This window comes from Micromonospora musae, from assembly GCF_003626545.1.
GTDB classification, from domain to species: Bacteria; Actinomycetota; Actinomycetes; order Mycobacteriales; family Micromonosporaceae; genus Micromonospora; species Micromonospora musae.
Genome location: NZ_RAZS01000010.1, coordinates 172,721 through 230,391, shown reverse-complemented (window position 1 = coordinate 230,391; position 57,671 = coordinate 172,721). Strand labels below are relative to the sequence as shown.

The 57,671-nt window shown below is 71.8% G+C and carries 43 protein-coding genes (1 of these 43 cut by a window edge); 22 read left to right on the top strand and 21 right to left on the bottom strand.

All coding sequences use genetic code 11. The features are described 5' to 3' along the window. Nucleotides 1–302 precede the first annotated feature (302 nt). Genes D7147_RS25385 through D7147_RS25365 form a run of 5 tightly spaced genes read left to right on the top strand, consistent with a single transcriptional unit; the run spans nucleotide 303 to nucleotide 4,801 of the window. Nucleotides 303–1,136 carry a carbohydrate ABC transporter permease gene (locus D7147_RS25385; protein ID WP_120681958.1) on the top strand — a complete coding sequence of 278 codons (834 nt, stop codon included), beginning with the start codon at nucleotides 303–305 and terminating at the stop codon, nucleotides 1,134–1,136. Further along, complete coding sequence (locus D7147_RS25380) at nucleotides 1,133–2,425, top strand: ABC transporter substrate-binding protein (protein ID WP_120681956.1); 1,293 nt, start codon at nucleotides 1,133–1,135, stop codon at nucleotides 2,423–2,425. The genes D7147_RS25385 and D7147_RS25380 overlap by 4 nt, the downstream gene beginning before the upstream one ends. Continuing rightward, nucleotides 2,412–3,428, top strand: coding sequence for an ABC transporter ATP-binding protein (locus D7147_RS25375; RefSeq protein ID WP_233563419.1), 1,017 nt, complete (start codon nucleotides 2,412–2,414; stop codon nucleotides 3,426–3,428). Before D7147_RS25380 ends, D7147_RS25375 begins: the two co-directional genes overlap by 14 nt. A 23-nt stretch (nucleotides 3,429–3,451) precedes the next feature. Then, a complete protein-coding gene (locus tag D7147_RS25370) occupies nucleotides 3,452–4,306 on the top strand; it encodes a carbohydrate ABC transporter permease (RefSeq protein WP_120681955.1) in 855 nt (284 codons plus the stop codon). An 18-nt stretch (nucleotides 4,307–4,324) separates the two neighbouring features. Then, on the top strand, nucleotides 4,325–4,801 hold the full coding sequence (locus tag D7147_RS25365; RefSeq protein WP_120681953.1) for a hypothetical protein: 477 nt from the start codon (nucleotides 4,325–4,327) through the stop codon (nucleotides 4,799–4,801). Nucleotides 4,802–4,834: 33 nt separating this feature from the next. On the opposite strand, the gene D7147_RS25360 is transcribed toward D7147_RS25365, so the two are convergent. After that, a complete protein-coding gene (locus tag D7147_RS25360; RefSeq protein WP_233563417.1) occupies nucleotides 4,835–5,806 on the bottom strand; it encodes a hypothetical protein in 972 nt (323 codons plus the stop codon). After that, entirely contained in the window at nucleotides 5,800–6,132 is a 333-nt protein-coding gene (locus D7147_RS25355; RefSeq protein ID WP_120681951.1) for a PadR family transcriptional regulator, read from the bottom strand. Before D7147_RS25355 ends, D7147_RS25360 begins: the two co-directional genes overlap by 7 nt. Nucleotides 6,133–6,294: 162 nt before the next feature. Between D7147_RS25355 and D7147_RS25350 the strand changes: the two genes are divergently transcribed. Next, on the top strand, nucleotides 6,295–7,098 hold the full coding sequence (locus D7147_RS25350) for a maleylpyruvate isomerase family mycothiol-dependent enzyme (protein ID WP_120681949.1): 804 nt from the start codon (nucleotides 6,295–6,297) through the stop codon (nucleotides 7,096–7,098). A 14-nt stretch (nucleotides 7,099–7,112) separates the two neighbouring features. Here the strand turns inward: D7147_RS25350 and D7147_RS25345 are convergent, their stop codons facing one another. Continuing rightward, entirely contained in the window at nucleotides 7,113–8,123 is a 1,011-nt protein-coding gene (locus D7147_RS25345; protein WP_120681947.1) for a hypothetical protein, read from the bottom strand. 13 nt (nucleotides 8,124–8,136) lie between these two features. After that, nucleotides 8,137–8,700: a PadR family transcriptional regulator gene (locus D7147_RS25340; protein ID WP_120681945.1), complete on the bottom strand. Its 564-nt coding sequence runs from the start codon at nucleotides 8,698–8,700 to the stop codon at nucleotides 8,137–8,139. A gap of 182 nt (nucleotides 8,701–8,882) precedes the next feature. On the opposite strand from D7147_RS25340, the gene D7147_RS25335 reads away from it, so the two are divergent. Then, on the top strand, nucleotides 8,883–11,273 hold the full coding sequence (locus D7147_RS25335) for a WD40/YVTN/BNR-like repeat-containing protein (protein ID WP_233563415.1): 2,391 nt from the start codon (nucleotides 8,883–8,885) through the stop codon (nucleotides 11,271–11,273). Nucleotides 11,274–11,358: 85 nt separating this feature from the next. Here D7147_RS25335 and D7147_RS25330 read toward each other — a convergent pair whose 3' ends face one another. The 5 genes from D7147_RS25330 to D7147_RS25310 all read right to left on the bottom strand — a co-directional run bounded on the left by D7147_RS25330 (nucleotide 11,359) and on the right by D7147_RS25310 (nucleotide 22,259). Beyond that, on the bottom strand, nucleotides 11,359–14,751 hold the full coding sequence (locus tag D7147_RS25330; RefSeq protein ID WP_120681941.1) for a S8 family serine peptidase: 3,393 nt from the start codon (nucleotides 14,749–14,751) through the stop codon (nucleotides 11,359–11,361). A 257-nt stretch (nucleotides 14,752–15,008) separates the two neighbouring features. After that, entirely contained in the window at nucleotides 15,009–17,441 is a 2,433-nt protein-coding gene (locus tag D7147_RS33440) for a M14 family metallopeptidase (protein WP_120681939.1), read from the bottom strand. A 311-nt stretch (nucleotides 17,442–17,752) separates the two neighbouring features. Next, nucleotides 17,753–18,655, bottom strand: a complete 903-nt coding sequence (locus tag D7147_RS25320; RefSeq protein WP_120681937.1) for a DUF4231 domain-containing protein — start codon at nucleotides 18,653–18,655, stop codon at nucleotides 17,753–17,755. 63 nt (nucleotides 18,656–18,718) lie between these two features. Next, nucleotides 18,719–20,719, bottom strand: coding sequence for an elongation factor G (locus D7147_RS25315; protein WP_120681935.1), 2,001 nt, complete (start codon nucleotides 20,717–20,719; stop codon nucleotides 18,719–18,721). 202 nt (nucleotides 20,720–20,921) lie between these two features. Beyond that, entirely contained in the window at nucleotides 20,922–22,259 is a 1,338-nt protein-coding gene (locus tag D7147_RS25310; RefSeq protein WP_199734264.1) for a glycoside hydrolase family protein, read from the bottom strand. Nucleotides 22,260–22,725: 466 nt separating this feature from the next. On the opposite strand from D7147_RS25310, the gene D7147_RS25305 reads away from it, so the two are divergent. From D7147_RS25305 to D7147_RS25275, 7 genes are all read left to right on the top strand, one after another. Next, a complete protein-coding gene (locus D7147_RS25305) occupies nucleotides 22,726–23,772 on the top strand; it encodes a LacI family DNA-binding transcriptional regulator (RefSeq protein ID WP_120681933.1) in 1,047 nt (348 codons plus the stop codon). Between the two features lie 38 nt (nucleotides 23,773–23,810). Beyond that, complete coding sequence (locus D7147_RS25300) at nucleotides 23,811–25,406, top strand: FAD-dependent oxidoreductase (protein WP_120681931.1); 1,596 nt, start codon at nucleotides 23,811–23,813, stop codon at nucleotides 25,404–25,406. A gap of 23 nt (nucleotides 25,407–25,429) precedes the next feature. Then, a complete protein-coding gene (locus tag D7147_RS25295) occupies nucleotides 25,430–26,710 on the top strand; it encodes an ABC transporter substrate-binding protein (protein WP_233563413.1) in 1,281 nt (426 codons plus the stop codon). A gap of 12 nt (nucleotides 26,711–26,722) precedes the next feature. Next, nucleotides 26,723–27,673, top strand: coding sequence for a carbohydrate ABC transporter permease (locus D7147_RS25290; RefSeq protein WP_120681927.1), 951 nt, complete (start codon nucleotides 26,723–26,725; stop codon nucleotides 27,671–27,673). After that, a complete protein-coding gene (locus D7147_RS25285; RefSeq protein WP_120681925.1) occupies nucleotides 27,663–28,505 on the top strand; it encodes a carbohydrate ABC transporter permease in 843 nt (280 codons plus the stop codon). The genes D7147_RS25290 and D7147_RS25285 overlap by 11 nt, the downstream gene beginning before the upstream one ends. After that, entirely contained in the window at nucleotides 28,502–29,404 is a 903-nt protein-coding gene (locus D7147_RS25280; RefSeq protein ID WP_120681923.1) for an ROK family protein, read from the top strand. Before D7147_RS25285 ends, D7147_RS25280 begins: the two co-directional genes overlap by 4 nt. A 73-nt stretch (nucleotides 29,405–29,477) precedes the next feature. Further along, on the top strand, nucleotides 29,478–30,173 hold the full coding sequence (locus D7147_RS25275) for an N-acetylmannosamine-6-phosphate 2-epimerase (protein ID WP_120681921.1): 696 nt from the start codon (nucleotides 29,478–29,480) through the stop codon (nucleotides 30,171–30,173). A gap of 82 nt (nucleotides 30,174–30,255) precedes the next feature. On the opposite strand, the gene D7147_RS25270 is transcribed toward D7147_RS25275, so the two are convergent. Beyond that, complete coding sequence (locus D7147_RS25270) at nucleotides 30,256–30,714, bottom strand: SRPBCC family protein (RefSeq protein ID WP_120681919.1); 459 nt, start codon at nucleotides 30,712–30,714, stop codon at nucleotides 30,256–30,258. Continuing rightward, nucleotides 30,711–31,070, bottom strand: a complete 360-nt coding sequence (locus D7147_RS25265) for an ArsR/SmtB family transcription factor (RefSeq protein WP_120681917.1) — start codon at nucleotides 31,068–31,070, stop codon at nucleotides 30,711–30,713. Before D7147_RS25265 ends, D7147_RS25270 begins: the two co-directional genes overlap by 4 nt. Nucleotides 31,071–31,252: 182 nt before the next feature. Here D7147_RS25265 and D7147_RS32495 point away from each other — a divergent pair, with 182 nt between their 5' ends. Continuing rightward, on the top strand, nucleotides 31,253–31,681 hold the full coding sequence (locus tag D7147_RS32495; RefSeq protein ID WP_158609393.1) for a hypothetical protein: 429 nt from the start codon (nucleotides 31,253–31,255) through the stop codon (nucleotides 31,679–31,681). Nucleotides 31,682–31,742: 61 nt separating this feature from the next. Here D7147_RS32495 and D7147_RS25255 read toward each other — a convergent pair whose 3' ends face one another. The 4 genes from D7147_RS25255 to D7147_RS25240 form a co-directional block, all read right to left on the bottom strand. Further along, nucleotides 31,743–35,723, bottom strand: coding sequence for a ThuA domain-containing protein (locus D7147_RS25255; protein ID WP_120681913.1), 3,981 nt, complete (start codon nucleotides 35,721–35,723; stop codon nucleotides 31,743–31,745). Between the two features lie 101 nt (nucleotides 35,724–35,824). After that, nucleotides 35,825–37,030, bottom strand: a complete 1,206-nt coding sequence (locus D7147_RS25250; protein WP_199716741.1) for a multicopper oxidase domain-containing protein — start codon at nucleotides 37,028–37,030, stop codon at nucleotides 35,825–35,827. After that, nucleotides 37,027–37,983 (bottom strand): sugar phosphate isomerase/epimerase family protein, encoded by a 957-nt coding sequence (locus D7147_RS25245; RefSeq protein ID WP_120681911.1) that lies wholly within the window; start codon nucleotides 37,981–37,983, stop codon nucleotides 37,027–37,029. The genes D7147_RS25250 and D7147_RS25245 overlap by 4 nt, the downstream gene beginning before the upstream one ends. Nucleotides 37,984–37,999: 16 nt before the next feature. Further along, nucleotides 38,000–41,119, bottom strand: a complete 3,120-nt coding sequence (locus D7147_RS25240; protein ID WP_199734263.1) for an OmpL47-type beta-barrel domain-containing protein — start codon at nucleotides 41,117–41,119, stop codon at nucleotides 38,000–38,002. An 839-nt stretch (nucleotides 41,120–41,958) separates the two neighbouring features. Here D7147_RS25240 and D7147_RS25235 point away from each other — a divergent pair. Next, the gene (locus D7147_RS25235; protein ID WP_120681909.1) at nucleotides 41,959–43,077 is read left to right on the top strand and encodes a DUF4185 domain-containing protein; all 1,119 of its coding nucleotides are present in this window, start codon (nucleotides 41,959–41,961) and stop codon (nucleotides 43,075–43,077) included. Nucleotides 43,078–43,308: 231 nt separating this feature from the next. On the opposite strand, the gene htpG is transcribed toward D7147_RS25235, so the two are convergent. Next, nucleotides 43,309–45,222, bottom strand: coding sequence for a molecular chaperone HtpG (gene htpG / locus D7147_RS25230; RefSeq protein WP_267900772.1), 1,914 nt, complete (start codon nucleotides 45,220–45,222; stop codon nucleotides 43,309–43,311). A gap of 219 nt (nucleotides 45,223–45,441) precedes the next feature. Between htpG and D7147_RS25225 the strand changes: the two genes are divergently transcribed. Together D7147_RS25225 and D7147_RS25220 are read left to right on the top strand one after the other, a co-directional pair. After that, nucleotides 45,442–45,927, top strand: a complete 486-nt coding sequence (locus tag D7147_RS25225) for a winged helix-turn-helix transcriptional regulator (protein ID WP_120682018.1) — start codon at nucleotides 45,442–45,444, stop codon at nucleotides 45,925–45,927. A gap of 60 nt (nucleotides 45,928–45,987) precedes the next feature. Then, nucleotides 45,988–46,686 carry an SDR family oxidoreductase gene (locus tag D7147_RS25220; protein ID WP_120681905.1) on the top strand — a complete coding sequence of 233 codons (699 nt, stop codon included), beginning with the start codon at nucleotides 45,988–45,990 and terminating at the stop codon, nucleotides 46,684–46,686. A 156-nt stretch (nucleotides 46,687–46,842) separates the two neighbouring features. Here the strand turns inward: D7147_RS25220 and D7147_RS25215 are convergent, their stop codons facing one another. Beyond that, complete coding sequence (locus D7147_RS25215) at nucleotides 46,843–48,372, bottom strand: M28 family peptidase (RefSeq protein ID WP_199734262.1); 1,530 nt, start codon at nucleotides 48,370–48,372, stop codon at nucleotides 46,843–46,845. 979 nt (nucleotides 48,373–49,351) lie between these two features. Here D7147_RS25215 and D7147_RS25210 point away from each other — a divergent pair. The 3 genes from D7147_RS25210 (at nucleotide 49,352) to D7147_RS25200 (ending at nucleotide 51,887) form a co-directional block, all read left to right on the top strand. After that, a complete protein-coding gene (locus D7147_RS25210; RefSeq protein ID WP_120681901.1) occupies nucleotides 49,352–50,008 on the top strand; it encodes a C39 family peptidase in 657 nt (218 codons plus the stop codon). 282 nt (nucleotides 50,009–50,290) lie between these two features. Then, nucleotides 50,291–51,214, top strand: coding sequence for a DUF1996 domain-containing protein (locus D7147_RS25205; protein WP_120681899.1), 924 nt, complete (start codon nucleotides 50,291–50,293; stop codon nucleotides 51,212–51,214). Nucleotides 51,215–51,287: 73 nt separating this feature from the next. Beyond that, nucleotides 51,288–51,887 carry a DUF305 domain-containing protein gene (locus tag D7147_RS25200; protein WP_120681897.1) on the top strand — a complete coding sequence of 200 codons (600 nt, stop codon included), beginning with the start codon at nucleotides 51,288–51,290 and terminating at the stop codon, nucleotides 51,885–51,887. Between the two features lie 169 nt (nucleotides 51,888–52,056). Here the strand turns inward: D7147_RS25200 and D7147_RS25195 are convergent, their stop codons facing one another. Next, complete coding sequence (locus D7147_RS25195; RefSeq protein WP_120681895.1) at nucleotides 52,057–52,581, bottom strand: winged helix-turn-helix transcriptional regulator; 525 nt, start codon at nucleotides 52,579–52,581, stop codon at nucleotides 52,057–52,059. Between the two features lie 85 nt (nucleotides 52,582–52,666). Between D7147_RS25195 and D7147_RS25190 the strand changes: the two genes are divergently transcribed. Beyond that, nucleotides 52,667–54,100 carry an MFS transporter gene (locus D7147_RS25190; RefSeq protein WP_120681893.1) on the top strand — a complete coding sequence of 478 codons (1,434 nt, stop codon included), beginning with the start codon at nucleotides 52,667–52,669 and terminating at the stop codon, nucleotides 54,098–54,100. A gap of 102 nt (nucleotides 54,101–54,202) precedes the next feature. On the opposite strand, the gene D7147_RS25185 is transcribed toward D7147_RS25190, so the two are convergent. The 3 genes in view from D7147_RS25185 to D7147_RS33230 are tightly spaced (each overlapping or abutting the next) and all read right to left on the bottom strand, a layout consistent with a single transcriptional unit that may run on beyond the window. Further along, nucleotides 54,203–55,024, bottom strand: a complete 822-nt coding sequence (locus D7147_RS25185) for an HpcH/HpaI aldolase/citrate lyase family protein (protein ID WP_120681891.1) — start codon at nucleotides 55,022–55,024, stop codon at nucleotides 54,203–54,205. Beyond that, entirely contained in the window at nucleotides 55,024–56,211 is a 1,188-nt protein-coding gene (locus D7147_RS25180) for a CaiB/BaiF CoA transferase family protein (protein WP_199716740.1), read from the bottom strand. The genes D7147_RS25185 and D7147_RS25180 overlap by 1 nt, the downstream gene beginning before the upstream one ends. Next, a protein-coding gene (locus D7147_RS33230; protein ID WP_120681887.1) for an SUMF1/EgtB/PvdO family nonheme iron enzyme crosses the window boundary here: on the bottom strand, nucleotides 56,208–57,671 show its 3' portion. It continues 504 nt past the right edge of the window; only the last 1,464 of its 1,968 coding nucleotides appear in the window; its start codon lies off the right edge, out of view; its stop codon occupies nucleotides 56,208–56,210. Before D7147_RS33230 ends, D7147_RS25180 begins: the two co-directional genes overlap by 4 nt.

Below are 57,671 nucleotides of genomic sequence, written 5' to 3'. Positions count from 1 at the left end.
CATCGGACAGGTGCGGGAGTTGATCGTTCCCGGCTCCTACGTCTGTCGCATACCTTCGCTACCGGCCGTGACCGGCAGCCGCGCAGGCCACCGGCGCGCTGCCGGACCTGCCGGAGTGCGACAGGCGTAGCAGCGCCGGGGGGTGATTCCGTCAGGTGCCCGATGACGCACACGCCCGGCCGCCATAGGTTCGGCCGCACCAGCACGCCGAACGGTCAACCCGGCGGGCCCTGTCGCCGGTGTCGACCCGGGCGGGGCACGCCGACCGGTGAGAAGGGCAGGATGTGCGGTCCGAAGGCGCCGTGGCACTGCGGTTCGTCGGGCGGTTCGTGGTGCCGGCACTCTTCGCGGCGCTCTTCACCGCCCCGCTGTGGTTCATGGTGGTCGGCTCGCTGCGGCCCGTCGGAGAACCACCGCCGCGCACCCTGGAGCTGCTGCCGCCGGACCCGACCGTGGCCGCGTACACCCGGCTGCCGGAGCTCATCCCCCTCTTCCGCTACCTGGCGAACTCGGCGCTGGTCGTCGCGATCGCTGTGCCGGTGACCGTGCTCGTCGCGTCGCTGACCGGCTTCGGGCTGCGCCTGCTCAGCCCGGCGGCCCGTCGTCGCGCCGTGCTCGGCCTGCTGGCGGTGCTGCTCGTACCGGTCACCGCCGTCTGGGCCACCCGCTTCGAGCTGTTCCGGCTCGCCGGCGTCGTCGACACGTACGTGCCGCTGCTCGCCCCGGCGCTGCTCGCCGGCAGCCCGCTGCTCGTGCTGCTCTACGCGTGGGCGTTCGGCGGCGTACCGGAGAGCCAACTCGGGGCGGCCCGGCTCGAAGGCGCCGGCTGGTTGACGATCTGGCGGCGGGTGGCGCTGCCCCAGGTGCGCCCGGCGACCCTCGCGGTCGCCGTGCTCGCCTTCACCCTGCACTGGTCGAACCTGATCGACCCGCTGCTGTACCTGCACAGCGGCGACCGCTACACGTACCCGCTGGGCCTGCAGTTCCTGCGGCTGCTGAACCCGACCGACTGGCCGCTGCTGATGGCCGGCTGTGTCGTGGCGACCGCGCCGTGCGTCGTGGTGTTCCTGCTGGCCCAGCGCATCCTGCTGAACGACGATCCGCTGGCCGCACTGAGATCTGGAGGTCGTAGGTGAACCGATTCCGCCGGTACGCCGCCCTGGTCACCGCCGCGCTGCTGCTCGGTGTCACCGCCTGCGACAGCGGCGGCGAAGCGGAGGACGACGCGGGGATCACCATCGTGCTCTTCGGCGACGCGGATGAGATCGCCGGCTACCGCAGCATGATCGACGCGTTCGGCGACGCCCAGCCGGACGTCCCGGTGACGCTCTCCCCGGTCGCCACCCAGGACGAACTGATGGCCCGGCTGACCACCTCGTTCGCCGGCGGGCAGCCACCCGACGTCTTCCTGCTGAACTACCGCCGGTACGGGCAGTTCGCCGCCCAGCAGGCGATCGAACCGGTGCAGTCGTACCTCGACCGCAGCAGCGTGCTGAAGGAGAGCGACTTCAGTCCCCGGGCGCTGGACGCGTTCCGGTTCGACGGCGAGAAGCTCACCTGCCTGCCGCAGAACATGTCCTCCCTCGTCGTCTACTACAACGCCGACCTCTTCGCGAAGGCCGGCGTGCCCCTGCCGAAGGCGGGCTGGACCTGGGACGACTTCCTCGCCGCCGCCCGCGCACTGACCGGCGACGGGAAGTACGGCCTCGGCGTCGAACCCTCGGTTCCGAGGCTCGCGCCGTTCGTCTGGTCGAACGGCGGCGAACTCGTCGACGATCCGAACCGACCGACCGCGCTGACCCTCACCCGCAACCCGCCCACCCGCCGGGCCGTCGACTGGTTCCTCGACCTGCAACTGAAACACCACGTCGTACCACCCGACGCCGAGGAGCAGAGCGAGTCGAGCGAGGACCGGTTCCTGCGCGGCACGCTCGGCATGTACCTCAACAGCCGCGTCGCCGTACCCACGCTGCGCACCATCGAGGGCTTCACCTGGGACGCCGCACCGCTGCCGGTCGCCCCCGGCGGGGTACCCGCGTCGATCCTGCACAGCGACGCCTACTGCATGAGCGCCGGCGCACCCAACCACGACCGGGCGTGGCGGTTCATCGAGTTCGCGATGGGTGAGCAGGGACAGCAGATCCTCGCCGGGTCCGGCCGCACCGTGCCGTCCCGCCTCGACGTGGCGAACTCCCCCGTCTTCCTCGACCCGCAGGAGCCGCCACGGTCGTCCCAGGTCTACCTCGACGCCGAACCGCACCTGCGCGCCACCCCCCGCACCGGCACCTGGTCCCGTGTGGAACGGGAGGCGGACGCCCTGCTCGAGGAGGTCTTCTACGGCCGGGTCGGCCGCGAGGAGGGGCTGCGGAACCTGGAGGAGAAGATCCGCCCGCTCTTCACCCTGCCGGTGGGTGCAGGTGGGTGAGCGCGGCGCGATTCGGATCGAGTCGCTGACCAGGTCGTACGGGCGGGTGGTCGCCCTCGACGCCGTCGACCTGGAGGTGCGGGCCGGGGAGCTGATGACCCTCGTCGGCCCGTCGGGCTCGGGCAAGTCCACGATGCTGCGACTGATCGCCGGGCTCGACCGCCCGGAGCGCGGCCGGATCCTCGTCGACGGGCAGGACGTCTCCCGAGTCCCTCCGCACCGGCGGTCCGTCGCGATGGTCTTCCAGGACTACGCGCTCTACCCGCACCTCACCGTCCTCGGCAACCTCCTCTTCGGCCTGCGGGTGCGCCGGGTCCGCCGGGACGAGGCCGAACGGCGGGCGCGCTCCGCCGCCGAGCGGTTGGGCCTCGCCGATCTGCTCGACCGCTACCCCGACCAGGTCTCCGGCGGGCAGCGTCAGCGGGTCGCGCTGGCCCGCGCGCTGCTGCGCGAGCCCGCCGTGTACCTGCTCGACGAGCCGCTGGCCAGCCTCGACGCGCCGCTGCGCTTCGCCACCCGCGCCGACCTGCTCGCGCTGCACCGGGACCTCGGCAGCACCACCGTTCACGTCACGCACGACCAGGCGGAGGCGATGACCCTCGGCGACCGGGTCGCCGTCCTCGACCGCGGCCGGATCCGCCAGCTCGGGCCACCCCAGCAGGTGTACGACGAACCCGCCGACACGTTCGTCGCCGGATTCCTGGGCAGCCCCCCGATGAACCTGGTGCCCGGCGGTGGTCTGCTCGGCGGCTCCCCCGGCCTGATCCTCGGCGTACGTCCGGAGGACCTGATCCTCGACTCCGACGGGCCGATCGAGGTCAGCGTCGACGCGGTGGAGGCGCTCGGCAGCGAGAGCATCCTGCTGACCCGGGCCACCGACGGCACCCGGCTCACCGTACGGGCGGCGGCCCGCTGCGGGGTACGGCCCGGTGACACGGCCCGACTGCGGCCGGACCCGGCTCGCCTGCACCACTTTGACGCCGAGACGGGACGGCGGAGGTGACCTCGGATCGCGGCCGTAAACCAATGACCGCGTGGGCGTTCCTCACCCCGTACGCGATCGCGGTCGGGCTCCTGATCGCGCTACCGGCGCTGCTCAACGTCGGCTACGCCTTCACCGACCACACCGGACTGACGCGTGATCCGCAGTTCGTCGGCCTCTCCAACGTCCGCCGGATGTTCAACGACGGTTTCCTGCTCGACAGCGTGCGGGCCTCGGCGATCCACCTGGCGCTGGCCGTACCGCTGCGGCTGCTCGCCGCCGTCGGCCTCGGCCTGCTGCTGGCCGCGCCGCGACCGGGCGGACGCTGGTTCCGGGCCGCCGTGTACCTGCCGACGGTCGTACCGGACGTGGCCCTCGCGGTGCTCTTCCTCTGGGTGCTCAACCCGCTCTACGGCCCGCTCAACCAGCTGCTCGGTCTCTTCGGGCACTCCGGCTTCACCTGGCTCTCCGACCCCGACACGGCCCGGCTCGGGGTGGCGCTGATGCTGATGTTCCCCATCGGTGAGGGCTTCCTCGTCGTCCTCGCCGCCCGCCGGATGCTCGACGGCCGGCTCTACGAGGCGGCGGCGCTGGAGGGCTGCGGGCCGTTCGGCCAGCTGCGCCGGATCACCCTGCCGTTGCTCGCCCCGGTCCTGCTGCTGCTCGCCGTGCGGGACACGATCCTGACCCTGCAGGTCAACTTCGTGCCCGCCTACATCCTCACCGACGGTCGACCCGCGAACGCCACGCTCTACCTGCCGGTCTACATCTTCGACCAGGCCTTCGAGTTCTCCGGCTTCGCGTACGGCGCGCTGATCACGACCGTCCTCATGGTGGTCACCGCGATCGTCATCACCGCGCTGCTGCTCGTCGTACGACGGTGGCGGGTGCTGCGCTGAGCGTGCCATGCTGCGACGGTGAGACTCCGGATACTCGCCGTCGTCGTCACCATCCCGCTGCTGCTCGTCGCCTGCGGCACGGACTCCGGTCCCGGGCAGCGGCCCGCCGGACGGGGGCCGGAGATGCTGGCGAACCTGCCCAGTTGCGACCGGGTGCCGCTGGACACCGGCGCCGAGGTGCAGGCGCGGGTCTCCGGCCTGCTCCTGCCCGAGGACGCCCGGGTGACGTCCGTCGTGGAGCAGGGCGCGCTCACCACGGTCGAGGCGACCGTCCGAATGACACCGCTGGACGTGCGCGCCCATTACGAGCAGCGCGGCGACCTCGACCTGCTCCGCATCGAGGACGAGATCTTCGAGACCGAGGTGCTGATGCGGGCGCAGCAGCGACGAACGTACCTTCGTGCCACCGCCCTCTGCGCCGACGGAACGACGCTGACCGCGGTGGTGGGCCCGGACTCGGAGGACGCGGGCCTGCCCGAGTTCCAGAGCCGATAGCGTCGCCGTGCGCTGCCACGCCGATGGCCGCCGTCAGGCGATCGACGCCTGTGGCGGGAGAGCGGCCTCCGGTTCGCCCCGGGAGGCGCGTCCGGCATTGATCACGTACGCGAGCGCGTACGGAGTGATCGCCAGGTAGAGGACGGCCTCGGTCACCACCACGTCCGTGATCAGGAAGATCTCCCACGGTGTCGGCCTCGGCAGGCCGAACGACCAGTCGGTCCAGGTGGTGAAGAGCCAGAGCGGCGCGGACACCCGATCGACGGTGTCGTACTGCGCCATACCGTCGATGATCGTGCCCGGTCCGGCGGGGATCTGGTTCACCACGGTGAGGACGACGGCCAGGTCGGCGGCGACGAGCGCACCGATGACGCCGAAGCACCATGCGGCGCGGACCCGGCCCCGTCCGGCGAGCGCGGCCGCGCCCCAGAGCACCAGCGTCAGGAAGGTCAGCCAGCTCAGCAGGCCGGGGGCGGCGCGGACCAGACCCTCGACGCTCATCGCGTACTCGATGCCGACGATGACGACACCGACCGGAAGCATGATGCCGAGCGCCGTACGCAGCGGCCCGGTCAGCGCGGAGCGGCGACCCCAGCGCGCCGCGAACCGGGCCAGGAGCACCGCCAGCCCGGCCGTCATCGCCGTCCAGAGCGGCATCTGCGCCCGCGTCCACCAGGCGAAGGCGGTGAGCAGAAGCTGGCTCACCACGACGTTCATCACGATCCCGCTGATCACCACGATGGCCACGCCGCCGAACGGGGCGAGCAGCAGCGCGGCCGCGGTCCGGCCGACCGGTCCGCGTACCGGCTGCCGGCCGGCGAGCGGGCCGTCGGTCCTGCTCAGCGCGAGGCTCGCCGCGAAGCGCAACATCCGCAGTCGCCGCCGCCGCGTGGCGAGGACGTGCAGCTCGGCGCTCCACTCCCGCCGCAGGTCGTCGCGGAGCGCGGCCGGCCAACGCCGCGCGGCCGCGTCCAGCAGGGCGTCGGCGAGCCGGCGGGTCACCACGCGGCCGCGCCCCTCGGCTCGGCGTTCCCCCGGGCCGGCCGCGCGTCCCGGTTGAGGGCGTGCAGCTCGGCGAGGGCCTGGCGGGCGGCGGTGGCTCCTTCTGCGGTGAGCCGGTAGTAGCGGCGCGCGGGCCGGCCCTCGGTGGCGGGGTCGATCGTCTCCCAGTCGGCCTCGACCCAGTGGGCGCGCTGAAGCCGGTGCAGCACGGGGTAGACGGTGCCGCTGGGCAGGCCGGTCAGCTTCATGAGATCCAGCCCGTACCGCTCTGCGTCGGGCTCGGCCAGCAGGGCCGAGAGCACTTTCACCACCGGAAGCGTCAACCGCACCCGGGCAACTATATCGGTTGTCTACATAGGGTGTTCCCCCCCATCCGAACCGCCGGCCGGCCGGCATGTGTGATGGGCGTCACAGCACGGCGCGATAGGCCGATGGACGTCGGCTCCGACCAGTTGATGAGCGGACGGTGCCGCCCGAGGAGAGGAACGACAATGACGAAGGTTCCGAGCATGGGGTTCGACGGCTGGTGCGACGAGATCCTCACCCAGACGCGGTTGCTGGCCGCGCACCTGCCCGGCACCGACCTCCGCACGCCGGTGCCGTCCTGCCCCGGCTGGACGGTCGGCCAACTGGTGCGGCACGTCGGCGCGGGACACCGCTGGGCGGAGGAGACCGTACGCACCAAGGCCGCGTCACCGCTGCCCGACACCGAGCTGCGCGAGCTCTCCGGGCACGTGGACGGCGACCCGGCGACTCTCGGACCGTGGCTCGCCGAGGGCGCCGCCCGGCTCACCGAGGCGCTGCGCACGACCGGGCCGCAGACCGAGGTCTGGACGCCGATTCCGGGCCGGACGGACGCGGCCTTCTACGCCCGCCGGTTCGCGCACGAGACCCTGGTGCACCGCGCCGACGCCGCACTGGCGTTGGGCGTGCCATTCACCGCCGATCAGGAGGTCGCGGCGGATGCGCTCGACGAGTGGATGGAGCTGGACACGCTGCCGGTCATGCTGGAGATCAAGCCCGAGCGGCGGGAGCTGCTCGGGCCGGGGCGCACCCTGCACCTGCACGCCGTGGACACCGCGCCAGATCTAGCGGCGGAGTGGCTGGTCGACCTCACCGGCGAGGTCGTCACCTGGCGGCGCGCGCACGAGAAGGCCGCAGTCGCCGTGTGCGGCCCGCTCATCGAGCTGCTGCTCACGGTCTATGGACGCCGGCCGCTCGGGGACGGCACGGTGCAGGTCATCGGCGACCGCGAGCTGCTGGAATCCTGGCTGGCCAAGGTCAGCTTCGGCTGAGTGCCGCCAGATCCTCAGGCGTGCCTGGCGGCGGACCGCCGACCGGCGGCTCGGATGACGTCGCGGTAGACGGCGAGGGCGGGCTTGGCCCGGTAGGTGTCCGTGACGATCCCCAACGTTCCGGTGGGCTGGGTGGAACCGCTGTCGGCATCGCGCAGGCTGAACAACTCGTACTGGGCGATGTTCAGCGACTCGGCAGCGGCGAGGATGGCGTCGAGCATGTCCGACAGCGAGTCGCACTGCGCCTGCTCGGTGCGCGGCGCCCCGCTCGGGCTGCCGTTCTCCGCGATGTGGATCGGGACGCTGGGCGGGATGTGAGCGCGAGGCAGCGAACGGCTGCGCAGGTGGTGGAGAGCGTGCGTGGTGAGCGACGCGGTGTCCCCGGGGGTGCCGCGTGGAGCGACGGGTGAGAAGGCGTCCGGGTAGAGCCCCAGGCCGACGTAGTCGACGTGGGCCGCGAAGTCCTGGTAAGGCAGGGCCGACAGGCGCCGCCAGAACTCGTCGTCGCCGCCCAACCACTCCGCCGGTTCGGCGACGGAGAAGCCGACCCGTACGTCGTGCAGGCCCCGCCGGTCCAGCGCGCCGCGCGCGTACGGGAGACCGAGGGTCAGGGCCTCGACGACGCCCGGGGCGCTTCCGTCGATGAGTGGGATGGGGAAGTTCGGCTCAAGCGTCACCTGGAGAAACCGCGTCAGATGACCGTAGCGCTCGATCACCGTGTCGAGGAAGGCCAGCCAGCCGGGCACGTCGGCGACCGCCGGAAGGTAGCTGACCACGAGATCCAACTCGCGGCGGTCCTGGACGTACCACTCGTCGGGCATCGTCAGCTGGGCGAGCTCCTTGTCGGCTCCGAGTGAGGTCACGACATCCGGCGCGGTCGCGTCGCCGAAGAAGTGCACGTACTCGCGGATGACGAAGGGTCTGCCGTCCGCCAGCATCTCCACCAGATCGCTGGTCGCGACCGGGTCGGGCGGCCGCGAGCAGAGTGTCCCCACCCGACCACCGGGATAGATCCCGAATTTCACGCGTCGGTCCCCTTCACCTCGTCGGGCTGCCGCCCGGCCAGTCGATGTCGTGTGATCGGATCCGCCGCACCAGCGTCCTGGCCCAGGCGACTTCGGCGGCGACGACGGCGCGCCAGTAGGCCACTTCGAGCATGTGCACCTCGAGCACGCCGTGCGGCTCTGCCCGCAGGGCCGCCAGCTCGTGGTCGAGCCGGTCGGCGCGCTCCTCCAGCACGGACGCGGCCAGGTCGGCCGGGAGGATCGCGACGTACGCGACGGCCATGACGAAGTCCAGGGAGGCCACCGCGGTGTCACGCAGCCCCGCCTCGACCCGCTGACGGAACTCCGCCACACCCGCCTCGGTCAGCTCGTACGTCGTACGTGGCGGCCGGTTTCCCGACCGCTCGGCAGGGCGCGCAGAGAGCAGACCGGCCCGGTCGAGCGCTTTCAGCAGGGAGGTCACCGTGCTGCGGGTGACTGACACCTGCGCATAGCGCTCGTGGAGGCGCCTCGTGAGGTCGTAGGCGTGTGCCGGCTGCTCGACGAGGAGGCCGAGCATCGGCAGCACCAGGCTGTTCCGTGTGGCGTCCAGAGGCACCGATCCAACCTATAGACGTATACGTCTAATCGCAAGAGCGGAGATCGGCATCGACAGCTGTCCTAAGCAGAGGGTGCCAATCGGCGACAGATGCCCGGTGACGTAGGTCACTCGACTGTCTAGCTTGAATCGATGGAGACCGCTTTCCCGGTCGTCACCACGCGTGGACAGGGAGACACCGCATGAAGCTCACGCTCGTCCGAAGATATCGCGGCCTCACGATGACAGTGGCGGTCGCGCTGCTGGCCACGGTCGCTCTCACCGCCTCCTCGGCACCACGGCCCGTCGCGGAGGTGTCGCTCTCCACCAACACCCCCACCGGGCCGATGGAGCTGCCCGACGAGTGGATGACCGCCCAACGGATGAGCGACGGCAGCACCGAGCTCTCCACCGCCAAGTACGCCAGCGCCCGCGGCGAGGCCGTGAAGGTCGCCGGCCACACCCGCAAGGCGTACCGCCACCTGGCCGAACGGAAATGGCACTTCTTCGGGCCCAGCAACATCGGCGGCCGGGTGGTCGACATCGCCCTCGACCCGCACGTGCCCGACCAGGTCTTCATCGCCGCCGCCTCCGGCGGCATCTGGCGCTCCAGCGACGCCGGCGCCACGTTCGAGACAGCGTGGCCGGACGGCTGGACGCAGAGCATGGGCGCGGTCGCGATGACCAGCAAGGGCGTCCTGCTCGCCGGCACCGGCGAGGCGCAACCCGGCGGCGGCTCGATCACCTTCGGCGGCGACGGCATCTACCGCTCCACCGACCGCGGCAAGAGCTGGCGCTACGTCGGCCTGCGAGGCAGTCACGCCATCGCCCGCTTCGCGATCGACCCCGGCAACGAGAACCGGATCTTCGCCGCCGCCGCGGGCAACCTCTTCGTGCCCGGCGGCGAGCGGGGCGTCTACCTCTCCGAGAACGCCGGAAAGAGCTGGCGACGGGTACTCGCGCCACCGAACGCCACCACCGGCGCGACCGAGGTCGTCATCGACCCGAGCAACCCCCGCCGGGTGTACGCCGCGATGTGGGACCACCTGCGCGAGCCGCACCAACGCACGTACGGCGGCCCCGGCTCCAGCCTCTGGCGCTCCGACAACGGCGGCCGCACCTGGCAGCGGATGACGACCGGCCTGCCCACCGACGCCGACCAGGGCCGGTGGGGCCTCGCCCTCGCGCCCAACGACCCGCAGCGGCTCTACGCCTACGTCGGCACCGCACTGGGCCCGTTCCGCGCGTTCTACCGCTCCGACGACGGCGGCGACAGCTGGACCCAGACTCCGGTCACCGCCGGCCAGGCGTCCCAGTCCACCTTCAGCTGGTGGTTCGGCAAGCTCTTCGTCGACCCCGGCAACGCCGACCACGTCTTCCTCACCGGCGTGAACCTGATGCGCTCCACCGACGGCGCGCAGAGCTTCAGCTCGGTGGGCGGAGTGCACGCCGACCAGCACACGATGCGCTGGGATCCGAAGGTGCCCGACCGGGTCTACCTCGGCAACGACGGTGGCTTCTACCGGTCGCAGGCCAACGGCGCGAGCGGCTGGGTGAAGTCCACCTACGAGCCGTACACGCAGTTCTACACCGTCGACGTCGCCGAGACCGACCCGGTGCTGAAGGTGGGCGGCGCGCAGGACAACGGCTGCAATCGCGGCTACACCGGCGTCGGCGGCCCGTGGACCGCCATCGGCTGCGGCGACGGACTCCAGGTGATCATCCATCCGGAGCAGTCGAACATCGTCTTCGGGTGCAGCCAGTACGGCTCCTGCTACCGCTCGGAGAACTCCGGCGCCGCCCCGCGCCAGACCATCGGCGCCGGGCAGACCACCTCCGACCGACGCAACTGGCTCACGCCGCTGCAGTTCGACCCCACCGACCCGAACGTCATGTACTACGCCGGCAACATCGTCAACCGGTCCACCGACAACGGCCGCACCTGGACGCCGATCAGCCCCGACCTCACCGGCGGCGGCCCCAACGACCCGTCCGGCTACCCGTGGGGCACCATCACCACGATCGCCGCGGCGCCCACCGACGGGAACAAGCTCTACGTCGGCACGGACGACGGACGGCTCTGGTGGACCGACGACCTCGGCGGCACCTGGCACCAGGTGAACCCGGGGCAGCTGCCCGGCACCTGGGTGACCCGGGTGGCGGTGCACCCGACCGACGAGAACATCGCCTACGCCACCTTCTCCGGCTTCCGCTCCGGCAGCGATCGCGCCCACGTGATGATCACCCGCGACGGCGGGTCCACCTGGCGCGACATCGGACGGGGCCTGCCGGACGCGCCGGTCAACTTCGTCGAGCCGACCACCGACGGTCTGCTGCTCGTCGGCACCGACGTCGGGGTGTTCATGTCGGCGTGGAACGGCGGCGAGTGGGCGGCACTCGGCGCCAACCTGCCCCAGGCCGCCGTGATGTACCTGCGCTACCACGAGACCAGCCGGCAACTGACCGCGGCCACGTTCGGCCGAGGCGTCCACGACCTCACCGTCCCGAAGTGCCCCGCGGCGTCGACCCGGCTGCCGCTGAAGCCCACCGGGGTCGGCGTGGTCGGTGCGCTCGCCTCCTGTCGCAAGGGCTGACCGCACGCCGGACGGATCGACCGGCCGTAACGACAGTGCGGCCCCGGCACATCGTGCCGGGGCCGCACCGCGTACGCGAGGACGGTCAGTCGGCCTTGTATGCCCGGATGATCGTCTGGTCGATGCCGCTACCACCGCTGGCACCGGCCTTCACCCGCAGGGAGACGGCCTGACCCGCCGCGGGAGCCGGCAGCTCGACGCGGTACGCGTCGTCGTGGCGGCTGGCCCGGGCCACCTGCCACGTCTTGCCGTCGTCGGTCGACGTCCACACCTGGAAGGAGGTCACCTTCTGCGTGGGCACGCCCTTGGTCTGCCGGACGGTGAACTCGCCGGTGCCACCGGTGAGGTGGTTCCCGGCGTCCATCGGCAGCGCGTAGTCGACCGCGAGCAGCGGCAACGGCACGCTTCCCGTGCCGGTCGGGCCGGCCGAGCGGAACGTCCAGGAGGTGTTGACCTTCGTCGAGATGGGCAGGATCAGGCTCGTGTCGAGGTCGAAGGTCACCCGGTAGTCCGCCGCCTGCTGCGGCACCGTGAAGTCGGCCCGCGAGGCGTTGCGCTCCTCGACCAGCTTGCCATCGCGGTAGAGCGACAGCTTCCGGTTCAGGCCGATGCCGCCACCCTGGAGGCAGTCGGCACGCCCGTGCTGGTCGGTGAGCATGGCCAGGTCGACGTGCAGGTTGCCCCGCGTCCGCGACGGCGCGGTGGCGCACGTCTGTGCGTCGCCCTTGTTCACGATCCCGTCGACCCAGTCGGAGTGCAGCGGCTGCCGCGCCCAGACCTTGGAATCCCGGCTACCGGGCTGGTAGCTGCGCACCTGCTCCTGGGCGGGCAGGCCGCCGTAGACGGCCTCGTCCATGTAGAGGTAGCCCGGCGACAGGTAGGAGGTGCGGTTCGTCGGCAGGTCGAAGTTGCGGAGCTGGGTCAGGTACACCCCGTCGGGCGCGAACATGGCACGCCGCAGCGAGGTGTACATCTCCGGCGAGTCCATCTGGTTGAACCGCTCGTCGACGCGGGCGAGCTTGGCCTGCTCGGCCTTGCTCACCCGGTACGTCGGGTCGGCCGGAACACCGCCGGTGTACTCGTGGGCCAGATCGTAGGCGTACGGGTCCGCCGTGCCCTGCGGTGACTGGAGGAAGAAGGCGGAGTACGCCCGCAGCGAGCCGATGCTCGGCTTGCGCAGCGGCGACACCGAGACCTTCGCCCCGCCGCCGAGGCCGGTGACGCTGTTCCACCAGAACTGGCCGTTCTTCGCGGCCTGCTGGTAGATGAACGAGGCGAGGATCGGCGTGGTGGGCGCCCCGTCGACGATCGCCGTCACCGGCCGGGCCGTCGCCGGGTCGAGGGTGATGCTCCGGTTGCCGCGGATCGCCACGTCGGTGTCTCCGACGTACGCCCCCGCCTGCGCGTCGGTGGCCGGGTCGTACGAGGTGTACGCGGCGGTGACCGCGTACCGTCCCTCCGCGACCCGCACCGTCACCGACTCGCCCTGCGCGAAGAATGCGCCGCCCGCGGAGATGAGTGGGTCGTCGAGGTTGGTCACCAGGACGCCGACGTAACTGTCTGCGCCCTCCGGCACGTCGGCCATCGGCTTGGTGTTCACCGTCAGGTCGAAGCTGCGCGGCTCGACGTAGAAGCTGACCGGCGTGGTGGCGACCGGCTTGTGCCCGGCGGCCCGGGCGGTGACGGTGGCGAGGTAGTAGCCCGGCTTGCCGGCCAGGGCGGCACGGTTGATCCGCAGCGTGGTGCCGGCGGTCGAGCCGCGCTTGACCTGCACCTTGTTCGTGGTGAGGGTGACCGCGCCGCGCGGGGCGGTGCTGCCGTCGTGGTTGACGGCGGTCACGTCGAGGTCGAGGTTGACCGTGGCCGGCGTGTTGTCACCGGTCCAGGTGAGCGTCGTCGCGGCGGTGCCGGACTGCGGGTAGCCGAAGGTGCCGAGGTCGACCGCCGGCCGGTTGCTGGTCGGGCCGGAGAGCGCCCGGACCGCGTTGAGCCGGCCGGCGCCGACGGCGTACGGGTCGACGGCGGTCATCGGGTCGGCCGCGCCGACGAGCGCCGCCTTGAGCCGGTCGGCCTTCCAGTCCGGGTGCCGCTGGACCAGCAGCGCGGCCGCGCCGGCCGTGTGCGGGGCCGCCATCGACGTGCCCGTGAGGCCCTCGTAGTACTGGTCGATCGGGTCCTGCAGGTTCGTGCCCGCGGCCCTGGCGGCCACGATGTCGACGCCCGGCGCCACGACCTCCGGCTTCGCCACGGACGTGTCGACGAGCGGCCCGCGGCTGGAGAAGTCCGCCAGCCTGCCGTCGCGGTCGACAGCACCGACGGTCAGCGCCGTCGCGGCCGAACCCGGCGCGGAGATCGCGCCGCCGTTGTTGCCGGAGGAGATCACGAAGAGGGCGCCGGTCTTGCGGCTGGCCGCGTCGACGGCGAGCGCGAGCGGGTCGGTGCCGTTGTCGGCGGACTCGCCGCCGAGGCTCATGTTGATGACGTCCGCGCGCTCCGCCGCCCACTCGACCGCCCGGATGATCTGCGAGTCGTCGCCGAATCCGTTGTCGTCGAGGACCTTGCCGATCACGAGCTGCGCGTCGGGCGCGACCCCACGCCGCTGCCCGTGGGCCGCGGCGCCGGTGCCGGCGATGGTGGACGCGGTGTGCGTACCGTGGCCGTTGTGGTCGACGGCGTCGCCGCCCTCGACGGTGAAGTCGGCCTTCTCCACCACCCGACCGGCCAGGTCGGGGTGGGCGAAGTCGGCGCCCGTGTCGAGCACCGCGACGCGCACACCCTTGCCCGTGTACCCCGCCTTCCAGGCGTCGGGCGCGCCGATCTGCTCCAGGTTCCAGTCGAGGTCGCTGCCGTGCTGCTTGCCGGCGATCGGCGCGACGCCGGTGGGCCTGGTGGTGCTCAGGCCGGTGGCGCGGACCTTGCGGTCCAGCCACACCTTCTTCGCCCCCGCCAGCAACGAGTTCGTCGCCAGCTTCGCCGTCGCCTCGCTCTTCTTGGGCACGTGTCCGGCGACCGCCTCGATGAGCGGTAGCTGCTGCACGTCGGCGAGCGCGGCCACCCGGGCGGCCTTCACGGCCGGCTGCACGATCACCGGCAGCGTCGTGGTGCTCTCGTCGTCGTAACCCTCGGCGATGAGCGTGGTCACGTCGAACAGGTCCGGATCGAGAATCGCGCCGATCTTCGACGCGACGCTCGCGGGAGTGATGTGCAGGTGGCCGTCGGGGCCACACGACTGGTGGAACACCGCGTTCGGCTTCGCGGGCTGCACGGACGCCTGCGGGCACCCGGAGCCGCTGCTTCGTACGGTCACCACGTCGCCGGTCAGCAGCGTGATCGTGTGGGTCGTCCCGCCGGCGTCGGCTCTCACCGCGCTCGACGCGGCGATGTGGCCGGGTTCGGCTGACGCCGGCCCGCCCGGCACCGCGCCGAGCGCCGTCGCTGTCACCGCGGCGGCCACCAGCCAGCGTGTTCTTCTGAGCATGTCGCTCCTCACAGGATTAGTCGCCACTTCTCGCTCAAGGGGGCTCGAGAAGTTGATCACACGCTAATCCTGGGGGAATTCGGCGGGAAGACGGGGTACGCAGCCGGTCGTGTGAGGTGATCGGTCCTGGTGGTGGCGGCCTCGGACGTGATACGGCCAGGAAAAGTCAGGGCAGATCGCACCAGCACGCACGATGCCGGACAGGCGACGGCCGCGGCGCCCGAGGGAGCGCCGCGGCCGTCGTGGTACGGCTGTGGTCACCTGCGCGGCAGGACCGCCTTACCCTTGCGGTAGTTGTTGCCCTTGCCGTCCGGACGGTAGTTCTTCTCGACGTTCCCGGCGGCGTCGACGGAGAACCAGTGGACCTCGGTGCCGGCCGGGACGGTCAGCGTCTCGCCGCCCTCCCGGATGCCCGCCGAACCGTAGAGCGTGGAATCGTACGTCGGCTTGGCGCCGTCGAGGGTGTAGAAGACCGACGCCGGCTCGGAGACGTCGAACGTCACGTTCACCATGCCCGGGCTGGAGCTCGGTGCGACGTTCATGGTGCTCGTCGGCCGCTTCTTGTCCGACTCGAAGTCCCGGGCGACCCGCATCAGCTCGACCAGGCCGTTGGAGAACTCCATCGCCTCGGCGTGCGCCTCGTCCCACTCCGGCTGGAAGGACGTGCCGACCTCGAAGTTCCAGGCGTAGATGCCGTACTTGTACCAGAGCATGTCGCCGGAGTTGCCCGCCGCCGAGTAGAGCACGTCGGAGATCGGGCCGGTGCGGGCCGGGGTGACCGCCATGTTCCGGTGCTGCTTGATCGCGGTGAGGATCCGCGAGGAGGCGCCCCAGAAGAACGACTCGTCGGCGAGCGACGGGCGCGGCGCCGAGGTGCGGTCCGGCAACGCGTACGCGCCCGGCGACCACATGAAGTAGTTGCCCGACGAGTGCAGGTTCATCGAGAACTTGATGTTCGGCCGGGAGGCCAGCCAGTCGAGGTTCCGGTTCTCCGGCTCCGACAGCTCGCTCGGGCCGGCGTAGGTGCCGCTGGTGCAGCTCGACGAGGCGCCCGAGTAGCCGTCGAAGAGGCTGTACTCGGTGTAGTTGCGGTTGTTGTCCACGCCCCAGGAGTCACGGCCGAGGAAGTCGGCCGCCCCGGTCGTCGGGCAGTGGTTGGTCATGTTCTTGCGCTGGGAGTTGAAGTCGTAGAACGAGTAGTGGCCGCCGTCCGGGTTGATCGACGGGGCGATCCAGATGTCCAGGTCGTTCAGGAGCTGCTTGGTCCGGCCGTCGTGGTCGTAGTTGCGCAGCAGCCGCTCGGCGGTCTCGATGGTGACCAGCGGCGGCACCCACTCTCGGGCGTGCTCCTGGGCGTACGCGAGTACGCCCAGCTTCGAGCCGTCGCGGTGCTTGCCGATCCGGATCGCGTACACCGGGTGCGGGTCGCGGGAGACCGAGGCGGGGGCGCTCAGGTCGTCGGTGAGCTGGGTCCGCGGCGCGGAGGCGACCACGCCGTCGCCCGGGCTGCCCCGGTAGGTGTACGCCCGCACCAGCGTCCCGGCGTTGGCGTTCAGCGCCGCCGCCACCTGCGCCGCGGTGCTGATCACCGCGCCCGTACCGTCGGTGGCGAGGTTGACGCGGATCGCGTTGCCCGTCACGGTCACGCCCAGCGCGGCGTTACCGGTGCCCGGGTCGGCCAGTTCGACGGAGACGTCGTTGCCGCCTTCGTGACCCCAGGCGAGCGAGTCCACCGCGACCCGGCTGGCGTTGGCGGCGCCGAGCACCGCCTGGGCGTGCCGACGGTAGCCGTTGGTCTTGTACGGCAGCTCGACGACCTCGGCCAGCTTCGGGAACTCGGCGGCGAGCTGCTGGATCCGCGCGTACAGCTCGGTCGGCGTCTGGTAGCTGGTGACGAAGTCCTTCTGGTAGCCCGGCCCCTCCGGGTCGGTCCGCGGCGTGGGCAGCCACTCCTGCACCTTCGCGACGGCGACGTCGCCGGTGGGGCTGGTGATCCGGACGTACTGCGGGCGGCTGGTCACCGCCGCGGCGCCCCGGTGGTAGAGGTAGACGCCCGCGTCGACGAAGCGGGAGATGGTCTGGGTGCCGCCCGAGCCGATGGCGGTGCCCGGTCCGCTGTCCCGTTCGACGGTGAGCGTGTTCGTTGCGGTCTGGCCCTGCGCCCACTTCGCCTCGACGGAGAGGACCTGGCCGGTGCCGGAGGTGTAGTAGTCCGCGCGGATGATCTTGACGTCGGAGGCGTCGGGCGCGGTCGGGTCGCCGGCGGTGGCGGCGAACTCCCGGTTCTCCGACCGGTGCTCGGCGATGGTCGCCTCGCGCTCCGCGACGCGGTCGCGGGCGTCCGCCGGACGGTGCAGCACCTCACCGAGGGTGAAGCCCGCGGCGGTCAACCGGTCGGCCTCGCTCGGCGTGATCACGGCCTGCGCGACGACGCCGGTCTCCGTGCGTTCGACGTGGTGGTCCAGGTCGACGCCGGTGGCGACGAGCGCGTCCAGCTCCGCGGTGCCGTCGAGCAGCACCTCGACGACGCTCGCCTGCTGCCCGGCGATCGGGTCGGCCTCGGCGGGGGCGGTGGCCTGTGGCGTGACCGCCGAGGCCGGGCCGACCAGCAGTACGACTGCCGTCGCCGCGGCCAGGGCCACCGGTACGGGAAGGCGGCGTCGCCACCTCGGGGACAGGGGGTACGGCAATGTTCTCTGCCCTTCTGGCTGTTCGGCCGGGAGGCCGAAGGTGATTGCCGAGGGGCACGCCCGGGGTGCGCGGCTCCATCCGGCGAGTCGGGCGCGGCCGTTGCGGTGACCAGGCGCACGACGGTGAACGGGAAAGGTGGTGGGGAAAGCCGACCGCCGGGGTGGACGCCGCGCATCGCCGAATGTGCGACAGCGTCACGGGTTGGTGATGACGTGGTGGCGGTCGGTGAACTGAGATCATCCTCAGCGCCGCAACAGGTTCTGTCAATCCCTCGGCGGGACCGTCGAATTCGGACCGACGGCGGTGTACGTCAGCGGTGCGCGGTCCCGTCCTCCTCGAGGGTCCTGGCCATCCACGCCTCGTTGGAGACCGAGATGATCCGCTCCGCCTCGGCCACGAAGGCGTCGTCGTCGGACCAGCCGGCCCCGTCGCGGCGCAGCCGCCCGAGCCGGGTCAACTGGTCGGCCGTGCGGGCGTACTCGATCTGGTGGGCCTCGAACTGCTGGGCCGCGCCGTAGCCGACCAGCGCCGTGGTCACCGTGGCGACCACCCCCACCCAGGCGGCCAGCCCGAGACCGTCACCGAGCACCCCGACCACGCCGGAGAGCACCGCCCCGACGACGGTCAGCGCGGTGGTCGCCAGCCGGATCCGGGCCGCTCGACGGGCCATCTGCCGCGCGCCGGGAAGGTAGTACGCCTCCACCTGCTGCACCAGGCGGTGCGTCAGGTACGAGTCGACGCCGGCGACCGTCGGCAGCTGTCGACGGAGGAGCGGCAGATCCACCGTCAGCCCGACGAGGTCACCCACGTCGTCGACCAGGGCGTCGAGCCGGCGCAGCAGCACGACGTCCCGCTCGGGCCCGGAGAACGGCGCCACCCGGGCCAGGTGACGGTAGACGTCGGCCTTGAGCGCCTCGGAGACCGACCGCAGCCGGGTCCACGCCTGTACCGCCTCCCGCCCGGTCGCCCGGGCCGCCACCGGGACCAGCGCCAGCGCCACGGCGGCGAGCACCGCGAGGACGCGACTCACGCCGGCCTGCACCCCGCCGAGCTGGGCGGCGGCGGTCCCGGCGACGGCCGCCGCGATGGTCAACCCGGCGACCGCGCGACGGCCTCGGATGATCCGACCCTGCGCCCGCCCGGCCGCCCGCGACCAGACTCCCTGCTGCTGCCAGACCGCGTCGACGGCGGTCGGCGCATCGACATCCGCCACGCCCGCATCGTAGGGCAACAACGCCGGGGGCGGGCCGGCCCGACGGCGGGCGGCCGGGCCGCATCAACGCTCCCCGTGCCGGTTCACCCGACGGTTGACGGCGAGGAGGTACTCCTTCCGGTCGCCGGGATCCGGGGCGTCGCGCGGACGCCGGGGCGGTTCGCCCCGGACCGGCCGGTGATGGTCGAAGGTGGACTCGAAGATCCCCTCTCCCCTGGTCAACGCGGGCAGCCGGCGCTCCACGGCGTGCACCTGCCGCGCCGGGACCACGCCCGTCACGACTGCCGAGCCGTCCTGGGCCGCCGTGCTGTGCGGTACCGCGTCCAGCCGGGCCAGCACGGGCAGCACGGCGGCGAGGAGATCGCCCGGGGCCTCCAGCCGGAACCGGTGCATCGGCTCCTCGACCCGGGTACCGGCTTCCCGCAACGCCGCCAGCAGCACGAGCGGGGTCAGGTTCCGGAAGTCGCCGGCCGTGCTGGACATGCTCTTGTCGAAGGTGCCGTGGGCGTGGCTCTGCCGAGCCCAGTAGCCGGCGTGCGTCATGGTGACCACGCAGTCGAGGACCTGCCAGCCGTACAGTCCCTGGCGCAGCGTCTCCCGTACGGTCTCCTCGACCGCGGCGAAGAACGCCGGAGGCATCGAGCCGAGTTCGACGCCGAGCCGGAACAGGGTCCCGCTGCCGGGGCTGCCCGCCGCGACCCGCAGCCCCACGGTGGCCAGGAACGGGTTGGGCTCCACGCCGATGAGCTCGACCGCCGCTCCCGTGCCGCGTAGCCGTTCGACGTGCACGGTCGTCGTCTCCCGGAACGTGACCACCAGGCCGTACTCGTCGGCGAGAGTCGCCCCGACGACCTCCTTCTGCACCTCGCCGTAGAGTGACACGGCGATCTCCCGCCGGGTGGCGTCCCGCCGAACGTTGATCAGCGGATCCTGTTCGGCCAGGTCGCTGAGGGCGTCGTGCAGGGCGGCCCGGTCCGAAGCCCGCTCGGGCACCACGACGGTCTCCAGGCTGGGCAGGGCGAAGTGCCGGGCCGGCGCACCGGGGCGGGCGACGCCGACCCGATCACCGATCCGGACGTCGCCGAGGCCGCGCAGCAGGGCGATCCGTCCGGCGTCGACGGCGTCGACGGGTACCGTCGAACCTCGGTCGAACACCTGGATCCCGGTCACCGTGACGACCCGCTCGCCCACCGGCAGCCGGTCGCGGAGCCGGACCGTGCCGCCGAACATCCGCACGTAGGCGACCTTCTCGCCGGACGGAGTCCGTTCGATCTTGAACACCGTGCCCGACGCCGGGGCGTCCGCGTCGGGCCCGGCCACCGGCAGCAGTTCGGTGAGGCCACCGATCAGCGCCGCCACCCCGGCGCCGGTGATCGCGGAGCCGGCGAAGACCGGGTGCACGACTGCTCGTCGGCTCTGGTCCGCGAGCGCGGCGCGCAGCCGCGGACCGGTGAGGCGACCCTCGTCCTCGACGTACTCCGCGAGCAGCCGGTCGTCGCCTGCGCTGAGCAGGTCGCGCAGTCGCCGGACGAGCCGCGGGTCGCCGTCGCGGTGGGGCACGAAATCCGCCTCGCGGGTGCCCGCCGCCCGCACCCGACCCGTCGCCACCACCGACGGCGTCAGCCGGTCCGCGATGTCACGCAGCACCCGGTCGGGGTCCGCGCCGGACCGGTCGATCTTGTTGATGAAGAGCACTGTCGGCAGGCGCAGGCGCTGGAGCGTACGCATCAGCACCCGGGTCTGCGCCTGGACTCCTTCGACGGCGGAGACCACGAGCACCACGCCGTCGAGCAGGTCCAGGACGCGTTCCACCTCGGCGATGAAGTCCGGGTGGCCGGGCGTGTCGATGAGGTTGACCGTCACGTCGTCGACGACGAACGAGACGACGGCGGAACGGATGGTGATCCCGCGCCGTCGCTCCAGCGCCAGGCTGTCGGTACGGGTCGTGCCGTCGTCGACGCTGCCGAGTTCGTCGATGACGCCGACGGTGTGCAGCAGGCGTTCGGTCAGGCTGGTCTTGCCGGCGTCAACATGCGCCAGGATCCCGACGTTGAGAGTTGTCACGAAGCGTCATGTCCTTCGGGTCGATGAGCATTCCCAGGTGGTCGGACATGAACGCAGCGCGCATCTCGGTTTCCTCTCGATCGGTAGCGGTTACCTGCCCAGTCGACCAGCAGCGACGTGGGCGGGCAACCGAAATAGCCATCGGGGCGGGCGGCCGTCGTCGGCCGCCCGCCCCGATGGTGGATCAGACGTGGGTCAGGGCTCAGTGCCCCCGGTCGTGCGGCACGGTGACGGTCACCGTGCAGCCGACCGGCCGGCCGATCTCGTCGTGCCCGGCGTACGTCAGCGTGTAGACCCGGTCCCCGCCGTTGCCGGCCCGTTCCGCGCGGAGCCGGCCGGTGGTGTCCGGGGTGCCGGTGGTGAAGCCGTGCACGTCCGTGGCGTCGCCGCCGGTCACGCCGGTGAGCGTGAAGGCGTTCGGGCCGAGCACCCCGTCGGGAAGGTCGACGCGTACGGCGACGTCGACCAGCTTGTGGTTCGGCGGCCAGAGCACCGGCCGGTCGACGGTGCAGTCCAGCTGCCGGGTGGGCAGCGGCTCGGGCAGGGTGGCGACGGCGTGCCCGATGGTCGCGGTGAGCCGGCCGCCCGCCTCGTAGTACATGTGCGCGCTGCGGCCGTCGAAGTAGAAGGTCGGCGCGGCGGAGCGGCCCAGATCCGGGGCGGCCGTCATCGAGTCGTGCACGACGCCGAGGTGGAGCTCCTGGTCGAAGTTCTCCCCCACGTCGACCGCGTGCATGTTGCCGTCGGCGGCGTGGTAGATCACCAGGTTGCGGTCCTGCCAGCGCAGGAAGAAGGGGCCGGAGGCGTTCGCGCCCTCGTCACCCTGCGGGGTGACCAGCGGCTCGGGCTGGATGGTCCAGGTGCGGGCGTCCGGGGAGACCGCCCAGCGGATCCGCCGGGCCACCGGGCCGGTCGGCCCGGGCGGTGCGGCGGTCGGGTTGTCCATGAAGACCATCAGGTAACGGCTGCCGAGCCGGGGCACCGCCTGCTCGAACACCCGGGCGTACGAGGTCTCGCCGCCCGTGCTGGCGTCCCGGCTCACCGCCGTGCCGCCGTAGTCGAAGTGGATGCCGTCCGTGGAGGTGGCGTACCGGGTGATCGAGTTCTCGCCGTGGAAGTAGAGGAAGAGCTTGCCCTCGCCCTCGATCCAGACGGCGTGCGGTGAGGAGACGTGGCTGACCGTCGGGTAGTGCGGCAGCCAGGTGTTGCCGATCAGCGGGTTCGCCGCGTACTCGGTCCACGGGCCGTCGATCGAGTCGGCGTACGCCAGGGCGATGCCGCCGGGCCGCTCGTGCGGGGCGTAGTACAGGTAGTAGGTGCCGAGCGGGTTCGGGAAGTAGTCGGCGGCGCGGATGACGCTCGGGAAGATGAACTCGCCGGTGGGGTTGTAGGTCAGCTCGGCCTTGTCGAAGGCGGTGCCCACGTAGTCGAAGTGCGGGAAGTCGAGCGTGGGGGCGTCGGCGGCGGCGGGGGTGCCGGCGACGGCGGCGATCAGCAGGCCGGCGCCGAGCGCGGCGGCCGTACGGCGGGTTCTCGTCATGCCTCTTCCTCTTCTCGGGACGGGATCGGAGGCCGGCCGGTGCGGACGGCCGGACGTGGCGAGCCGGCGGCGATCCGAGGGCACGGGTCGTCGCCGGACGGGCACTGTGGACGGTCCGGGGGTTCCCGACCCACGAGGACCGGGACGGGAGTGACGCTCAGTCAGATTGAAGCGGTGGGGGTGCGCCGGGGCGGGTGCCACCCCGACGTGCTAATACGTATTAGCGATCATGTTTCTCGAATGTTGCTCGCCACCGGCCGCCCCTGTCAAGAGGGCCGGTCGAATCCGCCGGCAACCGGTCACTGATCGGCCGCTCAGTCGGTCACGATTCGGCTAATACGCATTACTCCTGCGGGTTCATCTCCAGGAAATCTGCCGTCACCCTCTTGACACCCGACGGGCAGGGCGGCCAGAGTCCTCCCTACACCGAGCGCTAATGCGTATTAGCGCCGCCGGAAGGACTCCCGTGACCGCAACCCCCCGCCGCGTCACTCAACGTGACATCGCCCGGCTGGCCGGCGTCAGCCAGGCAACGGTCTCCCTCGTGCTGAACAACCGGGCCGATGCCGACGTGCGGATCGCCCCGGAGACCCGGGACCGGGTGCTGCGCGTGATCGCCGAGACCGGCTACGCGGCCGACCCGGTCGCTCGCCGACTCGCCTCCCGCTTCAACCGGATCATCGGCGTGTTCACCTACGAGCCGGCCTTCCCCAGCGGCAGCCGGGACTTCTTCCACCCGTTCCTGCTCGGCATCGAGGAGTACGCCGAACGGGTCGGCTGCGACCTGCTCCTGTTCACCAGCGCACCCGTGATCGACGGCCGGCGGCGCATCTTCCACCAGGACAACCGGCTGCGCCTGGCCGACGGCTGCCTCCTGCTCGGCCGCGAGATCGACGCCGACGAGCTGCACCGGCTCAACCGCGACGGCTACCCGTACGTGGCGGTCGGCCGGCGCGACGACGCCGGCGGCCCGGTGCCGTACGTCGGCGCCGACTACGCCACCGCCGTCGGCCGGCTCGCCGAGCTGGCCATCGCCCGCGGGCACCGGCGGATGACCTACCTCAGCATGGGCATCGACGCCGAGTCCTCCGAGGACCGCCGGCGCGGATACCTGGCGACCGCGTCCGCCGCGGAGAGCGCCCGGCACCGCCCGGCCACCGCAGCGGACGCCGAAGCCGTCCTCGACGACCTGTTCGCCGACGGCAGCACGGTCGCCTTCGTCGAGGACTTCGCCACCGCGGTGGCGCTCGAACGAGCCGCGCGGCGGCGCGGGCTCTCGGTGCCCGGCGACCTGTCGCTGCTGACCCTGGGCGACCCGACCGTCCCCGTCCCCACCGAGCTGGCCTTCACCGGGTTCCGCATCCCCCGCGAGGAGATGGGCCGGCAGGCGGTCGAGGTGCTCACCCGGGTCATCGACGGTAGCGCCAGCGGTGTCCAGCAGCGACTGCTGCCCTGTGAGCTCGTCGAGGGCGCCACTCTCGGCGCCCCTGAACCGGCGGTCGACCGCCCGTGAGCGGCGACCGCGCAACCGGAAGGAAGCAAGTGGTACAGATGCGTGCGGACGTCCTCGTCGTGGGTGGCGGGCTGGGCGGCGTCGCGGCGGCTCTCGCGGCGGCCCGCGCCGGCCGGTCGGTCATCCTGACCGAGGAGTTCGACTGGCTCGGCGGGCAGCTCACCAGCCAGGCCGTACCCCCGGACGAGCACTCCTGGATCGAGCAGTTCGGCGCCACCGCCAGCTACCGGGCGCTGCGCAACGGCATCCGGGACTACTACCGTCGGCACTACCCGCTCACCGGACGCTCCCGCGCCTGGACCGACCTCAACCCCGGCGCCGGCTGGGTCAGCCGGCTCTGCCACGAGCCCCGCGTCGCCGTCGCCGTGCTGGAGGGCATGCTCGCGCCCTACCGGGGCGCCGGCCGGCTCACCGTGCTCCAGCCGTACCGGCCGGTCGCGGTGGCGACCGACGGCGACCAGGTGGTCGGTGTCACCGTGGCGCACCGCGATCGCGACGAGCAGATCGACCTCACCGCGCCGTACGTGCTGGACGCCACCGAGGCCGGCGACCTGCTGCCGCTCTCCGGCACCGAGTACGTGACCGGCTTCGAGTCGCAGGCGCAGACCGGCGAGCCGAACGCGCCCGCCGAGGCGCAGCCGATGAACATGCAGGCCGTCTCGGTCTGCTTCGCCATCGACCACGTCGACGGCGACCACACCATCGACCGCCCGGCCGACTACGACTTCTGGCGCGACTACAAGCCCGACTTCTGGGGCGACCGGCTGCTCTCCTGGCGCTCCCCCCACCCGCGCACCCTGGAGATCGTCGAACGCAGCTTCACCCCCAACCCGGACGACGACCCGCTGGCGGTCAACGCCGACCAGCGCCTCAATCCCGGCGACGGCAACCTGTGGACGTTCCGGCGCATCGCCGCCCGGCGCAACTTCACCACCGGGGCGTACGGCAGCGACATCACCCTCGTGAACTGGCCCATGATCGACTACTTCGAGGGCCCGGTCATCGACGTGCCGAACGCGTCCTGGCACCTGGCCAAGGCGCGCGAGCTCTCCCTCTCGGTCCTGTACTGGCTGCAGACCGAGGCGCCCCGACCGGACGGCGGGACCGGCTTCCCGGGGCTGCGCCTGCGCGGCGACGTGACCGGCAGCCGGGACGGCCTGGCTCAGGCGCCGTACATCCGTGAGGCGCGGCGCATCCGCGCCGAGTACACGGTGGCCGAGCAGGACCTGTCCCTCGCCGTACGCGGTGAGCGCGGCGCGGTGCACTACCCGGACTCGGTCGGCGTCGGCATGTACCGCATCGACCTGCACCCGTCCACCGGCGGAGACAACTACATCGACGTCGGCTCCTGCCCGTTCGAGATCCCGCTCGGCGCGCTCATCCCGCAGCGGGTGGAGAACCTGCTGCCGGCCGGCAAGAACATCGGCACCACGCACATCACCAACGGCAGCTACCGGCTGCACCCGGTCGAGTGGAACGTCGGCGAGGTAGCCGGCCTGCTCGCCGACTTCTGTCTGGCACGGGGCGAGTCCCCGCGCGCGGTCCGCAGCACCCCCCGCCTGCTGGCCGACTTCCAGGACCGCATCTCGGCGGCCGGCGTGGAGCTGCGCTGGCCGACGATCGCGGGCTACTGACAACCCCCGGTGAGGAGATGATCGTGAAAACAGGAAAGGGACTGCGGTTCGCCGCGGCGGCCCTGGCCGGCGTGCTGGCGCTCTCCGCCTGCGGCGGCGGTGACGAGGGCTCCGACGGCCCGGCCGACCTCCGGATGACGGTCTGGTCGGCCAACGAGGCGCACCTGAAGCTGCTCAACGAGATCGCCGACGAGTACCGCAAGAACCACCCGGACGTCAGCGCCATCACCTTCGACCCGCTGCCGTTCGAGAACTACACCACCACGCTGACCACCCAGATCGCCGGTGGCAACGCCCCCGACATGGCGTGGATCTTCGAGAACTCCGCCCCGGACTTCGTCTCCTCGGGTGCGCTGCTGCCGCTGGACGACACCCTCAAGAAGGCCGAGGGTTACCAGTACGACGACATCTCCCCGGCCACCCTCAAGCTCTGGCAGGACGGCGGGAAGCTCTACGCGTACCCCTTCTCCACCTCGCCGTTCGGCGTCTTCGTCAACACCGACCTGCTGAAGCAGGCCGGGCAGAAGACCCCGGCCGAGCTGATCGCCGCCGGCCAGTGGACGTGGGACGCGGCGCTCGCCGCCGCCGGCGCCACCCAGCGGACGACCGGCAAGGCCGGCCTGGTCATCCGCGACTTCGACTACAAGGGCTGGGACAACCTCTCCACCTTCTGGACGGGTTGGGGCGCCCAGGCGTGGAGCGAGGACGGCAAGTCCTGCGGCTTCGCCGCGCCCGAGATGGTCGACGCGATGACCGCCCTGCACAAGGCGATCTTCACCGACAAGGCGCTGCCCGGCCCGGGGACCACTGCCGACTTCTTCGCCGGGGACGCGGCGATGACGGTCACCCAGATCTCCCGCGCCTCGCTGCTGAAGGACGACGGCTTCGCCTGGGACCTGGCTCCGCTGCCGGCCGGCCCGAAGGGCGACTACGCCGTGGTCGGGCAGGCCGGCATCGGCGTGCTGAAGAAGAGCAAGCACGCGGACGCCGCCGCCGACTTCCTCGCCTTCCTCACCAACCCCACCAACTCCGAGAAGCTCGCCCAGTTCTTCCCCCCGCCGCGGCAGTCGCAGCTCACCGCGGAGACGCTGGCGAAGACGAACCCGAAGCTCAAGCCGGAGCAGCTGCAGAAGGTGGTCATCGACGGCATCACCAGCGGCGTGGTGAAGCCCAACCACGCCGGGCAGGCCGAGCTGAGCCAGCAGGTCCGCGCCGGTCTCGACCCGCTGTGGAAGCCGGACGCGGACGTGAAGGCCGTCCTGGACGGCGTCTGCGCCAAGATCCAGCCGCTGCTGGCGAAGTAGGGCAGCCGGACCATGTCCCAGACGGACATCCGGGTGGGCGGGGCGCCGGCCCCGCCCACCCCGGGCCAGGCGTCGCGCCCGTGGTGGACCAGCCGCCGCCGCGACCAGCTCGCCGGTTACCTCTTCATCGCCCCGCAGCTGCTCGGCAGCCTGCTCTTCGTCTTCCTACCGCTGGGGCTGGTCGTCTGGTACAGCCTGCACGAGTGGAACGTGCTCGCCGGCACCTTCGACTTCGTGGGCGCCGACAACTACACGGCGCTGGCCGATGATCCCAACCTCGGGTCGGTGCTGCGGGCCACCGGGCTCTTCTCCGTCGGCCTCGTGGTGTTCAACCTCGCCCTGGCGCTGCTGCTCGCCGTCCTGCTCAACCAGAAGCTGCGCGGCACCATCGTCTTCCGCACCATCTTCTTCTCCCCCGTGGTCGTCTCGCTGGTCGCCTGGACGATCGTCTGGGGCTTCCTGCTGCAGGACAACGGCGGCGTCAACGGCCTGCTCGACACCATCGGCGTGGACGGGCCGAACTGGCTGCGCGGCGAGGGCAGCGCCATGCTCTCCGTGATCGTCGTGCAGGTGTTCAAGAACGTCGGCCTGAACATGGTGCTGTTCCTGGCCGCCCTGCAGGGCGTACCCGCCGAGCTGTACGAGGCCGCCGAGGTCGACGGCGCCAGCCGGATGCGCCAGTTCTGGCGGATCACCGTGCCGTTGATCAGCCCGACGATCCTGCTCACCTCGATCATCACCGTGGTCGGCTCGTTGCAGGTCTTCGCCCAGATCGCGGTGCTCACCCAGGGCGGGCCGGGCACCTCCACCACCGTGCTCGTCTACTACCTGTACCAGCAGGCGTTCCAGTTCCATCACTTCGGCTACGGCGCGACCCTGTCGATCCTGCTCTTCGGCATCGTCCTCGCGCTCACCGTGCTGCAGTGGCAGATGCGCAAGAGGTGGGTCTTCCATGAGTCGTGACCTGTCGCGCCGCACCAAGCTGGTGCTCTACGGAGTGCTGCTGGTGCTGGCGATCCCGTTCGTCTTCCCCACCTGGTGGATGGTCACCTCGTCGCTGAAGCCGGTGGCGGACATCTTCGCCTTCCCGCCGCAGCTGCTGCCGGTGCATCCGCAGCTCGACGCGTACCAGCGGGTCTTCGAGCTCCAGCCGTTCGGCCGGCAGTACCTGAACAGCCTCTACATCGCCCTGGTGGTCACCGTCGGCACGCTCGCGGTGTCGGCGCTCTCCGGGTACGCCTTCGCCCGGATCCGGTTCCGCGGCCAGAACGTGCTCTTCCTGGTCGTCCTCGCCGGTCTGCTCATCCCGAGCGAGGTCACGATCGTTCCGCTGTTCCAGATGTTCTTCAAGCTCGGCCTGATCGACACCCACTGGCCGCTCATCCTGGTGCCGATCCTCGGCGCCCCGAGCGTGCTGGCGACTTTCATCATGCGGCAGTTCTTCATCAGCCTCCCCGGTGAGCTGGAGGAGGCCGCCCGGGTCGACGGGCTCGGCCGCTTCGCCACGTTCTGGAAGGTGGCCCTGCCGCTGTCCCGGCCTGCCCTGGGCGCGGTCGGGATCTTCACCTTCCTGCACAGCTGGAACCTCTACCTGGAGCCGATCGTGTTCCTCTCCACGCCGGAGAAGTTCACCCTGCCCCAGGCGCTCACTCAGTTCGTCGACGCGTACGGCGGCCCGATGTGGAACGTGCAGCTGGCCGCGGCGTCACTGACCGCGCTGCCGGTCCTCGTGGTCTTCGTCATCGCCCAGAAGCAGTTCGTGGAGGGCCTCGCGCACACCGGCCTGAAGGGATGACCGGCCCGGCCGTGGTGGGCCTGGACATCGGCGGCACCAAGACGGTGGCCGTCCTGGTCGACCGGGACGGCACGGTGCAGGACCGGCGGCGGGCGAGCACCCCCGCGCGCTCCGGGCCCCGCGCGGTGCTGGACACGGCCGCGCGGCTCGCCGCCGACCTGCTGCCCGCGGCGGGCGGCGGACCGGTGGGCGTGGGCACGGCGGGCACCGTCGACCCGACGACCGGCGTCATCCGGTACGCCACCGACAGCCTGCCGGGCTGGACCGGCACCCCGGTCGCCGATGCGCTGGCCGAACGGCTCGGCCGGCGGGTACGGGTCGGCAACGACGTGCACGCCGCCGCGCTCGGCGAGTGCTGGTCCGGCGCCGGCCGGGGCGACGGGCACCTGCTGCTCGTCGCGGTCGGCACCGGGCTGGGCGGGGCGATGGTCCGGGCGGGCCGGCTCGACGCCGGCGCCCGCGGTGCGGCCGGCGCGGTGGGGCACCTACCGGTGCCGGGCGCCGAGGGGCTGCGCTGCGGCTGCGGCCGGTACGGGCACCTGGAGGCGATCGCCTCCGGCACCGGGCTGGCCGCCGCGTACGCCGCGCGGACCGGGGAGCGTTGCACCGGACGGCAGGTGGCCGAGCGGGCCGCGTCGGGTGACCCGGCGGCGCGGGCGGTGCTCGATCGGGCCGGCGAGGCGCTCGGCGCGGCCCTCGCCGGGCTGGTGGCCCTGCTCGACCCGGCGACGGTGCTACTGGCCGGCGGGGCCGCCGAGTCCCTGCGGCCCGCCGCGACCGCCGCCTACGCCGCCGAACTGCCGCCGGCCTGGGCCGACGTGCCGCTGCGCCTCGCCGCCCTCGGCGAGGACGCGGTCGCCGTCGGCGCCGCCCGGCTGGCCTTGGCGGAGCAGCCGTGACGGCGGCGGCTCTCGAATCCAACCGACCGGCGGCCCGCCCGTCCCGGACGACGCGAAGAGGAGACCCAGACCGGTGAGCGTGCTCGACGACCTGGCCGGCGGGCTGGTGGTGTCCTGCCAGCCCCTGCCCGACGACCCCGACGACCCGATGCGGGACCCGTACGTGCAGGCGCGGGTGGCAGCCGCCGTGGTCCGGGGCGGCGCGGTGGCGGTGCGCGCCAACGGTCCCGCCGACGTACGCGCCATCCGCGCCGCCGTGGACGTGCCCCTGATCGGCCTCTACAAGCACGGTGCCGCCGACGTCTTCATCACCCCGACGGCCGAGCACGCCGTCGAGGTGGCGCTCGCCGGTGCCGCGATCGTCGCGGTGGACGCCACCGACCGGCCCCGCCCCGACGGGCGTACCTTCGCCGACACCGTCCGCGCGCTGCGGGAGCAGACCGGCGCCCTGGTCCTCGCCGACGTGTCGACGCTGGCGGAGGGCGTGGCCGCGGTCGAGGCGGGCGCCGACGCGGTCGCCACCACGCTCTCCGGGTACACGGCGGCGAGCGCGGACGCGGAGCGCCCGGACCTGGCGCTGGTCGCCGCGCTCGCGGCCGGCGTGCCGGTGCCGGTCTTCGCCGAGGGGCGCTACCGGGACGGCGAGCAGGTCGGGCGCGCCTTCGCGGCCGGCGCCCACGCCGTGGTGGTCGGCAACGCGCTCACCTCCCCGCTCTGGCTCACCCGCCGGCTGGTCTCGGCGCTCCGGCCCGGTCCGGGGAACCGCTGACCCTGGGGTGCCCGAGGAGGTGCCGGTTCCGGCACCTCCTCGGATCTCCAGCCGACGGTGCCGGCCGGCGCGGGTAACGCCGTCAGCCGGCCGTTCCGGTCGTCTCCAGCTCGGCGGTGAGGGCGTCGAGCTGGGTCGCCGTGCCCTGTTCACGCCAGGCCGGCTGCTCGTGACCGTCCAGGTAGGTGCCCTGCTCGGTGAGGACCAGTCGGGTGCCGTCGCCGTCGGGCACGAACTCGACGGTGGTGATGGAGAGGGTCGACAGAGTGCCGTCGAAGGAGAGCGCGGAGCTGCACACGATCCGTTCGTCGGCGACGATGTCCTGGTACTGCGTGTCGTAGGTCAACGCCCGGCCGTCGTGCTGGCCGAGCACCCGCTCCCGACCGCCGACCCGGAAGTCGAGATCGTGCTCGGCGTGCTGGCCGGCGAACCAGCGGGCCTTCACCTTCGGATCCGCCCAGGCCGAGAAGACGGCGGCGGGCGGTACGGCGTAGTGGCGCTCCAGGGTGAAGGTCGAGTGGGCGGTTTCGGAGTGGCTCATGCTCGATCGTCTCCTTCTGCTGCGGGATCGCCGGATCGGTGCGCCAGGATGTCGTCGAGCCGGTCCAGGCGCTGCTCCCAGTTGGTGCGCTGGGCGCCGAGCCAGCTCTCGGCCGCGCGCAGCGCCGCCGGCTCGACCCGGCAGGTGCGCACCCGGCCGGCCTTCTCGGAGATCACCAGGCCGCTGCTCTCGAGCACCTGGAGGTGCTGAAGCACGGCCGGCAGCGACATCTCCAACGGGCGGGCCAGTTCGCTCACCGAGGCGGGCCCGCGGACCAGCCGCTCGACGATGCCGCGTCGAGTCGGATCGGCGAGGGCGTGGAACACCAGGTCCAGCGATCCCTGATGGTTAGGCACATCCTTAACTTTCCACGTCGAGCGCCAATAGTCAAGGACTTGCTTAACCATCACCGCGGCGCACCGCATCCGGCGTTTGTCCGCCCAGGTCGCGGGAAGACCCGGCCGACCACACCGACGGGACCTCTCCTGGCCGATCACCGGTGGCAGGGGATTCGGGGCAGACCTGAGGAGGAGCGAGGATGACCGCAGGCAGGACTTCCGTCCCGCCGGGGAGCCGCCCGACCGGGGCCCGCAAGGCCACCGGCGCGAAGAAGGCGCCGATGAACCGCAAGGCGGCGGCGAAGAAGGCCACCGCCGCCACGAAACGGGCGACCGGCGCGAGCGCGGCCAAGTCACCCGGCGCGAAGCCCACGACGACCACGGCCCGAGTCGCACGGAAGAAGAGCACCTCCGCCACCACGGCGACGCCCACCCGCCGGCCGACGGCGAAGGCGGCCACCGCGAAGAACGCGCCACCGAAGAAGGCGCCGGCCACCCGGGCCGCCGCGAAGAAGGCGGCGAAGAAGGCACCGGCCCGGACCCGGACCACGTCCGCCACCCGGGCGCCGGCGAAGAAGGCCACCACCATGGAGTCGTTCGGCAACCGGCGCACGGCCCGCAAGGCCTGACCGCCGACGCAGCAGTGCCGGGTACGGAGGGTGGGTCCTCCGTACCCGGCACGCTTTGGGGTTACAGCTCGCGGACCCTCACGTCACGGAACTCGATCAGGTCGTTGGTGCCGTGGTTCTGCAATCCGACGAACCCGCTCAGGAACTGCCGCAGGTCCGTGGGCGGGTCACCCGCGCGCGACGAGTTCTTGCCCGGGGTGTTGTCGAACTCGTTGATCACCACGCCGTTGCGGATGATCGTGTAGTGCTGGCCGACGACCCGGACCTCGTAGTCGTTCCACTGGCCCTTCGGGGTCACCCGCGCCTGGTCCAGCGTGTTCGGGTCGAAGTTGTAGATCGAACCGGTCTTCTGCGGCTCACCGGTCGGTCCGTCGTAGATCTGGATCTCGTGGCCGCAGAAGATCGCCACCCACGCCGGTGAGCCCGCGGCCGAGCCGGTCCGGCCGCACTCCGGCCGCTCGTCGACCGGTTGGCGCGGGTCCGGGAAGCGGGTGAAGACGCCGGTGTTGGCGTACGTGCCGGCCGGCGACACGTCCCGGAACTTCATCCGGACGGAGAAGTCACCGAACTCCTTGCCCGCGTACCAGAGCATGCCCAGCCCGCCCGAGCTGCGGATCGAGCCGTCACTGCGCAGCGAGAACGATCCGCTGGGCGCCTGCCGCCAGTCGACGAGGGACTGCGCGGACCCGTCGAAGATGGTCTGGTAGCCGGCGGTGGTGCCGACCTCCGACCGCTGGGCGGCCCGGTTCAACCGGTTCGCGTCCTGCTTGTCGATCTCACCGTCGGCACGCAGCTGCGCGACGACGTCCTCGACGTGACCGACGAACTGGGCGTGGTTGGCCCAGTTGCGCTCATCGTCGATGAGGTCGTTGACGGTGCACCCGCCGCCGACCGCGTAGTTGGGCACTCCGGTGTCGGTGTCGAGCATCCGTACGGTCGACCGGCCGTCAGGCGCGACGCAGCCGACGCTGACCGGCAGCACCGACATCGCCACCTCGCCGTTGGCGTAGGTCACCTTGAGGGTGGCCTGGTAGCTGCCGTAGTCGGCGTACCGGTGGGTGGGGTTGGCCGCCCGAGACACCGGGCTGCCGTCGCCGAAGTTCCACTCCCAGGCCACGCCGCCGACCTTGGCGCCGGAGAACTGGACGTTCTTCGGGTCGCTCTGCGCCACGGCCCGCGCGCCGGCGTCACTCGGGTTCGGCGTCGCCGGACCACCGGTGTAGGCGATCCGGATCAGCTTCTGGTTCGAGTGCAGGCTGAAGAAGCCGCCCGCGTAGTCGAGCATGTACAGGGCACCGTCCGGGCCGAACTTCGCGTCCATCCAGGACTGGAGCTGGGTACCACCGCTGCCCGAGCGGATGATGGAGCGCAGGTCCTCGGCGAACGCCGGCGGGCCGTGGCTGTCGACCTTGCTCTTGTCGACGGTCACCGCGATGCGGTTGCTGGCGTTCGACTGGTCACCGATGAACCACTTGTCGTCCCAGTACTCCGGCCACGCCACCCCGCTGGTGGTGTCGACGTTCTCCCGCTGGTAGGTCGGGCCGTCCATGATGGCCTGACCGCCGCCCTTGAGGTACGGCTCGGTGAAGGTCTCGTCACCCGGCTCGTACGTCGGCAGGCCGCTGCCGTCGGTGCGCTCCGGGAAGACCGGACCGCCACCCTGCGGCGAGTACCAGATCATGTTGTCCTGCACCGGCGGGAGGTTGACCAGACCGGTGTTGCGCGGCGACTCGTTCTTCGGGGCGTCGCAGTCGTACCAGCCGGTCAGCACGGTCGCGTCGGTGTTGCTGCGGTCCCGGTACGGCTGCCGGTTACCCATGCAGTACGGCCAGCCATGGTTGCCCGCGGACTTGATGATCGTGGCCGTCTCGTACTTGGCCGGGCCGAGCTCCGGGTTCGGGCCACCGGCGTCCGGGCCGACCCACGCGGCCGTCAGCCAGTCGTTGACCGGGTCCCAGGCGATCCGGGCGATGTTGCGCACGCCCATCACGTAGATCTCCGGACGGGTCTTGCCGCCGCCCTCCTCCTGGCCGGTGAAGAGGTTGCCCTTCGGGATGGTGTACGTGCCGTCCGCCTCGGGGTGGATCCGAATGATCTTCCCGTTGAGGTCGTTGGTGTTACCGGCCGTACGGCGCGCGTCCTGGAACGAGACACCCTTGTAGTCCTGGGTCCAGTTGTTGCCGGAGTAGCCGTCCGAGCCACCCGACGAGTTGCTGTCACCGGAGCCGATGTAGAGGTTGCCGGACTCGTCGAAGGTCATCCCGCCACCGGCGTGGCAGCAGCTGTGGATCTGCGTGTCCCAGCTCAGCAGGTCCTTGCGGGTCGCCTGGTCGATCGTCTGGTTCGCGGCGTCGTAGGTGAACCGCGAGACGGTCCGCTTGCCGATGCGCAGGTCACGGTCGATCGACTCGTGCGGCATCCAGTAGACGTAGATCCAGCCGTTCTGCGCGAACTTCGGATCCAGCGTGATGCCGACGAGGCCTTCCTCGTTCTTGACCAGCTCACTGCCGCTGCCCCGGTTGCCCATCACACGGAGGGTGGTGAGCAGCTTGACCTGCTTGGTCTTCGGGTCCCACTGGTGGATCGTGCCGCAGCCGAGACCCACGTTGGGGTCGTCCCAGTTGGCGATCGGCCCGGTGGCGCAGGCCGCCTTGCCGATGTAGAAGACCTTGCCGTCCGGGTCGATGGTCAACCCGTGCGGTTCACCGATCTGGTCGAGCTGACCGGGCTGGTTCGTGGCGGTGAGCCGCTCGATGCGGTAGTTCGAGGCGATGGTCGCCTGGCAGTCGCCGCGCACCATGCCGGCCGCCCACTTGATGGCCCCGGCCAGGTGGCTCTGGAACTGCGTGTCGTCGGTCCAGCTGGCCGCGGTGCGGCCCATGCCGGTGTAGAACGACCGGCCCCCGTCGTAGTCCTGGCACCAGGAGATCGGGTGGAACGCGCCGTTGCCGCTCAGGCCGGGGTTGTAGGTGCCCTCCTCGACCTGGGCGACGGTGTGCACCCGACCGATCGGGTTGGAGTCCCAGTTGATCCACTGGTCGGACCGCTTCGCGGTCAGCGGCGTCCCCTTGTTGGCCGGGTGCTGGCGGTCGGTGAAGTCGACCACCGCCTCCTGCACCTGGGTGTCCGGGGTCGGCCCGGCGTCCGGGCCGATGAGCCACAGCTCGGCGAGCTGGATCAGCGGCTCGCCGCTGTTCGCGGTGATGTTGAGCCGGTAGTGCTGGTAGGCGGTGGTGTTGGTGAAGCTGTACTGCTTGGTCTGGAACCGCTGCGGGAAGGTCTCGTCGGTGCGGGTGTCCAGGTCGGTCCAGCTGGTGCCGTCCTGGGAGCCCTGCAGGGTCCAGTTCTTCGGGTCGCGGCCGGGGAAGTCGTTCGCCGAGGTCAGCGCATACCGGCTGACCACCACCGGCGCGGCGAGCTTCGCCGAGAGCCAGCCGGTCGTCGTCCGGGCCAGCCACTTGGTGCTGGTCGACCCGTCGATGGCCATCGCCGCGGTCTCGTTCGGCGGGTTGTCCCCGCTGGCGGCGGCCGAGACGGGCTTCTCGGCGTTGGGCAGGCCGGCCGCCGGACGGGCGCCGACCAGCCCGGTGAACCAGGAGGAGTCCGGCTGGGCGCGCACCGCGTCGTGCACGCCGACGAAGCCGCCGCCGCCCTTCACGTACGCCTGGAAGGCCGCTTCCTGGGCGTCGCTGAGCGTCACACCGTTCGCGGAGAGGAAGACCACGCCCCGGTAGCGGGCCAGGTTGTCGACGTTGAACACGTTGGGGTCGGTGGAGACGTCGACGGCGAAGTCGTTCTGCCGACCCAGCTTCTTGATCGCGGTGGCGGCCCGGCCGACCGGGTCGTCCTGCTCGGCGGCCGGGCCATGGAAGACCAGCACCCGCACCGAGGCGGCGGCTGCGGCGTCGGCGGCGGCGGGAGCGCGGGTGGGCGCCGCGCTCGCGGGCACGCTCAGCATGCCGAGCGCGAGCACCGCACCGCTGGCCAGGGCACCGAGCCGGCGGGGTACGCCGGTGCGGTGCCAGAGGCGTCTGTGAGCCATCTCGACTCCTTCTCAGGTTTGAGGCGGACCTGCGTTGACGGGGTTCGGGGCGTGGGGGTGGCCGCCGGAGCGGTTCGGCGGCCACCCCACGCCGTCGGCGATCACTTGTGCTGGTGCACTCCGGCGCCGCTGCCCGCCGGGGCCGCGCCGCTGCTGGTCGCGCTGTGCTCGTGGCCGCCGCCGGGCGGCATGTTGCCGTTCTCGTCCAGGACGTGCATGGTCGTGTACATCCCGGCGTCCGAGTGGAACTGCATGTGGCAGTGGATCATCCAGTGGCCCGGACCGACCGAGTCCCCGGCGATGATCTGCACACCGAACGAGTCACCCGGCCCGACCGTCTTGTTGTCGATGGTCTGCACCTGGTCGGTCTCGGCGTTGGTGCCGGTCAACACCCCGGTCCGGGTGTCCGCCCACGAGTGCCCGTGGATGTGGAAGGTGTGCATGTCGTTGCCGATGCCCACCACGATGAACTCGACCCGCTCCCCCTTCTTGGCGACGATGCAGGTCGGGCCGGGCACCGGGTTCACCGGATCACAGGTGTCGGCGGCAGCACCCCGGCGCAGGTTGATGCTCTGCTGGTCCCCGAAGACGGACATGTAGGTCCGGTCCGGCTTCGGATCCCCCACCCGCCGTACGACCAGGCCGCCGAAGAGCCCGGAGCCGATGCCCTTGGTGCCGTGCGGGCCACCCACCACGTGGTCGTGGTACCACCAGTAGCCGGCCGTGCCCGGGGTCCCGGCGGTACGGTCGCGCTTCTTGGCGTACCAGGTGTAGGTGCGCGACTGGCCGGGCGGGACGTACGAGAAGCTCTGCGCCGTGCCGTCGGAGAGCTGCGTGTACTTCACGCCGTGCACGTGCAGCGAGACACCGAGCGGATGGGTCGGGTCGGTGCGCAGCTGCTCCAGGGTCGCGGCGGGCACCTGGTTGTGCAGGGTGACGGCGAGGCACTCCCCCTCGATCATCTCCATGGTGGGGCCCGGGTAGGAGGCCGTCTGCGGGGTGAGGCCGTAGCCGAGCCGGATCTGGTTGCCGTCGCGGGGCAGCTCTACCGCGTAGAGCGTGACGGTACGGTCCGGCTGGTTGCAGCCCTCGGGCCGTTCCGGCAGGAGGGCGGCGGCCCCGCCCGCGACGGCGAACCCACCGGCGCCGACGAGGCTCAGCACCACGATCGCGGCGACCACCAGCATCCGGCGGGTGGTGGAGCCGGAGCGGGCCGGCGGCGTGTCCGGTGTGGCCCCGGACTCCGCCTTCGGCCCGGGTTCCGGTGCCGGACCGCCGTCGGTGAGCCGCCATGCGGAGGCGGTCACTTGGTCCCCCGCAGGTTGCGCATCCGCCGGTAGCTGCGTGCGGCGGCGCCGAGCGAGCCGGGCGGGTTCGGCTGGGCGTTGGGCGCGCTGTCCTGCTCCCAGAGGTACTCGAACCGGCCCCGGTGCTTGAGCTCACCGAAGAACTCGGTGAACGGGATGACGCCGGCGCCGAACTCCACGTCGAGGTAGGAGTTGCCCTGCTGCGGGTCGGGCAGCGGGACGCCGTCCTTGACGTGGAACATCGGGAACCGTTCGGGGTGGGCGTTGACGTAGTCGACCGGCCGGAAGCCGGGGTACTTGCGCGCCCCGCCGTACGCCCACAGGATGTCCAACTCCAGGTACACGAACCGCGGGTCGGTGAGCTCCAGGAACAGGTCGTAGAGCCGGACGTCCGGTCGGTCCGTGGCGAAGCTGAACTCGATGGTGTGGTTGTGCTGGTAGAGCTTCAGGCCCCGAGCGGTCGCGGCCGCCCCCCACGTGTTGAACTCCTCCGCCGCCTTCTGGTAGCCGGCGATGGTGCGGTCGCCGGTGGGCGCCTCGGCCGTGCCGATGTTCGGCATGCCGAGCGTCTCGGCGATGTCGAGCTCCTGCTCCAGGTTCCGGCGGAAGTCGCCGAGACCGCGGTGGCTGCCGACCGCCTTGAGCCCGTTGACGTCGAGCAACTGGCGGATCTGCTGCGGGGTGATGGTGCCGACGTTGCCCTGGGTGTAGCCGGCGAACTCGACCTCGCGGTAGCCGATCCGGGACAGCTCGTCGAAGACGTACGCGAATCCGAACTCGTTGATCTTGTCGCGGACGCTGTAGAGCTGGATGCCCATGTGCCCCTGGGGAATCAACCGGCCGGCCGCCGCGGCGACGGGGAGGGCGCCGGTGAGGCTGGCCGCGCCGACCGCGACGGTCGTGCCGGCGAGACCACGTAGCAGGGCCCGACGGTCGATCTTCTGCTTTGCCATTGGTGGTTCCCTTCGCTCAGTTACCGGCGGCGGCCGGCGTCAACGGGGCGATCCGGACGTTGCGGAAGCTGATGACGTCGCCCTCGCCGTGGTTCTGCAGGCCGATGTATCCGCTGGCGCTCTGCCGTCCGGCGCCGCCCGGGTCGTCGGATCGCGGCGGGCTGAAGACGGCGTCCGGGGTGTTGACGTACTCGTTGATCAGCTCGCCGTTGCGGAAGATGGACCAGTGCTGGCCGACCACCCGGATCTCGTAGTCGTTCCAGGTGCCCTTGGGCGTGACCTGCGAACCGGAGAGGTCGACCTGGTCGAAGCCGTACACCGAGCCGGACTTGTACTGGTCGCCGTCGGGCCGGTCGTAGATCTGCAGCTCGTGGCCGTACTTGATGGCCACCCACTCCGGCCGGGACTCGTCCGGGTGGTCGTGGACCTGCGGGAAGCGGGCGAAGACCCCGCTGTTGGCGCGACCCTCACCCGGCGCGTCGTCCCGCCACTGCAGCTTCAGCGAGAAGTCCCCGTACGCCTGCTCCGGGAACCAGAGCATGCCCATGCCCGGGACGGCCTTGCTGGTGATCGATCCGTCGGCGTTACGGAGGAAGCCGCCTCCACCGACGTGCTCCCACCTGTTGAACGACGCCTTGCTGGAGTCGAGCAGCGGCTGGTACCCGCTGCGGGCCTCCGGCTTGCCGACGCCCGAGTTGCGGGCGGCCTCGATGAGCTGGGTGCGCTGCTTCTTGGTGAGCACCTCGAGGTGGCCCAGGTGCTCGGCGACCACCTTGACGTGCGCGACGAACTCGGCGTGGTCGATCCAGGTCCGCTGCCCCTCGAAGAGGTTGTTGATCGTGCACTCGCCGTAGACCGGCTTGTTGGGTACGCCGCTGTCGAGCGTGCCGAACCACACCGTCGCCCGGGTGTCGGGCACCAGGCAGTTCGCACCCGAGCCGTTCCCGATCACGGTGAAGGTGAGCGAGCCGGTGCCGGAGGTGTTGCCGACCTTGTCGGTGGCCCGGAAGCTGAGCGTGTAGTCGCCCGGCTGGTCGATGGTGACCGGGCGGGTGTAGCGCTGGTACTCGTCGCCGTCGAGGGCGTACTCGATCCGGTCGACGCCGGTGCCGCTGTCGAAGGCGAAGAGCGTCACGCTGGCGCTGCCGAGGTAGGCGCCGTCACCGTCGACCTGGCCGGTGATCGACGCGGTCACGGTCGGTGCCGTGGTGTCGTCCGACGGGGGTGCGACCACCGTGAAGGAGACCGTCTTCACCGCCGAGGTGTTGCCCGCCTTGTCGGTGGCCCGGTAGTTGACCGCGTGCGCGCCGGGCTGGTTCACCGTCACCGGCGCCGAGTAGACGGCGTAGGGCTGCCCGTCGAGCGAGTACTCGATCCGGTCCACGCCCGACCCGGTGTCGGTCGCCGTCACCACGACCGTGGCGCTGCTGACGAAGGCGCCCTCGGCGTTCTTCTGACCGTGCAGCACGGCCGAGGTGGTCGGGGCGGTGGTGTCCTGCGGCGGGGGCGCGACCACGGTGAACGACACCGCTTGCACCGCCGAGGTGTTGCCGGCCTTGTCGGTCGCCCGGTAGTTGACGGTGTGCTGACCCACCGTGTTGACGCTCACCGGCGCGGAGTAGACGGCGTAGGCGCCGCCGTCGAGCGAGTACTCGATCTTGTCGACCCCGGACTCGGTGTCGGTGGCCGACACGGTCACCGTGGCGTTGCCGACGTACGCGCCCTCGGCGTTCTGCTGACCCGCCACGGAGGCGGTCGCGGTGGGGGCGGTGGTGTCGTCCGGCTCGGACTCGGCGATGGTGAAGGACTCGCTCTTCACCTCCGAGGTGTTGCCCGCCTTGTCGGTGGCCCGGTAGTTGACCGCGTGCGCGCCGGGCTGGTTCACCGTCACCGGCGCCGAGTAGACGGCGTAGGGCTGCCCGTCGAGCGAGTACTCGATCCGGTCCACGCCCGACTCGGCGTCGGTCGCCGACAGCATCACCATGACGCTGCCCAGGTACGCGCCGTCGCCGTTCTGCTCGCCGTGCAGCATGGCGGCCGTGGTCGGCGCGGTGGTGTCCTCGACCTGGGGCGGCACCACGGTGAACGACACCGACTGCGGCGTCGAGGTGTTACCGGCCTTGTCGGTCGCGCGGTAGTTGACCGCGTGCTGACCCACGGCGTTGACGCTCACCGGCGCGGAGTAGACGGCGTACTCGCCGCCGTCGAGCGAATACTCGATCTTGTCGACCCCGGACTCGGTGTCGGTGGCCGACACGGTCACCGTGGCGTTACCCACGTACGCGCCCTCGTCGTCCTGCTGACCGGTCACCGACGCGGTCGCGGTGGGGGCGGTGGTGTCATCCGACTGGGGCTCGGCCACGGTGAACGACTCGGTCTGCACGTCCGAGGTGTTGCCCGCCTTGTCGGTGGCCCGGTAGCTGACCGCGTGCGCACCCGGCTGGCTCACCGTCACCGGCGCCGAGTAGACGCCGTAGGGGCCGCCGTCCAGCGAGTACTCGACCTTGTCGACGCCGGAGCCGCTGTCGGTCGCCGACAGGTTCACGGTGGCGCTGCCGACGTACTCCCCGTTGTCGTTCTGCTCGCCGGTGACCTCGGCGGTCACGGTCGGCGCCGTGGTGTCGGAGCCTCCGCCGGAGACGACCAGGAGCCCGGTCATGCTGCCGTGGCCGGGGATCGCGCAGAAGTACCGGTAGGTGCCCGGGGAGAGCGTCACGTCCACGCTCCACCGGCCACCGTTGGCGTCGTTCGGGTCGGCCAGGATGTTCACGTCGACGTCGGTGTTGTACGCCGGGTTGCCGGTGTCGAACGTCAGGGTGTGCTGCATGCCGGTGGTGTTGCCGGTCGCGGCGCTGTTCTCGAAGACGAGCGTCGCCGGGCCGGCCACCGCGGTGGTGGGCGCGGAGCGGTAGGCCAGGAAGTCGTCGCCGGCGGTCCAGGTGAGCACCTGGGCCTGCAGCTGGCGGGGCTGGGCCGCCGCCGGAGCGGTCGGCGGTTCCGTGTCGACCGGTTTCGCGCTCGCCGGCGCCGCCACGACTCCCGCGGTCAGCCAGACGAGAGCGGCCGTGGCAACGGCCGCGATCGATCTCCGGAGCCGGCCCGCCCGGAGCCGGCCAGGGGGTGAGTAGCCTTTCATCGATGCCTCTCTCCCAGGTCCGAGGCGCGCATCCCCGGGGCCAGGCATCCCCCGTGAAGGTCAGCTCACCTCTTGTCCAGATATGTCGCCGTTCGGCGGTACCGTGGGCCCCCTCCTTGGCCGCACGGAATCCCCGGCCGTGGCGGCGCCACGGTCGTCCTGTGTGAGGTTGGAGCTCGCCCGTCGAGGGCGGGCGAGCCGGATCACCCGAGTCACCGGGCAGCGTTCAGCGTGGAGCCGAACGGGTGGTCGGGCCGCCTCGGAGCTCACGAGGCGGGCATCGGGAGCGAATCGGTTACGCCCTCGGCACTTCGCAGCGCCGGGTCGCAGGGCGCACGCCGACCCGGGGTGTCGTCCCTGGCCGGGCCGGTGACCGCCGGGCGTGCTGCGCCGCCTGGGGTCACCGTTCGAGATTCACCGCGCGGCCGGTTCATCTCGCTGAAACATATCGATGGATCCCGACAGTACTAACTTGGCCCGAACGTGTCCAGAGCTTTCGTTGCCCCCGGCTCGACTTTCCTACAAACAAACGAAAGTCACCGACGCGAGGGCCGCCGCGAGCAGCACAGGTGTCGCGAAAGTCCTAAGAGGACAACGGAGAAAGTCCGAGTCCGACCCCGCTCGACCAGCGAAGACGGGCCGCCTCGGGACGCCAGCGACGTCGGTGCCGGGCCACCCGCGACAGGTCCGCCCGCTGCCCACCCGCCATCCCGGCGACCGACCCGACGGCCAGAGGTATTGACATGCCTCGACGGTCAGGACTTGACTTCGGGGGTACGTCACCCCGTCCGGGCAACGGCCGTCACCGCCGCCCGGCCGTGCGAAACGAGAGGACAGACATGACGTTGAACCGTCGGTCCTTCCTCATCAGGACGGGCACGGTCGGCGCGGCCGCCGCCGTCGCCCCGGCGCTCGCCCTCTCCTCCGAGGCCAACGCCGCCACCTGGAAGAAGCGCCTCACCGGCGCCGACCTCGACACCAACGGCCGGTGGCAGGTCGCCGGCACCGACCTCGGCATCCCCTACGTGCTGGAGAACGGCTCCATCGGCTACCTCTTCGGCGACACCTTCAACACCCCGTGGCCGGAGGGCCCCCCGCTGCCCAACGACTGGCGGTCACCGGTGATGCTGCGCTCCGCCGTCCACCCGGGAGCGACCGGCGGAGTGGTCTTCGACAGCGCGGCCCGGGTCGCCGGCAACGGCCGCGCCCCGGAGCTGATGCACAACGGCCACAACGGCATCGGGATCGACGGCCTCTGGGAGGTCACCGTCATCCCCAACGACGGGATCAGCTTCCCGGAGACCGGCCGGCAGCTCATCTCGTACATGAGCATCGAGAACTGGAACTCCGCCGGCCCCGCCGGCCCGCACTGGCGGTCGCGCTACGCCGGCCTGGCCTACAGCGACAACGGCAACGACTTCGTCCGTACGCCGCTGAAGTGGTGGAACAACGCCGGCAACACCGACCCGTTCCAGATGTGGACGATGCAGCGCGACGGCGACTGGGTCTACGTCTTCTCCGTACGCGCCGGTCGGCAGGACGGCCCGATGATGCTGCGCCGAGTCCGCTGGGACCGCCTCTTCTATCCCGAGTCGTACGAGGGGTGGGGGTGGAACGGCAGCAACTGGGGCTGGGGCCGCCCGTGCACCCCCATCCTGACCGGCCGGTTCGGCGAACCCTCCGTACGCCGGCTCACCGACGGCACCTGGGTGATGTCGTACCTCAACTGCGCCAACGGCTGCATCGTCACCCGTACCGCCACCGGGCCGGATCAGGTCTGGAGCGGCGAGAAGGTCCAGGTCACCTCCTGGCAGGAGCCCGGCCTCTACGGCGGCTTCGTCCACCCCTGGTCCAGCCGGCAGCCCAACGACCTGCACCTGATGGTGTCGAAGTGGACCCGGACGCCCGACGGTCGCAGCACCGCCTACCACATGAGCCAGTTCGCCGGCTCGATCTAGGGCCTGTTTCATAAGACCGTGCCCGGCTACGCCGGCCCCAGGCGACGACCGGCCGCGTTGGAGGTTCGTCCGGATACAACACCGGTATCCGCACGAACCTCCGCCTTGCCGGACCGCCGCCTGGGCCTCGGCTCGCTCGGGCGAGCCTTATGAAACAGACCCTAGTCACGACTTCCACCGCCGGCCGGCGGGACACCCACGCGGGGGCGCCGCCGACAGGCCGCGGACGGCTCAGACGGTGCGGGAGAGCCGCTCGGCGAGGAGCCGGGTGAAGCGGGACGGGTCGGCCAGCTCACCGCCCTCGGCGAGCAGCGCCATCCCGTACAACAGCTCGGCGGTCTCCCGCAGCTCCGCCTGGTCACCGCCCTGCTCGTGCGCCTTGCGCAGCCCCGCGACCAGCGGGTGCCCCGGGTTCAGTTCGAGGATCCGCTTGACCGAGGGCACCTCGTGCCCCATCGCCCGGTACATCTTCTCCAGCGTCGGGGTGAGGTCGTGCGCGTCGCCGACGACGCAGGCCGGCGAGGTGGTCAGCCGGGAGGAGAGCCGCACCTCCTTCACGTCCTCGGCGAGCACGCCGCTCATCCAGGCGACCAGCTCGGCGTGGTCCTTGCGCTGCTGCTCCCGCTCCGCCTCGGCCTGCTCGCGCTCGTCGTCGGTGTCCAGGTCGACGTCGCCCTTGGCGATCGAGCGCAGCGGCTTGCCGTCGTACTCGCCGACCCGCTCCACCCACACCTCGTCGACCGGGTCGGTGAGCAGCAGCACCTCGAGGCCCCGCGCGCGGAACGCCTCCATGTGCGGCGAGTTCTCCAGCATGGCCCGGGACTCGCCGGTGGCGTACCAGATCTCGCCCTGGCCGTCCTTCATCCGGTCGACGTAACCCCGCAGGTCGGTCGGCTCGGCCGGGTCCTGGGTGGAGGCGGCGCTGACCAGCTCCAGGAGCGTGTCCCGGTTCTCCGTGTCGTCGATGAGCCCTTCCTTGACGACCGCGCCGAACTCGCTCCAGAGCGTGCGGTACCGCTCGGCGTGATTGGCCTTCAGATCCTTCACCGTGGCGAGGATCTTCTTTACCAGGCGTCGCCGGACCACCTGGATCTGCCGGTCCTGCTGCAGGATCTCCCGGGAGATGTTCAGCGACAGGTCGTGCGCGTCCACCACGCCCTTGACGAAGCGCAGGTAGTTCGGCATCAACGCCTCGCAGTCGTCCATGATGAACACCCGCTTGACGTACAGCTGGACGCCGCGCCGCCCCTGCGGCGCGAAGAGATCCAGGGGCGCGTGCGCCGGGAGGAAGAGCAGCGCCTCGTACTCGAAGGTGCCCTCACCCTTCATGTGCACGATCTCCAGCGGATCCGCCCAGTCGTGCGCGACGTGCTTGTAGAACTCGTGGTACTCGGCCTGCTCGACCTCGTCACGGGAACGCGCCCAGAGCGCCTTCATCGAGTTGAGCGTCTGCTCCTCGCGCGTGGTCGCGCCCTCCTCGCCCGGCCGCTCGACGGTCATCCGGATGGGCCAGGCGATGAAGTCGGAGTAACGCTTGACGATCTCCCGGATCGTCCACTCGGCCGTGTAGTCGTGCAGGCTGTCCTCGGTGTCGGCCGGCTTGAGGTGCAGGGTGACCGAGGTGCCCTGCGGGGCCGTGTCGACCGACTCGATCGAGTAGCTGCCCTCGCCGGTGGACGACCAGCGCGTCCCGCCCGGCTCGCCGGCCTTGCGGGTGAGCAGCTCCACCGCGTCGGCGACCATGAACGCGGCGTAGAAGCCGACGCCGAACTGCCCGATGAGCTCCTGCGAGGCGTTGGCGTCGGCGGACTCCCGCAGCGTACGCAGCAGCTCGGCGGTGCCCGACTTGGCGATGGTGCCGATCACCGAGACCACCTCGTCGCGGGTCATCCCGACGCCGTTGTCCCGGACGGTCAGGGTGCGCGCGTCCCGGTCGACCTCGATTTCGATGTGCAGGTCGGAGGTGTCGACGTCGAGGTCCTTGTCGACCTGGGCGGCCAGCCGCAGCTTGTCCAGCGCGTCCGAGGCGTTCGAGATGAGCTCGCGGAGGAAGACGTCCTTGTTCGAGTAGATCGAGTGAACCATCAGCTGAAGCAGCTGACGCGCCTCGGCCTGGAACTCCAACGTCTCGACCTGGCTGGCCACGCCGTCTCCCTTCTGCCACACATCGGGTTTCGGGCACAGGATACGGACCGTCACCCGGCGTTCGAGCCGGTCCCCGTCCCACACCCACCCCGCGGACCCCACGGACGGCATCCGGCAGTGCCACGGACGCCGGCTCCGGCCTATTCCCGAACCCGGCGGGCTCCGGCGTGACCTAGCTGACTTTGCTTAACCTAAGTCAGCCTGGGTAACGTGGCCGGCATGACGGATCTCCTCGCCGACCGGGACGGCTGGCTCATGACCAACTGCTCGATCGCCCGGACGCTCGACGTGGTCGGCAACCGCTCGACGCTCCTGCTGCTGCGGGAGGCGTCCCTCGGCACCCGGCGCTTCGACGACTTCGCCGCCCGGGTGGGCATCAGCGAGCCGGTCGCCGCCGCCCGGCTCAAGCAGCTCGTCGCCGACGGACTGCTCGAGCGGCGCCCCTACCAGGAACCCGGGAAACGCACCCGCGACGAGTACGTGCTGACCGACAAGGGCGCACAGCTCGTCCCCGTGCTGGTCGCGCTCCGGCAGTGGGGCGACACCTGGGCCGCCGACGACGCCGGTCCGTCGGTACGGCTCGAGCACCACGACTGCGGCGCGGAGGTGCACGCCGTACTGCGCTGCGCCGGCGGGCACGACGTCGAGCCCGACGAGCTGGACGTACGCCCCGGACCGGGCCTGCTCCGCGTCGACACCGAATGACCTCCGGGCGGCGCCACGCCGACCCGTCCCCTCTCCACCAGATGCCCTAGGAGTAACCGCATGAAGATCGCCGGAAGCACCGCCCTCGTCACCGGCGCCAACCGGGGCTTCGGCCGGCACCTCGCCGCCGAACTCGTCTCCCGGGGCGCCACCGTCTACGCGGGGGCACGCAACCCGGAGAGCATCGACCTGCCCGGCGTCACGCCGGTCCGGCTCGACATCACCGACCCCGCCTCGGTCGCCGCCGCCGCCGAGCTCGCCCACGACGTCAACCTGCTGATCAACAACGCCGGTTCCGGCACCGGCGCCGACCTGCTCGACGCCGACCTGGACCCGATCCGGCTGGAGCTGGAGACCCACTTCTTCGGCACCCTGTCGATGGTCCGGGCGTTCACGCCGGTCATCGCCGGCAACGGCGGCGGCTCGATCCTCAACGTGCACTCCGTGCTCTCCTGGCTGCACCCGGCGGACAGCGGCGCGTACAACGCCGGCAAGGCGGCCGAGTGGGCGCTGACCAACGCGGTGCGCGGCCCGCTCGCCGAGCGGAACATCCGGGTCGTCGGCCTGCACGTCGGCTACATGGACACCGACATGACCGCACACATCACCGCGCCGAAGTCCGACCCGGCCGACATCGCCCGGATCACGCTGGACGCCGTCGAGGCGGACGCGTACGAGATCGTCGCCGACGACATCAGCCGACAGGTCCAGGCCGGCCTCTCCGGCGGCATCGCCGCGCTCTACCCGCAGCTGCCCTGACGTCGGGCTGCCTGCCCGTCACCGGCGGGCACGAGCGGGTGCGGACCAGGTTCGCACCCGCTCGCTCGCGACGTCTCGACCGGCGATCGGCGTGATCCGCCGCTCGTCACCGACTGTCGGAGTGGGCGAGCCAGCCATCCCGCTCGCAGGCCCGGCTCAGCCCGCCTGGAGCGTCACGTCGTCGACCACGAAGCTGGTCTGCAACGAGGAGTCCTCGGTGCCGGTGAAGGTCAACGTCACCGTCTGACCCGCGTACCCGCCGACGTCGAGGGTGCGCTGGAGGTAGCCGGAAGCGGCGTCGAGGTTGGACCAGGTCGCCAGCGTCGTCGTGCCGAGCCGCACGGTGAGCCGGTCGTACGCGGTCGTCCTGGTCGTCTCGGCGGTGTCGATGTGCAGCCAGAACGCCAGCGTGGCGGCCGTGCAGCCGGCCGGCAGCGTCACCGTCTGCGCGAGGGTGTGGGTGGTGGTCCGGCCGCGCCCGTCGAGCCAGGCCTTCCAGGTGCCGGTCCGGGCGGGCTGCCCGCTCGAATTGGTGATCACCCCGGAGCTGGCCGTCCACGGGCTGCTGCCGCTCTCGAAGCCGCCGTTGGTGACCACCTGCCCGCCGGAGCAGCCGCCCGTGCCGTCGCCGACCGCTAGCTGCCAGAGCGCGTACGCGATGCCGTCCGCCGCCCGGTTCAGGACCGTCGAGCTGATGTTGGCGGTGGTGTCGCAGGACCGGTGGTAGCAGGGGTCGTACGCGGCGTTGGCCGTGCCGCCCCACTTCGTGGCCTGGGCGCTGGTCTTGCGGGCACTGGCCCCGGCCGCGTACCCGGAGGTGGGGATCCCGGCCTGCTGGAACGGATAGTCGTCGGAGCGGCCCTGACCCTCGACGTTCTCCTCCGGCCGCAGCCCCAGCGAGTCCCAGTACGCCTTCAACGGCGCGGCGGTCGTCGAGCTGAGGCGGTTGATGAAGTAGCCGCCGTTGGTCGAGCCGACCATGTCGAAGTTGTAGTAGCCCTTGATGTAGCCGCGCTGCGTCGCGCTCAACGAGTTGACGTAGAAGCGGGATCCGTTGAGCCCCTGCTCCTCGTCGGTCCACCAGGCGAACCGCACCCGCTTCGTCATCGTCGGGTCCTGCGCGGCGAGCACCAACGCGTTCTCCAGCAGCGCGGCGGATCCGGAGGCGTTGTCGTTGATGCCCGGTCCGGCGGAGACGCCGTCGAGGTGCGCCCCGAACATGACCACCTGGTCGGCGGGGCCGCCCGGCCACTCGGCGATCAGGTTGTTCGACGGGTACGTGCAGGAGGTGCAGCGCTGCTCGGTGACGGCGTAGCCGGCCGACTGGAGGCGGGTCTTCACGTACGTGACCGAGGCGGTGTAGCCGGCGGAGCCCGCTCGCCGGTTGCCACCGTTACTGCTCGCGATGCTGTTGAACTGGGTCAGGTGCGCCTGCACGTTGGCGATGGAGATGTCCGGTGCGGCCAGTGCGACGGCGCCCGGCGCGGCGGCGGCTGGCCCGACAGGTGCGGCCGGTACGGCGGCACCCGGCGCGGCAGGTGCGGCCGCGACAGCAGGCGGCGCGGCCGGCGCGGCGACGGCCGGTAGCGCGGACGGGGACGCGGCGAGCGACTGGGTGGCGAGCGTCAGCGTCATCCCGGTGCATACGACGAGCGCGATCCGCGCGCTCAACGTTCTGCCTCTCATCGGGGGCTCCTCGGGGTCGGAGGGAGCTTGACAGTGACACTTATCGATTCCTGTCCGCAATGGCCGTTCGTCCGGAACCGACGCCGTCGACGTCCGGACCGAGCGGCGGGGCGACCTCTGGGCGGATCGGTCGACGCCAGGCGCCTTGCGGAGATCGACGCGAACTCTGGGCGGATCGGACGACACCGAGCCTTGCGGAGATCGACGCGACCTCTGGGCGGATCGGTCGACGCCGGGCCTTGCGGAGATCGACGCGAACTCTGGGCGGATCGGACGACACCGAGCGCCTTGCGGAGACCGACGCGAGCCCTGGACGGATCGGTCGACGCCGGGCGCCTTGCGCGGAGATCGACTCGACTTCCATGACGTCGGGGTGTCCGCCGCCGGGATCACCGCGACTTCAATAAGGTCGAGTGGATCATCCGGCCGCCCGGGGGGAATGTCCGGTTTGACGGGGCCGGTTGGCCGTCGATGTCCGGTTTGACGCCGGGTGTCCCGTGGTCGGGGCCACCCCGGCGGCGGAATCATCGCCGGGCCCGGGTCGTTGAACATGGTCGAGGCGCGCGACCCCGGTCGCCGGCCCCCGAGAGACCGGCCCGGCCGGGAATCATCACCGGCCAAGGGTCGTTGAACCCCCCGCCGCGCGAGCCCCGCACCACAGGGATATGCCGCGACGGCCGCCGGGAACGACCGGCCCGCCGAGGCCGTTGAATACCCCGAGCACTGCACCCCATCAGGGTCGCCCCGCCGGGCCCCCGGGAATGACCGGCCCGCCGAGGCCGTTACACCACCTCCGGGACGCGCCCCGACCACCCGTCGGGCCACCCACACGAGGCCCCCGGAATCACCGGCCGCCCCGCAGCGTTACACCCCGGACCCGCCCGAGCAGGCCACGCCGCCGGGCCTTCGAACCTCCCCCTCACCACACGCGGACCCCGACACACTTCCGCGTGCACCCCCGAACAGAGAGGCACACATCATGCGTACCGATCTGATCCGCAAGACCGTCCTCACCGCCGCCGGCATCGCCGCCGCAGGCGGAGGCATCGCCGGCCCCGCCATCGCCGCCAACGCCGCCCCCGCCGAGTCCAAGCCCGCCAGCCAGGTCCAGGACCGCAAGGGCCACAGCGAACGTGAGCTGAACGTGCGCTACGAGGCGCAGCCGAACTTCTACTACTGCGGCCCCGCCGCCACCCGCAACGCCCTCTCCGTCCAAGGCAAGGACATCAACGTCGACGCCATGGCCAAGGAAATGGGCACCACCGAGGCGGGCACCAACTCCATCAACGACATCACCCCCGTACTGAACAAGGAGACCGGTAAGAACGCCTACCACTCCGTCGAAATCTCCAGCAAGATGGCCGACGACAAGCAGACCGACAAGCTGCGTGACGACATCGTCCGCACCGTCGACGACGGCCACGCCGTAGTCGCCAACATCGCCGGCACCAGCACCGACACCGACGGCAACACCCACTCCTACGAGGGCGGCCACTACATCAGCGTCGTCGGCTACCGGAACGACGGGCACGAGGTGAAGATCGCCGACTCGGCCGATCCGGCCACCGCCTCCTACTGGGTGAGCGTGGACCACCTGGCCGACTGGGTCGCCACCCGCGGCTACTCCGCCAACTGACCCGAGCAGTAACTGAAAGGGCCGGCCCCGCACGGGGTCGGCCCTTTCGTCGTCACCATGTCTCGAAGGGTCGGCCCGCACCAGGGGTCGGCCCTTTTCGCCGCCTGGCGCTTCACGGTCGGGCACGTATTGACAATTGTCGACGTCGGGTTGACGCTGGATCGAGAGAGCGCTCTCTCACCTGCTCGCGCAGCACCCACCACCAGTCCCGGCCAGGGATCTCCGATGCCTTTCGGCGGCGGCGCCGGACCCGTCCCTGACCCACCCGACAGGAGTTCCGCGATGGACAGGGCCTCACCCCGCTCCGGCATCCGCCGCCGGCTGCGCCTCGCCACGGCGCTCGGCGCCCTTCTGGTCCTACTCGGCACCTACGGCATCTCCACCACGGCGCAGGCCGACACCGCACAGGCCGACACCAGCCGGGCCGACGCCGCCCCGGGCGTCAACGCGATCCGGGTGGCCGAGTTCCCCGCCGACTGCTCGTACAGTCACCGGCTGCCGGACGACCCGATCATCTTCCCGGGCCTGCCCGGCGCCTCGCACATGCACAGCTTCTTCGGCGCCACAGTTACCGACGCCTTCACCACCCTGCCGGATCTGATCAACTCACCGACCACCTGCAACCCCCAGGTCGACGTCTCGTCGTACTGGGTGCCGACGTTGTACCGCAACAACGTGGCCGTGGAGCCGGTCATCTCCACCTTCTACTACCTGGGCGAGGGCGTCCGCAGCGACGTCGTCGCCCGCACCGAACCGATTCCGCAGGGGCTGCGGATCGTCGCCGGCAACGCCCGGGCGACCGGCCCGAACGACAGCATCGCCCGCTGGTCGTGCCTGCACGCCGGGCAGGTCCCGCCGTCGAAGGACTTCGTGAACTGCCCGGCCGGCACCATGCTGGAGTCGTACCTGGACTTCCCGCAGTGCTGGAACGGCCGCGACCTGGACTCCCCCGACCACAAGAGCCACATGGCGTACCCGGTCAACCAGGCCTGCCCGGCGACCCACCCGGTGCCGGTGCCGAAGCTGCGGCAGGTGCTCCGCTATCCGGTCAGCGGCGACCCGGCGCAGTTCCGGCTCGCCTCCGGGCCGGGCTACACGATGCACGGCGACTTCTTCAACGCGTGGCCGGTGGCGGAGATGGCCCGCCGGGTCAACGACTGCATCCGCCCGGTCATCAAGTGCGGCCACGACGGGCGACCGCTCTGATCCGACCGCTCATCCGCAAGGGAGCGGACCCACTGGCACGGGGTCCGCTCCCCCACGGCGGAAAGGAGGCGCGATGCGCCCGAGCCTCGCCGTACCGTCCGTCCTGCTCTGCCTCGCGCTGCTCGGCGCGGGGTGCGCGGCCGCCGGACCGCCGCCACCGACCCGCCCCGACCTGGCCGGCGAGACCCCCGCCGCGGCTGCGACCACCGGTGCGTTCAGCCCCACCGACGTCGCCTGGCTCCAGCTCACCGTGGCGATGAGTGAGCGACTCCTGCCGGTGCTCGAGCTGGTGCCCGCCCGGACCACCGATCCGGCCTGGCGTGCGCTGGCCGGCCGGGTCGAGGAGAGCCAGCAGGCCGACCTGATCCGCTCCCGTGGGCTGCTGGCCGAGTCGGGCGCGCCCGCCACCAACCCGCACGAGGGCCACGACATGCCCGGCATGATCACCGAGGCGGAGCTGACGGCGCTGCGAGCGGCCCGGGGCCCAGCCTTCGACCGGCTGGTCGCCCGACACCTGCGGGCACACCTGTCGCAGGCCGTACGGATCGCCCGCGCCGAGCAGGGCTCCGGCGCCCACCCGGCGACCACCGCTCTCGCCGCCACCGTCGTCCGGGACGGCTCCGCCGAACTGGCCCGGCTCGACAGGCTCGACCCGCCCACGCGGGCGCGGTAGCGAGGCCGGCCTCCTCGGTCCGGGCGACCGAAGATCCCGTCCGGTCCTCGGCCTGGGGCTACCAGCCGGGGCCGCGATCAGGGCCGCCGAAGCCGGGAACGTCAGCTTCTCGGACGCGGAGGATGGTCGCCGCCGCCCGGGCAGCTCGGACGGCCCGTGTCGGGTCGGCTCAGAAGAGCGGTTGGAGGAGCCGGTGCGGGCGCTGGCGCAGCGCGACGCTGACCGGGTCCCGGCGCGGCTGGGCCGGTAGGCGGGGCCCGCTGTGCGCCTCGACGTCACCGGGTGACACCTCGCCGCCGCAGGCGGGGCAGCGGCCCGCCGGGTCGAGTTCGGTGCCGCAGGCGACGTGCCGGAAGGTGCGCAGCGGCTCCTCCTCGCCGAAGTGCCGCTCGCTCCAGCTCCACAACGGGTAGATCACGGACCAGAGTTCGACGCCCCGGTCGGTGAGCAGGTACTCGTCCCGGGGTGGGGAGTCCTGGTAGCGGTGGCGCTGGAGGACGTTCGCCTCGACCAGGGTGGCGAGCCGGTCCGCGAGCACGGCCCGGGGGATGTCCAGGTGGGCGAGGAAGTCGCCGTAGCGGCGTACGCCGTAGAAGGCGTCGCGGACGATGAGCAGCGTCCACCGCTCGCCGACCAGCTCCAGCGCCCGGGCCAGTGAGCAGTTCTGCCCCTCGTAGTTCTTCCCCAGTGCCATGCTGTGATCCTACCCCTAGTCAGTTCATTCAACGAACCAACCCTGTTACTGTCGGTTCGCTCACCGAACTGAGAGGCCTCCCCGCATGTCGACAACCGCCGGCGTCACCGCGCCGTCCGCCGCCGCGCCGCCGGACGCGTCCCGCTCCGACTCGCGCACCCTCTTCGCGGTCTGCGCCGCGACCCTGCTCGTCCTCATGAACTACACCGCGCCGGTGGCGGTCCTGCCGCAGACGGCGCGGGGCCTCGGCGCCGGCCTCACCACCCAGACCTGGCTGATCAACGCGATCACCCTGGGGCTCGCGGCCACCCTGCTGGTCGCCGGCAGCCTCGGTGACGACTTCGGGCGGCGGCGCATCTTCCGGGCCGGCCTCGTGCTGCTCGCCGTCGGTACGGTCGGCAGCGCCGTCGCGCCCAACGCCGCCACCTTCATCACCGCCCGGGTGGTGCAGGGCGTGGCGAGCGCCGCGATCCTCGCCGCCGGGCTGGGCCTGCTCGGGCACGCCTTCCACACCGCTCAGGGGCGGTCGCACGCTACGGCCCGCTGGGCGTCGATGCTCGGCGCCGGCATCGCCCTCGGCCCGCTGGCCTCGGCCGGCCTGACCTCGCTCTCCAGCTGGCGCTGGTTCTACCTGATCCTCGCGGCCCTCGCCGTGCTGCTGGCGGCGCTCGGCGGACGGCTGCTCACCGAGTCCCGCGCCGGCCGCGTCGCCCACATCGACGTCCCCGGGGTGTTGACGCTCGGCGCCGGCCTGGCCCTGCTGCTCGTCGCCGTCACCGCCGGACGCAGCGGCTGGCTCCGGCCCGGGGTGCTCGTCCCGCTGGTGCTCGGGGTGCTGCTGCTCGCCGCCTTCGTGGTGGTCCAGGCCCGCGGCCGCGCGCCGATGCTCGACCTGGCCCTGTTCCGCCGGCCGGACTTCCGGGTCGCCACCCTCGGCGCGTTCTTCACCGGGCTCGCCGCGCTCGGCCCGAGCACCGTCCTGCCCACCCTGGTGCAGCAGTTGATCGGCGTGAGCGCGCTCGGCGCGGCCGGGCTCGCCTTCGTCTGGGCCGGATCCTCGTTCGTGGTCAGCAACCAGATGCGTCACCTCGGCACCCGCACCACGCCCACCCGGCAGCTCGCCCTCGGATTCCTCCTGACGGCCGTCGGCTACCTGGCCATGCTCGGCTACGCCGACGCTCACTCCTGGGCCCGCACGATCCCGGGCCTGATCCTCGCCGGCGCGGGCAGCGGACTGCTCAACGCGGCGCTCGCCCGGCTCGCCGTCGCCAGCGTCCCGGCGGACCGGGTCGCGATGGGCTCCGGCGCCAACAACACGGCCCGCTACGTCGGTTCCGCCCTCGGGGTGGCCGGCGCCGTCACGATCGCCTCCAGCCTGCTGCCGGCCGGCCAGACCGCCGGCTTCTCGGCGCACGGCGCCGACGCGGTCCTGCTGATCGGCGGCGCGGTGGCGGTGCTCGGCGCCGCGATCACCCTGATCCGCCGGCGGGCAACCGCGCCGGTGCCGGTCACCGGCTGACCGCCCACCCCGCGTCGCGCGGGACCCGGCTGCTCACCGGGCCCGCGCGACGCGGACAGACCCGCCGAACGTCGCGCCGTCGAGACGTTCGGCGGGGGCCTTTCAGCTCGCGTAGCGAGCCGACAGGTCGACGACGCGCTGCGCGGCGGCCACCATCGCCCGGTCGGCGAAGCGACCGTCCGGAAGCACCACGGTCCCCGAATCCCGCCGCTGCGCCTCGGCGACCGCGGCCAGCAGCTCGACCGCCCGGGCCACCTCGCGCTCGGCGGGCCGGAACGCCTCGACGATCACCGGCAACTGCCGTGGGTGGATCGCGGACCGGCCGAGGAAACCGAGCCGCCGGCCCACCGCGCACGACGCCGCGAGCCCGTCGGCGTCGACGACGTCGGCGAAGACCGACATGGCCGGCGGCCCGAGGCCGGCCGCGCGGGCCGCGACCACCACCCGGCCGCGGGCCCAGGCGAGCCCCGCGTCGTCACCGACCCCGAGATCCGAGCGGAGATCGGCCTCACCGAGACCGAGCGAGGCGACCGCCGGGTGGGCCGAGGCGACGGCGTACGCGGCCTCCAACCCCAGCGCGGACTCGACGAGCGGGTGCAGCGGCACGTCCACCCGGCCGGCGACGGAGACGACCGTGGCGGCCGACTCGACCTTCGGCAGCCGGAGCCCGGCAAGCCCGGGTCGGCCGGCCACCGCGGTCAGGTCGGCGTCGACATCCGGCCCCGTCAGCTCGTTGACCCGCACCTGCACTGGCACCGGTTGCTCCTCGGCGAGGAACTCCGCGACCGCTTCCCGGGCGTACGCCTTGCGCCCGGCGACCACCGCGTCCTCCAGGTCGAGGATGACCGCGTCGGCCCCCGAGGCGACCGCCTTGGCGAACCGGTCCGGCCGGTCACCGGGCACGTAGAGCCAGGTGAGCAGCATCAGATCACCCCGCGCGCCCGAAGCTCGGCGAGTTCGTCGGCGCTGAGCCCGAGTTCGGCGAAGACCGCCTCGGTGTCCTGCCCGTGCCGGCGCCCGGCGTGGCGGATCTCCCCCGGCGTCTCGGAGAGCCGGAACGGCACGTTCTGCATCCGTACCTGGCCCAGCTCCTCGTCCGGCACGCTGCGCACGGTGCCGAGCGCCGCGTACTGGGGGTCGGCGAGGATGTCCCGCACGTCGTAGACCGGGGCGACCGCGGCCTGCGCCGCCTCGAAGGCGGCCACCACCTCGTCCCGGTCCCGCTGCGCCACCCACGCGCCCACGGCGGCGTCCAGCTCGTCGGCGTGCGCGGCCCGGCCGCTGCCGGTGGCGAACCACCGCTCGTCGACCAGCTCCGGGCGGCCGACGAGCCGCACGACCCGCTCGGCGATGCTCTGCGCGCTCGTGGAGATCGCCACCCAGCGCCCGTCCGCGCACCGGTACGTGTTACGCGGGGCGTTGTTGTTGGAGCGGTTGCCCAACCGCGGCTGGATATAGCCGAGCTGGTCGTACCAGGTGATCTGCGGGCCGAGCATCGCCATGATCGGCTCGATGATGGCGAGGTCGACGACCTGCCCGACGCCGCTGGCGTCCCGGGTGCGCAGGGCCAGCATCACGGCGTACGCGGCGGCGAGCGCGGTCACCGAATCGGCCAGCCCGAACGGAGGCAGCGTCGGCGGGCCGTCGGGCTCACCGGTCGCCGCGGCGAAGCCGCTCATCGCCTCGGCGAGGGTGCCGAAGCCCGGCCGGCGGGCGTACGGGCCGACCTGACCGAAGCCACTGATCCGGGCGATCACCAGCCGGGGGTTTACCTCGTGCAGTTCGGCGGGGCCGAGGCCCCAGCGCTCCAGCGTGCCCGGGCGGAAGTTCTCCACCAGCACGTCGGCGTCGGCTAGCAGCCGCCGCAGCAACGCCGCCCCCTCCGGGTCGGAGAGGTTGCACGTCACGGTCCGCTTGTTGCGGCCGAGCACCTTCCACCAGAGCCCGACGCCGTCCTTGGCCGGGCCGTGCCCACGCGACGGGTCCGGCTTCGCCGGGTGCTCCACCTTGATCACGTCGGCCCCGAAGTCACCGAGGAACGCCGCCGCGAGCGGTCCGGCGAAGAGGGTGGCCAGGTCGACGACCTTCACCCCGTGAAGCGGCGCGCTCACCGCGTCACCTCCCCCGGTGCCGACGCCGGCGCGAGGTCCGCGGCCACCCGGAAGCCGATCTGGTCGGAGCGGGTGAGGCCGGCGCCGGTGAGCAGCAACTTCACCGACACCTCCGGCGGCTGCGGGCCACCGTCGAAGTACCAGTCCGAGCCCTCGGCCTGGTACGCGGCGCCGCCCTTGAGGATCACGAAACGGGTCCGCCCGTCGGTGTGCTCGCTCTCGGTCAGGTTCCACACCAGCGGCTCCCGGCGGGCGAGCAGGCCCGCCTCGGCCGCCACCTGCCACTCGTCCTCGGTGGGCAGCCGCAACCCGGCCCATTCCGCGTACGCCCGCGCGTCGGTCAGGTCGACGCCGGTGACCGGGGCGTCCGCCGGGCCCTGTCCGGCCGTGAACCGCTCGGGGCGCACCGGCCGGTAGCCGGTGGCGCGCAGGAACTCGGCGTACTGGCCGTGGGTTACCTCGTCGACGGCGATGGCGAACCGGCCCAGCGTCGCGGTGCGGTGCAGTGTGCCGGTGTGGTGCAGGCGCGGGGGCAGCGGCTTCCACTCGTCGACGTACGGCGTCTCACCGTACAGCCCGGTCTCCCGCACCCGGTGCCGGACCACCAGCTCGCGCCGGCCCGCCTCGACGGCCACCAGGCCCGCCGGCGGCTCGGTGCGGGGCGCCCACGGGGCGCGGACGCGGACCGCGGCCCGGGCCGGGAACGACGGGTCGCCGCCCGGCGGCTCGTGCCGGTCGACGGTCGTGCCGGTGGCGACGACCGCGGCGATCGCCCCGGCCGGCAGGGGGCCGCCGACTGCCACCCGGCCGTCACCGGTCTCGGTGACGGTCAGCTCGGCGCCGGTGACCAGGTCGACGAAGCGCCGGCCCGGCCGGGCGTCGGTCACCAGCCAGGCGCCGTCGTGGTCGGCGCCCCGATTCACCACTGTCCACAGCGGCTCGCCGTCGTGGGTCCACCGCGACGCGTACACCTGGCCGGAGCCGGGGTGGTCGGCGAGCGGAACCCACTCCTCGGCGCGCAGCCACGCGGCGTGGCTGGCCTGCACCCGGCGCATCGCCCGCAGCACCGCGCGGTCGCGCTCGTTCCAGCCGACCCAGACGCCGAAGACGCTCTCCCAGACCAGCACACCGACGCCGTTGAGCCAGGCGGAGTGCAGCTCGTCGAGGTGGTCACGGTGCCAGCGACGGGTGTGGTGCAGGACGTGCCGGCGCTCGAACCACTTGGCGCGCAGCACACCGGGCACGTCGGAGTCGGCGAACCACTGCGCCCAGGACATCGCGTGGTCGCCGATGCGGGCCAACGGCACCCGGCTCTCGCCCTCGAGGACCATTCCGGGGCGGACGGCGTCCAGCGCGGCCCGCAGCTCACCGGCGCCCTCCTTGAGGGTGTCCAGGAAGACGCCGTCGACGCCGAGCTTGCCGGCCAGCGCGGCGACCTCCTCGGCGTCGCTGCCCGGCTC

Excerpts from the sequence above, each read along its gene's own strand:
- D7147_RS25370 (WP_120681955.1), top strand. The coding sequence starts at position 3,452 with ATGACCGCGTGGGCGTTCCTCACCCCGTACGCGATCGCGGTCGGGCTC.
- D7147_RS25350 (WP_120681949.1), top strand. The coding sequence starts at position 6,295 with ATGACGAAGGTTCCGAGCATGGGGTTCGACGGCTGGTGCGACGAGATC.
- D7147_RS25335 (WP_233563415.1), top strand. The coding sequence starts at position 8,883 with ATGAAGCTCACGCTCGTCCGAAGATATCGCGGCCTCACGATGACAGTG.
- D7147_RS25330 (WP_120681941.1), bottom strand. The coding sequence starts at position 14,751 with ATGCTCAGAAGAACACGCTGGCTGGTGGCCGCCGCGGTGACAGCGACG.
- D7147_RS25310 (WP_199734264.1), bottom strand. The coding sequence starts at position 22,259 with ATGACGAGAACCCGCCGTACGGCCGCCGCGCTCGGCGCCGGCCTGCTG.
- D7147_RS25300 (WP_120681931.1), top strand. The coding sequence starts at position 23,811 with ATGCGTGCGGACGTCCTCGTCGTGGGTGGCGGGCTGGGCGGCGTCGCG.
- D7147_RS25290 (WP_120681927.1), top strand. The coding sequence starts at position 26,723 with ATGTCCCAGACGGACATCCGGGTGGGCGGGGCGCCGGCCCCGCCCACC.
- D7147_RS25285 (WP_120681925.1), top strand. The coding sequence starts at position 27,663 with ATGAGTCGTGACCTGTCGCGCCGCACCAAGCTGGTGCTCTACGGAGTG.
- D7147_RS25280 (WP_120681923.1), top strand. The coding sequence starts at position 28,502 with ATGACCGGCCCGGCCGTGGTGGGCCTGGACATCGGCGGCACCAAGACG.
- D7147_RS25270 (WP_120681919.1), bottom strand. The coding sequence starts at position 30,714 with ATGAGCCACTCCGAAACCGCCCACTCGACCTTCACCCTGGAGCGCCAC.
- D7147_RS32495 (WP_158609393.1), top strand. The coding sequence starts at position 31,253 with ATGACCGCAGGCAGGACTTCCGTCCCGCCGGGGAGCCGCCCGACCGGG.
- D7147_RS25255 (WP_120681913.1), bottom strand. The coding sequence starts at position 35,723 with ATGGCTCACAGACGCCTCTGGCACCGCACCGGCGTACCCCGCCGGCTC.
- D7147_RS25245 (WP_120681911.1), bottom strand. The coding sequence starts at position 37,983 with ATGGCAAAGCAGAAGATCGACCGTCGGGCCCTGCTACGTGGTCTCGCC.
- D7147_RS25240 (WP_199734263.1), bottom strand. The coding sequence starts at position 41,119 with ATGAAAGGCTACTCACCCCCTGGCCGGCTCCGGGCGGGCCGGCTCCGG.
- D7147_RS25235 (WP_120681909.1), top strand. The coding sequence starts at position 41,959 with ATGACGTTGAACCGTCGGTCCTTCCTCATCAGGACGGGCACGGTCGGC.
- D7147_RS25225 (WP_120682018.1), top strand. The coding sequence starts at position 45,442 with ATGACGGATCTCCTCGCCGACCGGGACGGCTGGCTCATGACCAACTGC.
- D7147_RS25220 (WP_120681905.1), top strand. The coding sequence starts at position 45,988 with ATGAAGATCGCCGGAAGCACCGCCCTCGTCACCGGCGCCAACCGGGGC.
- D7147_RS25215 (WP_199734262.1), bottom strand. The coding sequence starts at position 48,372 with ATGAGAGGCAGAACGTTGAGCGCGCGGATCGCGCTCGTCGTATGCACC.
- D7147_RS25210 (WP_120681901.1), top strand. The coding sequence starts at position 49,352 with ATGCGTACCGATCTGATCCGCAAGACCGTCCTCACCGCCGCCGGCATC.
- D7147_RS25205 (WP_120681899.1), top strand. The coding sequence starts at position 50,291 with ATGGACAGGGCCTCACCCCGCTCCGGCATCCGCCGCCGGCTGCGCCTC.
- D7147_RS25200 (WP_120681897.1), top strand. The coding sequence starts at position 51,288 with ATGCGCCCGAGCCTCGCCGTACCGTCCGTCCTGCTCTGCCTCGCGCTG.
- D7147_RS25195 (WP_120681895.1), bottom strand. The coding sequence starts at position 52,581 with ATGGCACTGGGGAAGAACTACGAGGGGCAGAACTGCTCACTGGCCCGG.
- D7147_RS25190 (WP_120681893.1), top strand. The coding sequence starts at position 52,667 with ATGTCGACAACCGCCGGCGTCACCGCGCCGTCCGCCGCCGCGCCGCCG.
- D7147_RS25185 (WP_120681891.1), bottom strand. The coding sequence starts at position 55,024 with ATGCTGCTCACCTGGCTCTACGTGCCCGGTGACCGGCCGGACCGGTTC.